A 56,417-nucleotide genomic window follows, 5' to 3' on the forward strand; every position below is an offset into this window, starting at 1 on the left:
GCTGCTCGAGGCCGTGATCGGCGATGTTGCGCTCGGCCACGTTGAGGGCATCGACACTGATGTCGATGGCGTCCACCTCGGCATCCGGGAACTCATGGGCCATGACGATGGCGATGCAACCGGAGCCGGTGCACAGATCCATGATCCGGCTCGGCTCATGCTTGAGGAAGGGGGCGAAGCGGTTGGCGATGAGCTCGGCAATGGGTGAACGGGGCACCAGTACCCGCTCGTCCACATAGAACTCCCACCCCGCATACCAGGCCTTGTTGGTCAGATAGGCGGCCGGCAGGCGCTCTTGCACCCGGCGGATGATGAGCTCGGCCACCCGGTGACGCTCACTGGTGGTGAGTCGGGAGTGACGCATCTCGGGGTCGACGTCCGGCGGCAGGTGCAGGGCGGGCAGCACCAGTTGCACGGCTTCATCCCAGGCATTGTCGGTACCGTGGCCATAAAAAATACCGGCGTCGTTGAAACGACTCATGGCCCAGCGCAACATGTCCTGGATGGTGTGCATCTCGGCAACCACCTCGTCGATAAAGATCTTGTCCAAAACCACCTCCAAGTCGAGTAATATCCGGCCCAGATTGTTAACCAGAGCCAAAAGACGAGCACACTAATGAAGAAGACGCCGCCGCTAACCGACGATGAACGCCAGTTGTTTCGCGATGCGGTCAAGGGTACCCGTCAAATCAGGCAAGATACCATAAGTGCCGACTTCAAGCCGGTCAAGCAGAAACGCCAGCTACGCCTCGAGCGCGAAAACCTGGGGCTTGAACACCATTTCAGCGACGAGTTTCACCCCCATCTGGAGAGCGACGGCCCCATGCGTTTCGTGCGCGCCGACGTCTCCCGCTTCGAACTCAAGAAGCTGCGCCGCGGCGACTATCCACCGGAGATCCTGCTGGACGTGCACGGCATGAGCCAGACCCAGGCCAAGGCGGAGCTCTCGGCGCTGCTGTCGGCTTGTGAGCGGGACAATTTGCACGTGGCCTGCGTCATGCACGGGATCGGCAAGCACATCCTCAAACAGCGCATCCCCGCCTGGCTGGCCCAGCACCCCAGGGTGCGCGCCTTCCATCAGGCACCGCGTGAATGGGGCGGCGACAGCGCCCTGTTGGTTCTGCTCGACGTGGAGGAGTAATCGGGCAGACGCGCCCTTGCCCTCGCTATACTGGGATTACTCAGGAAAGAGAGGGACCGCCATGTTTGCACTGGGTTCTCACGCAGAGATCAAGTCATCACTCGATGCCATCGGGACCGCCGTGGCCCTCTTCGAACTCGATGGCCAGGGCAAGTTTCTGCTGGTTTCGGCCAACGACACCTTTATTCAAGAATTTGATGTGGAGATGGCGCAAGCGCAGGGACAACCCCTGAGCCACCTCTTTCCCCGCTACATGCTGACCCAGATTGAGGCCCCGATGCAGGAGTGCGTCGAGCAACAACGCGGCCTCGAGAGTGAGATAGCCATCGATCATATGGCACGCACCCACTGGTGGCGCCTCATCATCTCCCCCATCATTCCCCTTCAGGGCCGTATCGAGCGGGTGCTGGTCACCGCCATCGATATCACCGGCAAAAAGCAGCTGGAAGAGGCTCTGCTGATGAGCCGCCAACGGTTTGAGGCGGTCGTCAATTCGGCCTATGACGGCATTCTCAGCGTCAATAGCGAAACCCGCATCGAGCTCATTAATACGGCGGCCTGCGAGATGTTCGGGGTGGGGCAGGATGTGATCGGCAAGCGTCTCGATACCCTGATGCCCCAGCGCTTTCGCAGCCACCATGACACCTACTTTCACGCCTTCAGCAACTCCCCCATCAACTCCCGCCCCATGCATGCCAGGGCCTCTGTGGTAGGGCTGCGCCGGGATGGTAGCGAATTCCCTCTCGAGGTGACCATCGCCAAGATCAACCTGGGGCACACCACAGAGATGACGGCCATCATGCGTGACATCTCTGAGCGGGCCAAGCTGGTCGAAGAGCTGAAAGTCGCGGCGACCACGGATCCACTGACCGGTGTCGTCAATCGCCGCCGCTTCAACGAACAGGTCAACATGGAGCTCAATCGGGCACAGCGCTTCAAGCATCCCCTCTCTCTGCTGTTGCTCGATATCGACCACTTCAAGCTGATCAACGACACCCATGGCCACCAGCTGGGCGATGTGGCACTCATCAGCCTGGTGACGCGGCTTCAGGAGCAGTTGCGAGAGGTCGATCTGCTGGGGCGCTGGGGGGGGTGAGGAGTTTATCATCCTGCTTCCCGAGACGACGCTGGAGCTCGCCATGGCCACCGCCGAGCGGCTGCGGATCGCCGTCGAGTCCAGGCCTCACTCCTTGACTGCCGAGCTGGCCATCCCCATGACCATCAGCATCGGCGTCAGCGCCTACCACGATCAAGGAGATTACGCCGACAAGATGCTGACCCGTGCCGATACCGCCCTCTATATGGCCAAGCGACAAGGGCGCAACCGCAGCCAGGAGGAGCAATAACCGTTACTTGCGACCGGCGGCCGGCTCGTCGATATCGGCCATGTTGACCAAATTCCAGGGCAGGCCGGAGTGGCGAAAGAGTCGCTGCTGCTTGTCGGGGTAGTCGCATACATCGCTCCCCAGACGGGCCCCCATCACCAGGCAGCGCAGCACCCCCTCCCCGCAGTTACGCAGGTTATGAGCCAGGCCCCCGGCGCGATAACCGATGAAGTCCCCGGCCCCCACATGCACCCGCTCGTCGCCGATGCGCGCCTCTCCTTCCCCCTCGAGGATGAAGACGGCCTCATCTTCCATATGGTGACGGTGATACTCCGAGGTGAGGGCTCCCGGAGCCAGCTCCACCAGATGGATCCCGAGCGTGGTCAACCCGGTCAGATCGCCCAGTGACTTGTTCACCCGCCTGGCCTCGGGGTTGAGGAAGTGGGTCTTGCGGATCCCCTCCAAGCGCGTGAGATCTTCGCTCGATATCAGATAACGCTCCATCTTCTCGCCCTCCTTGTGGTCCCTCCCTGAGTATATCCAGCCCGACAGGCGATGAGGGCCGCAATAAGAAGGCCGGTCAGTGACCGGCCCGGGTTTACGCTGTCGCGAGCCTCGTCACGCCCATGTTCCAGAGGATAAAACTCTGCACATCGGCGGCCTGATCCACCTGCATCGACACCGGCATACCGGCGCCGTGGCCGGCGTTGACGTCGATACGGATAAGCTGGGGCGATGCACCACCATCCTTGGCCTGCAGCTCGGCGGCAAACTTGAACGAGTGGGCGGGGACGACTCTGTCGTCATGATCGGCGGTGGTGATGAGTGTGGCCGGATGGTTCACCCCGGCGCGCACATTGTGCAGGGGAGAGTAACCCTTGAGGTAGGCAAACATCTCCGGGCTCTGCTCGGCAGTGCCATAGTCATAGGCCCAGCCGGCTCCGGCGGTGAAGGTGTGGTAGCGCAGCATGTCGAGCACCCCGACCGCCGGCACCGCGACCCGGAACAGGTCCGGACGCTGGGTCAGTGCCGCCCCGACCAACAGGCCCCCGTTGGAGCCACCGCGAATGGCCAGGGTATCGGGCGTGGCATAACCCTTGGTGATCAACGTCTCGGCCGCGGCGATAAAGTCATCGAACACATTCTGTTTGCGGGTCTGGATCCCGCCCTCGTGCCAGGCCTTGCCATACTCCCCGCCGCCACGCAGGTTGGCCACCGCATAGACGCCCCCCATCTCCATCCAGACCGCAATGGCGACACTGAAGGCGGGGGTGAGGCTGACGTTGAAGCCGCCATAGCCGTAGAGAATGGTCGGAGCCTTTCCATCGAGTTTGAGCCCCTTGCGATGGCTGATGATCATGGGCACCCGGGTGCCGTCTTTGGAGCGGTAGAACACCTGAGTCGAGAGATAGTCATCGGGGTTGAATCGGGTAGCCGGGCGGCGGTGGAGTGTCGACAAACCAGTGGCAAGGTCGACGCGATAGATGCTGGTCGGAGTCACCATGTTGGTGAAGCTGTAGTAGAGCGCCGTCTCTCCCCGCTTGCCCTCAAACCCCTCCACCGAGCCAGGTCCCGGCAGACTCACGTCACGGATCCAATGACCCTGATAGTCGAACTGCTCGACCCGGGAGATGGCATCGCACAGATAATGGGCAAACAGATACCCGCCGCCACAGGTGACGCTCAGCACCTGCTCCCGCTCTGCAATGAGATCGCGCCACGCCGCCGGCGACGGGTTGCTCGCCTCGGCCACCACCAGACGGTAGTTGGGGGCATTGAGGTTGGTCAGCAGAAACAGGCGATCGCCGTCGCTGCCCACCAGATGGGTATCGGCCTCCAGGCTCGCCTGTATCGTCACCAGCGGCGCATCGGGGCGATGGAGGGAGCGCAGATAGAGCCGGTTGCCCGAGGTGGCCTCGGCCGCCGAGATGAGCAGATAGCGATCGTCCTCGGTCACCTGGGCGCCCACATAGCGATGCCCCTCATCCGGGGCTGCGCCAAACACCACCCTGTCCTCCCGCTGGGGGGTACCGAGGCGGTGGAAGTAGAGCTTGTGCCGATCGGTCTTGGCCGAGAGGGCACTACCATCGGGCTTGTCATAACTCGAGTAGTAGAAACCCTCGCTGCCGAACCAGCTGATGGCACTGAACTTGACGTCGCTCAGGGGGTCGTCAACCGGTGCTCGGGTGCGGGTGTCGATGATCCGCACGGTGCGCCAGTCGCTGCCGCCTCTTGATACCGAGTAGGCGAGCAGCCGCCCGTCGCGGGAGAAGCCGAGCTCCCCCAGTGAGCTGGTGCCATCCTGACTGAAGCCATTGGGATCGAGGAAGATCTCTTCCCCCGACTCCCCTTGCCGATAGAGCACAGACTGGTTCTGCAAGCCGTCGTTTTTAAAGCAATAGCCCACCCCCCCTTCGCTGAAGGGGGCTCCCTCGCGGGGGTAGTTCCAGGCGCTGGCCAACCGCTCGCGCAGGGCCGAGCGATAGGGGATCCGGGCCAGATAGTCGAAGGTCACGGCGTTTTGCGCCGCCACCCAGGCAGCGGTCTCGGGGCTGCGGTCATCCTCGAGCCAGCGATAGGGATCCGGCACGCTCGTGCCAAAATGGGTGTCACGCTCCTCGCCTTGGCGAGTGTGGGGATACGAGATGGCGGTCATGGCTCTTCCTGAGTGGTTCTTGGGGCGCCCGGTCGTGGCCACAGGGACGGGATCCTTGTCCCACCGGGGCGTCAGTGCATCCTTTCAAGGGAGTTCGAGCCTAACAAAGGAGAGGACTCGCGCCAACTCCTCAACCGGGGTCGAAATATCAGGGGCGTACGGCGCGGATCAGTATGTTGCGGGGCGTCAGGGGACGCTCGCAAAACTCGCCGATCTCGACCCTATACCCCTCCTCTTCGAGTCGCAGGGCGCGATCGAGCACCAACCACAGCTCGATGGGACGACGAAACAGGTGACGCACCAGCTCCATGCGAAGGACCTGGGCGGAGCGCTCACGCCCCACGGCCAGCCAGTGCTCCTCGTCGATCCAATCCGGCAGGGTCACGCCGCGCAGCTCGGCGGCCCAGCGGCAGAAGTCGCTGAAGCGACCGTTAAACAGGCTCTTCTGGGTATTGGGAACCGGCAGGTAGGCATCACACCCCCGCACGCAACGCTGCAGGCTGTCGAAGGCCAGACGCCACACCACCTCCTGCTCGCGCAGGCGCCGTACCCGGGCACCGGCGGTGACCGTCTCCTGCAGGGGCAGACGCAGATCCGATTTCCCCAGGCGCAGGGCACTCCCCTGCCCCGCCCGACTGAGCGGCCGATAGTGATCGCCGCGGATCAGATGATAACAGCAAGGGGAGAGGGTCAGCCCGCGCGCCTGCCGGCTCGCCACCTGCTCGATAAGGGTGGTGTGCAACTCGCCACAGGCATGCAGGGCCATGGCGTGATGCTCCGCCTGGATCAGGTCGGCGGCCTGGGCCGTGAAGGCATCCCCCTGGACAAAGCGCTGACGGGCGCCATCGCGCTCGGCCAGGTGGCGCCCCTCCTCGCACAGGGCGGCCTGCCACTCCAGGCTGGTGACCGCTTGTTGCCGGGTAAGCGAGACCAGACGTCCCAGGTGTCCCTTGCCGGCACACCACTCCAGCCAGGGCCCCTCATGGGGTGGCAGGGCGCCACTGAAGGCGAGGATCTGCGACCACTTGCGCCCCGGCGTATGACGGGCCAGGAAGGGATCCACCTCCGGGGGCACCCCCACCAGGGGGGAGAGACGGGCCAGGGCATGCAGCTCGTGCCCCTGGGGGATCCAGGGGGCGAGAAAGTCGCACAGGGCATCTCCCTCGGCATCCAGGCGTTGCACCGCCTCATCGTCCATGGCGAGCAGGGCCGCCGCCAGCTCGGGAGCCTCATCGGCAAAGCAGAGACGGGTGTGGTGATAGGGTTGGGTCTGCCACCAGGAGGCGGTGGCGGTAAGCAGGGCGTCGAGACGCGCAAAACGTTGGGCGAGCAAGGGGGCGTATCCGGTCGGGAGTGATCGCGGCCATTCTAGCGATCGGCCATCAAAATGCACCCGAAAGGAGGAAAAAAAGGGAGCGCCGCAGCGCCCCCTCATGCTCTTACCAGAAAGGCCACCAGGATTTGTCGTTATCTTCGATGGTGATACGGGTGGCAGCTGGGCTGCCAGCCTTGGCACCCCGCACCTGGGCAAGCCTGGCGGTGAAGGTCTCGGCCCTCTCGACGAACCAGTCGTCGATCACCAGCACCCGCACCGTCTTGACGCCGCCCTCACCCGGGGCCCAGTGCACAGTGCTGCTGCCCCAGGGCAGGTAGTCGAGCAGCCAGCTGGCCGAGCCAGAGGCAAAGCTCACCTTGGCCTGCGCACTCTTGGAGAGATCGCCACTGCGTGCAACCGGGATCTCGACGAACCACTGTCCCTCACGGGTCGTCAGCTCGCTCGCCCCCATCTGCACGGTGGCCACCGCGGCCACATCGCTCAGGGTGGCACGGGTCACCCTGGTCTCGCCCAACACGGCGCCGCTGGCATCGGTGAGCTCGACCGTGAAGGTCTCGTCCCCTTCGCTCAGGGCATCCGGATAGGTGGGCACCACCAGGGTCTTGCTACCCGACTCCCCGTCGGCCCAGCTGAGGGTCCCGTTGGTCAGGGCCAGATCCTCGGCCCCGGCCGTACCCGGCACCACGCGCCAGTTGACACTGGCTTCACCGAAGCTGCCATCACGGCGGGTCACACTCAGACTCAGGCTGTCGCCCTCCTTCACCACGGCCTCGCCCTGCTCCAGGCTCAGGGTGCCACGAGGCGGCTCGGGATAGGTGATGGCGATAAGCAGCGGATCGTGATCCGAGGCGCTGAAGGGATTGTCGGACTTGGCCAGCTTGCCGCTGTACTTGACCCCGTACTCGAACAGGTTGCTCTCGGTGGAGTTGATGTGCCAATCCTCCACCCCGGTCACCTTGGTGGCCAGGCTGGCATTGGCCAGGGCGTGGTCCAGGTTGCCAAGCTCCCCCTCATAGCTGTAGGAGAAGGTGTCGCTACCGTGGAAACGGGTGTTGAGGTTGACCAGACCCGCGCCTTGCGAGATAGGCTCCCCTTGCACCTGATAGTCGTTGCCACCCAGAAGGGTGTGAGAGGCGGTGACGATGGGTCTCGGGGTGTTGGCCGGATCGTAGTCGGTCAGGGCACGGATGGGATCTTCCATGCCATAGGCGTTCATGTCGCCAATGAGCAGCAGATCGCCACTTTCACCCTTGAGTCGCTCACCCAGCACCCGGGCGGCCGAGACGCGCAGGGCGTTGCAGTGACCCTGTTGATCGAGAGGATCGGCGCTGGCGTAGTCCGGATAGTCCTCAAAACAGGCCGAGCCCTTGGACTTGAGGTGGTTGACCACCAGGGTGAGCGGCACATCACCCTTGGGCGAGGTGAAGCGCTGCAACAAGGACTCGCGCATCCCCTGCTTGATGCTGACCGTCTTGCCGCTGGCGTCCACCGCATCGGCCACCTGCTGGGGCATCTCGATAAGCTCGGCCCCCCCCGAGAGCGACACCCGGGCCGGACGATAGAGCAGGCCGACCGTGATGGCATCGCTGCCGATGGGTTGCCCGTCGGGGGAGCTCACGAAGCGGTAGTGCTGCTCGCCCGGCAGACCGGCGTTGAGGGCATCGACCAGGTTGGCGATGGCCGAGTTGGGGCCGTAGCCGTTGTTCTCTATCTCCATCAGCCCCACCACATCCGCGTTGAGGCGGGTGATGGCGTTGACGATCTTGGCGCGCTGCAACTCGAACTCAGGCAGCGTCAGGGCACCACGGTTGGAGCCGGTGGGGTTGGCGTCGCCGCCGACCACGGTCGTGAAGAAGTTGAGCACGTTGAAGCTCGCCACCCGCAGATCGCCAGCCTGAGCCAGCTCGGGGGTCTCGACCCGATCCCAACCGGTATGATCCACCTGGTCCGGGGTGATGGTGTTGTCTGCCACCAGACGAAACAGGTTGTAGGAGAAGCCGAGCGCCCCCTCGAGGCCGCTTAGCTTGTCGCCAACGCGCAGGTAACCGGTCTCGGGGTGGAAGGCGGGATACCAGGGGAGCACGCCATCCGGCGCCTTGGCATCAGTCTCCACCACCAGCTGGTTGGCAAGGTTGCGTGCCTGCCAGTCACTGGCTTCCTGGCTCATGGCCGGGAACTTCTGGGTCGACTTGATGAGCGGAGCCCCGTAGGCGAGGGCCAGGTTGTTGCGCTTGCCGTCGTAGTCAAATCCGAAGTTGCGGGTCACCACCAGGTTGCTCTCGGGCATCAGGCGAACCCGCATCCCCTCGTGACGCTCGAGCAGGGAGGCGAGCGTCTCGCCCGGCTCGGCAACAAGGGGGGTGGCGGCAATCGGGGTGGCCGGGGTGGGGCTCACCGCCCACTGGTCGGCGCTGAGCTGGGTCTGGTTGAAGTACTCCCTGACCTTGCCCGAGACGCACACCTCGGCGCCCACCCCAATGGCCGGGTCGCTCTTGGTGGTGTAGACGAAGATCCCGTCCGAGGTGGCCGGATCCCCGTCCCCTTGCGCATCTTGCAGGAAGAAGCCCTTGTAGAGGCCGCCCACCACCTGGGTCACCACGCCGCGGGTAGCGGTGACACCATCGGCTTCAAACTTGCCGGCCGGCACCAGGGGGCTGGTCGTGCCACTGCCCTGAATGGCTGGGATCGGGGTGAGGTTGTCCACCGGGCAGACGAAGGTGACCGGAGGCGGCACATCGGAGCAGGCCCCCTCCCTGCTGCAGCCGAGGCCGCTGGCATCATCCTTGGGGTAGGCGACAAATTCTGCGGCGGGATCGAAGGACGCGCTGGCATCCACCCGTCCCTGATTCACCGTCGCCTTGCGACGCAGGGTCTGATCGAGGGTGCTGACACTGCCCGACACCCAGGCCGTGCCCGGATCGACACCGACCTGCCCGACGCTGTCGACCACCTCGCTGCCACGCCAGAGCACCAGGGCATCGTCCCCGTTGAAGTTCAGCGAACTGCTCTTGATGGTGGCCTTGGCCTGGATCTCGGCGTTCGCACTGCTGTGTGCCAGCACCAACGAGGCGCCGGGAGCCAGCGTGCCTTGCAGCGAGAGCGTGGAGGTGGGGGTCTTGTCGATGGCCAGACCGTTGGCATAGAGGGCGAGTCGGTAGTCGGCCAGTTCAACCGGTGCCGATCCCAGGTTGCTTATCTCGACCGCCTTGTTATTGCTGCTCCCTTCCAGATACTCGGTGATGAGCAACCCGGCATGGGCCTGACCGGCCAATGCCAAGGCCACCGCCGAGGCGAGCAGTGTGTACCTTCCTGACATGCTTGTTTCCTTATTGTTTGTGATTTTATTCCGTACTCTCCCACCCGGGATCACCACGCTGGTGTGCAACAGGCGGTGAGGCGGGAGGCGCACCCTAACAGCCACCCGAGACTCGGGCGGCCAGATTGTCGCATCTTCCTGCCCCGTCCCGAAGTGAGCCAGCGCAACATTTGCAAAACAATGTTGCCACTTGATGACACAAGTGCCTCTGTCCACCCCTTGCCACAGGACAAAACCTGGCCTGCGGCTTCTTTGTTGGTCTGCTTCAGGGCATACTGTTCCCCCCTTGCAACTTTCCTCGGTTACACCGGGCATGACCATTGATTTTGTGACCCTGCTTCATCAAAGCGACTCCCTGCTGCTGTTTGTGGTGCTGGCCTTCGGCCTGCTACTGGGCAAGGTGAGGATCGGTACCTTCCAGATCGGCAACACCATAGGCGTGCTGTTCACTGCCCTGCTGTTCGGCCAGATGGGATTTCACTTCACCACCTCGACCGAAAACGTCGGCTTTATGCTCTTCATCTTCTGCGTCGGCATAGAGGCAGGCCCCCATTTTTTCAGCGTTTTCCTGCGCGATGGCATCCACTACATCAGTCTGACCCTGGTGATCCTGCTCTCGGCCCTGCTGCTGACGGTGGGGCTGGCCAAAGTCTTTAATCTGGGCCCAGGCCTGGCTGCCGGCATACTGGCAGGCTCTCTCACCTCGACCCCGGCTCTGGTGGGGGCACAGGATGCCCTGCGCAGCGGCTTGCTCAACCTGCCTCATCAGACCGACATGCAGGCCGTGCTCGACAACATGGGCATCGGCTACGCCCTCACCTACCTGGTGGGGCTGGTGGGCCTCATGGTGGTGGTGCGCTACCTGCCGGCCCTGGCCCGGCTCGATCTCTCCACCGAGGCACAGAAGATAGCCCGTGAGCGGGGCCTGTCGGACAACGAGAATCGCAAGACCTATCTCCCTATCATTCGCGCCTACCGGGTCGGCCCCGAGCTTGCCGCCTGGATGGGGGGGCGCACCCTGCGCGAGACCGGCATCTACCCCCATACCGGCTGTTACGTGGAGCGGATCCGCCGCAACGGCATCCTGGCCAGCCCCGACGGGGACGCGGTGATCCAGGAGGGAGACGAGATCGCCCTGGTGGGGTACCCCACCAGCCACGAGAAGCTGGATGTGAACTATCGCAACGGCAAAGAGGTCTTCGACAAGGATCTGCTGGACCTGCAGATCGTCACCGAAGAGATAGTGGTCAAGAACGATGCCATCGTCGGGCGCCATCTGGCCGAGCTCAACCTGACCGAGAAGGGGTGCTTTCTCAACCGCATCGTCCGCTCCCAGATAGAGATGCCCTTTGATCGCAACATCATGCTGCAAAAAGGCGACGTGCTGCAGATAAGTGGCGAGAAGCAGAGGGTGAAGCAGCTGGCGGGCAAGATAGGCTTTATCAGCATCCACAGCCAGACCACGGACCTGGTCGCCTTCACCACCTTCTTCGTGCTGGGGCTGCTGATCGGCTCCGTCTCTCTGGTCTTCGGTCAGATCGAGTTTGGGCTCGGTAACGCGGTAGGTCTGCTGCTGGCCGGCATTCTGATGGGTTATCTCAGAGCCAACCACCCCACCGTGGGTTATGTGCCACCGGGCGCCCTGCGCCTGGCCAAGGATCTGGGTCTTGCGGTCTTCATGGTGAGTACGGGACTCAAGGCCGGGGGGGGCATTCTCGATCACCTGAGCGAGGTGGGGGCCGTTGTGCTCTTCTCCGGCATGGTGGTCACCGCCCTGCCCGTGCTTATCGGTTATCTGTTTGGTGTCTGGGTATTGAAGATGAACCCGGCACTGCTGCTCGGTGCCATCACAGGGGCTCGAACCTGTGCACCGGCCATGGACGTGGTCAACGAGGCGGCCAACAGCTCGATCCCCGCCCTCGGCTATGCGGGAACCTATGCGGTGGCCAACGTCATGCTTACCCTCGCCGGTTCATTTATTATCAGTTTCTGGCTTTAATATTTGATATCTATCAGCCCCCGCTCAGGGGGCTATTTTTTTGTCTATTTTCACTCTCACATAAATAACCACTGGACCAGTGGGATTATATATCTTCCCTCCAATCTCAACGATATTGCATAGTTAGACCGGGCCAACGGAGATAAGTCGGTTTAATATCTCTGCTATTCAGATATCTATGCAGTTCATCAGGGTGTAACACGATGAAACACAAAGAGAGCTTTGTTGAGGCTAATTTACGCACGATTAAAAACAATTTACTCACAGTCGGTTAACCACGCAGTTACCACATGTCAATAGCAACATCCGTCAACTGTAATTATTAGCGTAGACGGATATGATTCCTCCCGCACCTAAGTATGCGTGTGATACGTGTTTTGGGGGCCCGCCAGGGCCCCCCTTTTTTATATTCCGCCCGGTGCAATATTGCCCCATCAAAAATAAAAAAGGGGGCCATTTGCCCCCCATTCATATTTCAGTACTCTGCAATCAAGATTCCCACACCACGCTCTTGTGAGAGGGCCATTGATTGCCCAGATCAGCATAACGCTGCTCGAGCAGGTGGCGGCGGATCTTCATGGTGGGTGTCAGTACCCCGTTTTCAATATTCCAGGGCGTCTTGACCACGAACAGCCCCTTGAGCTTGGCGTGGGCCTCCAGCTTCTGGTTGACCCGCTCCCGGGCCAGATCGAGCACCCGCTCTATGTCTCCATGCTCTTCCTGCATCGCCTTCTCGGTCAACTGAACCAGGGCAATAGGCTGGGGCATACCGTAGCCGATGACACAAAGCTGCTCGATAAGAGGCTCCTGGCCCAACATCCCCTCGATGGGAACTGGGGCCACATACTTGCCCTTGGCGGTCTTGAAGACATCTTTCATGCGCCCTGTGATGGTCAGGTAGCCCTCGCCATCCAGCTTGCCCATGTCGCCGGTATGCAGCCAGCCGTCAGCATCTATGGTACTGGCGCTGCTCTCGGGATCCTTGTAGTAGCCCACCATCATCCCCTCACAGCGGCAGAGGATCTCCCCCTCTTCGGAGATGCGCAGGCTCACCCCGACCCCCGCCTTGCCGACGGTCCCTATCTTGTCGGCCCGGAAGGGGTAGTTAAGGGTCGAGTAGGCGTGGTTTTCGGTCATGCCCCACGCCTCCGTGATATTGAGCCCTATGCTGCGATACCACTGCAGCAGGGAGGGTGCCACCGGTGCCGAGCCACAGCCGAGCACCCTGGCCTGATCCAGCCCCAACCCTTCGCGCAGTTTGCGCTTGATGAGGGTGGAGACGAGCGGGATCTTGAGCAGCAGAGCCAGCTTCTGGGGTGGAAGCTTTTCGTAGATCTTGATGCGGAACATGGCCCACAGACGGGGGACCGAAATAAACACGGTAGGACGGCAACGCTTGATATCCTCGACGAAGGTGTCGAGAGACTCGGGGAAGGCGATGACGGCACCGCTGTAGAGGCTGCCCCCGTAGACATAAACCCGCTCCGTGATGTGAGCGAGCGGCAGATAGGAGAAACCACGATCCTCATCGCACAACCCCACCGTCTCCACCAGCTTCTCGCAGGACCAGGCATAGCGCTCCACCGAGAGCATGGCGCCCTTGGGCTTGCCGGTACTGCCCGAGGTGTAGACCAGGCTCAAGAGGCTATCTGGCTCCTGCACCGGGCTCTCGGCGATGGGCTCATGGCGCTTGATGAGATCACCCCAGTGGTGCTGGGCCGGCATGGTCTCATACGGGAAGGCGATGCGCATCAGCTCGCCGGGGACGCCGGGCTCCTGGCTCTTCCAGTCGTCGAGCTTGCCGACGAAGATAGCCTTGGACTCGCTGTGGCGCAGCACATATTCGATGGTGTCGCTGTTGGCAGTGGGATAGATGGGGACGCTGACATAGCCTCCCATCTGCATCGCCAGATCGGCAATAAACCAGTGGGCGCAGTTTTTGGAGAGAAGAGCGACCTTGTCACCCGGGACCAGCCCCAAGGCACGCAAGGCCGCGGTGATGCGTCTCGCCTCGTCGGCCACCCTCGCCCAGCTGTAGTCCTCATACTGGCGGTTGATGGTCTGACGCAGATAGATCCTGTCGGGAGATTGCCGCTCCCAGTGATAGAGCATGTCGAGCGGCAACTTGTGAGCAATCTTTGAACGGGTGGCCATGGTTAATTCCCTGCAACATTAGGCACCCAATTATTAACACTATGTAAAGGCTCAGAAAAGAATTAATTCAAACTCCAGTTTGAAATGTGACTTAGGACTCAGCCTGCTCCTGCAGGCGCTGCCACATGGTCATCACGTGAGCCTGATCCTCATCGGAGAGCTCCCCCTGCAGGATCGCCTCGTTGAGGCTGCGCAGCACGTAGCTCTTCACATCACGCACCAGCGTCTTCCCCTCCAGCTCGGCGCGGGCCACCGCCAGGGAGATGTGTCCCCTGAGATACCCGCCGGCAAACAGCTCGTCATCGGTGGCGGTCGCCACCTGGCTGTCAATCAGCCCCAGCAGCTTGTGTTCATACTCTTGAATCGACAGGGAATTGAGAATCGACATGGAACAGCCTCTTTGGCCGGGATCTCCGGCACACAGGGTTATGATGTTAAGCGTCGGACCTAGGCCGGGTTGGCGACCGGATAGATCACCTGATCCCGCCAACCGGTGACGATGCGCCGATAGCCTTGCAGGGCCTGATCCAGCGTCCTGTCACCCGTATCCACCAGCAGGGGGCGTCCCTCCAGGGTAGCCAGCTTGCTCTTGGTGGCGATCACCAGGATGCGATCCAGACCCACAGCACGAAGCACCTCAGGGCTTAACTGCTGGTTGCCTCGTCCGAACAGATGTCCCTGCCCACCGATCGGGGTGATGATCAGGCTGCAGGGGCGCCCCGCTATCCGGGTAAGGATCTCGTCGGCGCGCAGATCCTGCCCGATCAGACGACCATTTTCCACCAGATCCACACCGAGCAGACTATTTTCCAGACCCAGCTCCTCCATGCAGGCCGCCACCGTTGTACCCGAGCCCATCAGGTAGAGGGTATCGGGCTCCATGCGGGAGACCACCTCGGCGGCGATATCGGCCAGCACCAGGGGCTCGGACTCTTTCCCCCCCGCCTTGACCGCCTGCACGAAACGCAGATCCTGGGGCACCAGCAACTCGCCGAAGTGACGCGCTCGCACCCGACCGGCACGAAACGCCTCCTCGTCGATATCCATCACCTCCCCCTGCGCCAGGGTCAGCAGCTCGCCCCCGATCATGCGGGCGGCCACCCTCCCTGCCGCCTGGGGCGTCACGGCGTAGACCCCGGAGTGGATCTTGCAGCCCGCGGGAATGCCGAGCACATGAGCCCGCTCGCCGACGGCGGCGCAAATGTCTCGCGCCGTGCCATCGCCGCCGGCGAAGAGCAGCAGATCGAGCCCCATCCCGGCCATGATGTGCGCCGCGCTGCGGGTATCCTCGGCACGGCTCTCGGCCCCCGGGTGATGACTTATCAGGGTATGAGGGATCCCCATCTCCCGGGCCAGGGTTTCGCCCATGGGGCCCGCCACCGTCACCAGCTCATAATCGAGCCCGGCAAGCTCACCGAGGGCCGCCCGGGCCCGCTCGGCCGAGCGGGGAACGGCCCCAAGCCGGCGCGCCTGCTCCACGACGCCATCAGAGCCCTTGAGGGCCACGCTGCCCCCCAACCCGGCGACGGGGTTGATGATCAAACCGAGACGAAACATGCCAACTCCTTTGGTCAATCCGGCCCCCATTCTAACGCCCTCTCCGAGCTGAGCAACACGGGCCCGACGGCCATAAAAAAAGCGGCGCCTGATGGCACCGCTTTTTCAACCGAAGGAAGGGGATCACTCCTCTTCCAGATAGGCATAACCCTGCAGGCCCAGCTCCAGCTCGTCGAGCAATGCCTTGCGCATGCCATCCCCCAGGGAGGGATGGCTGGCGATGCGCTGGTAGTTCTCGCGAATGACCGAGGGGTCTATGTTCACGTAGCGCAGCAGCTGATCGACGGTGTCACCGCGGACTATGTTGCGGATGTCCATCTGGCCTTCGTCATCGAGCCATACCTCGGCGCAGTGGGTGTCACCGAACAGGTTGTGCAGATCCCCCAGGATCTCCTGATAGGCACCGACCAGGAAGAAGCCGATGTGGCAATCTTCGTTCTCGCCGTAGTGAGGCATGGGCAGGGTGCTCTCGACACCCAGGCCGTCCACATAGTGCTCTACCTGACCGTCGGAGTCGCAGGTGATGTCCATCAGGATGCCACGGCGGGTCAGGGGGCGATCCAGACCGGTCAGCGGCAGCACAGGGAACACCTGGCCAATCCCCCAGGCGTCCGGCAGGGACTGGAACAGGGAGAAGTTGACGAAGCACTTGTCGGCCAGACGCTCGCTCAGCTGATCAGCCAGATCCCGGTGGTTACGGTTGATCGGGTTGAGACGCTCCTTGATGGCGAGGCAGACATTCTGGTGCAGGCTCTCGGCCCAGGCGCGCTGCTCCAGGTTGAGCAGGCCCATGGTGTACTGGGCATTGACGTCCGACAGGTCGGCCTGGGAGTCGTGGTAGATCTCCAGCAGAGAGGGATCTTCCCCTTCCAGGTCCATCCAGCTCTGCCACATGTTCTGCAGCAGGGTCGGCTCATCGTCACCGGGCGCCCGGATGTCGTTGACCTGTACCCCTTCGGCACCGATCACATTGGTGACCAGCACGGCGTGGTGAGCGGTCAGGGCACGGCCCGATTCGCTGATGATGGTCGGATGCGGCAAGTCGAACTCGCGGCAGACATCGCCGATGCCCCATACCACGTTGTTGGCATATTCGGAGAGGCTGTAGTTGGCCGAGCAGTGGCTCTGGGAACGGGTCCCTTCGTAGTCCACCCCCAGGCCGCCGCCCACGTCGACGATGGTGACGTTGGCACCCAGACGACGCAGCTCGGCATAGAAGCGACCGCACTCGCGCACACCGCCCTGAATATCGCGGATGTTGGCGATCTGGGAGCCCAGATGGAAGTGCAGCAGTTCGAGGCAGTCGAGCTTGCCCACCTGGCGGAGCTTGTCCACCAACTTGAGGATCTGGGTCGCGCTCAGACCGAACTTGGACATGGCGCCGCCGCTCGACTCCCACATGCCGGAGCCGGTGGAAGCCAGCTTGGCACGCACGCCGATATGGGGCTCGATGTTGAGACGGGCAGACTCTTCGAGTACCAGATCGAGCTCTGAGGGCTTCTCAACCACGATCACCACCCGGTGGCCCATCAGATTGCCGAGCAGTGCGTGACGCACATACTCGCGATCCTTGTAGCCGTTGCAGACGATGATGGAGCCTTGCTCGTGGTGGTGAGAGAGCACCGCCAGCAGCTCCGGCTTGGAGCCGGCTTCCAGACCCAGACGCGGTTTGTCGGTATAGGCGGAGCTGATGGTCTCGATGACGCGACGCTGCTGGTTCACCTTGATGGGGTAAACGCACAGGTAGTCCCCCTCGTACCCTGACTTCTCGATGGCCTGTCCAAATGCGTTGAACAGGGCATCGACCCGACTCTTGAGGATATCGGGGAAGCGCAGGAGTACCGGGGTGGTCAGGCCGGCTTGACGCAGCTGCTCGATGGCTTCAGAGATGACGATTTTGGCGTCAGGACGTGACTTGTCCGGAGCGACGGTGACGTGCCCCTCTTCATTGATGCCGAAGAAACCGGCCCCCCAGTAGGGGACGTTGTAGACCTTGAGAGAGTCCTTGCTGGACCAGTTAGTCATGGGCTATGCCTCGCTAATGAGCGGCTTGACGCCGCCTTCGTTACCCTCGATCACATCCAGACCATTTGCGGCAAGCCAAGGCTGCCTGGTGGATTTTGGGAAGTAACGAGTCTTGATGTGGGGCTGGTGGCTTTACATCAAGCTCAACGGTATGCGGGGGATACAACTGTATTCCGCGACGCTTTGATGGAGGCAGCTCGTTGCCACGCTGCCGTCTCATCCGGTGGCCGCAGAGCCGTCAGACGGGTTGGTCGAAAGGAGAGGGACGAGGCGCCGTTCCGCACAGGCGGAGAGGTTGACGACAACACACCACAGAACACGTCACGACCACTGACCGCCCATGACAAGGGGATAAGATTGAGCTGCGTCGCTCACTCGGTCAATCGGATGTATCGTGTCGCTGTTGTTCTCCCTGATACCGGATCCTGACCGGTATAAAAGAAACCAAACCCTTGCAGTGTCTGTCGTTTCTGCATGCCTCGCCCTATAGGCGCTCGATCCCGCTCCCGTTGGGGGGCAGGATCGGCGCGGAGTTTACACATAGAGCCGGCTCAGTGACAATAAAAAATAACGCTCAAAGATGGCGTTTCAATAAGTGGGTCAAATCCTGCAGCCGCCCTTGCCAGTAAAGGGGTTGCAGGCAGCTGACCGGACCGGTTTCCAGCTCTCCGAATACATCGCCAAAGTGGGCCTCCAGCTCGGGCTGCAGCGCCGAGGAGGAGATACGTTCGTGATAGAACCAGATGCGTCCATAACCATCCACCTGAAGCAGAGGTTTGTCGTGTCGCTCGGGCCAGTGAAAGTCCACCGTACAGAGGGATTGCGAGTCGTTGACCGCACTCTGGGGAGAGTGTCTGGACCACTCGCCAATCCAGTCTATCAGGGTCAGCGCCGCCACCTCATCGAGGTGATTGTCCTGGAGTTGCCGGTTGAATTCTGAATATTTCATGCACTCTCCTTGCATATTGATTTCCATCCAAACCGTACCATAACAAAAAAAGGCACACATTAAACAGGGAATAATGGCGAACGGCGCCCGGCAGGAGAGGATCAAATCCGGCCTTTGCCAACTTGTTACGAATACGCCAAAAACGTCACAAACCCTGTTCTGGAACAAGGTTTTCCCGATTATCCCTGCTCACAATGACCGACTCTCAACCCTTTTCCCGAGCCAGCTTATGACCCGCGTTGTCGATCGCTTTCTCCATTACGTTACCTTTCATACCCGCTCCGACGCTGCCAGCTCCGATTGTCCCAGCACACCGGGGCAATGGCTGCTCGCCCGCGCCCTGAAAGAGGAGCTGACGAGCCTGGGCCTCGAGGAGGTCGTGCTCGATGAGCACGGCTATCTGACTGCACGCCTGCCGGGCAACTGCCCCGAGGCGCCGGCCATCGGCCTTATCGCCCACATGGATACCGCCGATTACGAAGCCTGCGAGGTACGTCCCCAGCTGGTGGAGAACTATCAGGGGGGGGATATCTGCCTTGGCAAGGGGGATGAAGTACTCTCGTTGCGCCAGTTCCGTTGCCTGAAAAACTATTTGGGACAGGATCTTATCACCACAGACGGAACCACCTTGCTCGGTGCCGACGACAAGGCGGGGATCGCCGAGATCCTCACCTGTGTGGAAGAGCTCATCGCCCACCCCGAGATCCCCCGCGGCGATCTCTGGATCGGCTTCACCCCCGACGAGGAGATAGGTCGCGGTGCCGATCACTTCCCGCTGGATCGCTTCAAGGCGCGCTGGGCCTACACGGTCGATGGGGGGGAGCTCGGCGAGCTGGAGTACGAGAACTTCAATGCGGCCAGCGCCACCCTGATCATCACCGGCAACAACGTCCATCCGGGCAGCGCCAAGGGCGCCATGATCAACAGCCAGACCCTGGCCGCTCGCTTCCATCTCAGCCTGCCAGACGATGAGACCCCGGAGTGCACCGAAGGGTATCAGGGCTTCTATCACCTGGCCTTAAGCGAGGGGACGGTGGAGCAGAGCCGGCTCGAGTACATCATTCGTGACTTCGACGATGACGCCTTCCTGGCGCGCAAGCGCCTCATGGAGCAGCGAGCCCAGGAGTTGCAACAGGCCAATCCGGGAGCCCGTGTCACCCTGACGCTGCAGGACAGCTACCGCAATATGCGCAGCCAGATAGAGCCCCATCTGCATATTGTCGATCTGGCCAGGGCGGCAATGGCCGAGGCGGACGTCACCCCCAGAGTCAAGCCGATCCGCGGTGGCACCGATGGCGCACGCCTCTCCTTCATGGGACTCCCCTGCCCCAATCTCTTCACCGGTGGCCACAACTTCCATGGCAAGCACGAGTTTATCCCCGTACCCTCCATGGAGAAGGCGGTGGCGACCCTGATAGCCCTGGTGCGACTGACCGCCCAGTGGCGTGGCTAAGCAAACCAAAGAGAAACGGCAGGCGTGCCTGCCTGCCGTTTTACACACCTCGCCCCCTGGCCCTTAATCCGTGATGACGATAGCCACCCTGCGGTTTTGGCTGCGCCCCTCCCGGGTCTTGTTGCTGGCCACCGGATAGCGCTCACCCAGACCACGCACCTCCAGGTTGGCGACCGGCATTCCGGCGTCGATCAGGCTGTCAGCCACCGACTGGGCCCGCTGCCGGGAGAGTTGCTGGTTGTAGCTCTCATCACCGTTTGAATCGGTATGTCCATCCAGACGCGCCCAGTCGATCCCGACCGAGAGCAGAGAGTGGGCAATTTTCTGCACCACGGCACGGCTATCGGGGTTGAGGGTGCGCGACTCGTTGGCAAAGAGCACCCTGTCGCTCAGCCCCAGACTCCACCCCTCCTCGACCTGGGTAAATCCCCGGGCCTTGAGCAGGGCTATCTGGGTCTCATTAAGGCGGCCGGCAGGCGGGCTCTGGCAACCGGCCAGCAGCAGGGCAAACATGCCTATCAGGAAAACCGAAAATCGTCTCATCGTCTTACCTCGTCTTCATTGACATCATCGAAAGCACGGGCCTCCTGCTTGGCCCGGTACATCTCCTCATCGGCCTGCTGCATCAGGCGTTCGGCATCCAGATCCCAGGGCGGGCAGTGGCTGTGGCCAATGCTCAAGGTCGCCAGCAGGGTCTGGCCATCCGGCAGCGCAATAGGCTGCTCCATCCCCTTGTGCAGCATCCTGATCCGCTGCTTGAGCGCCACCTCGTCAAAATAGGGGAGCAAGAGGGCAAACTCGTCGCCCCCGAGACGCGACGCCAGTGCCGAAGGCGGCAGCTGGACCCGAAGGCGAGCCGCGATGGCCACCAGCACGGCATCGCCGGCGGCGTGACCATAGGTGTCGTTGATCGGCTTGAACAGGTTGCAGTCGATATAAAGCAGCCCCAGAGGCGCCTGCTGACGCTGACACAGAAGCAGGCTCTGGGTCAGGCGCTCTTCGAACAACGCCCGGTTGGCCAGCCCGGTCAGGGGATCGTGGGTAGCCTGATGGCGCAGATCCGCCTGCACCTCTTCGTGCCACTGCTGCCAGCGCTCCAGCTCGCCGAGCAGGGCGTTGACATCCTCGTTGAGGGCATTGAGCTCGGCGATCTCGCTGCCGGGCAGACGCGGGGTAAAGTCCTGCTCGACCCGCACCCGGTGCAGCACGCTGACCAGATGGCGCAGCGGCGTCATGATCCGGCTCAGGGTGTGGCGGGTCAGCCAATAGGCCCCCTGCAGACTCAGCAACAGGCAGGCGACGACCGCCAACACGACCCCCATCACAAACTGCAACAGGGTATGCCCATTGGCAGTCAGCTCGACGGTCGCTATGCTCCGTCCGTTGCTCTCCACCGGCACCCGGATCAGTTCGGGCATCAACCTGCGGGAGAACCAGCGCTCGATCCCGAGATCGCCCTGTGACTGGCCATGCTCCCAACGGGTGAAGAGGCGCCCGTCAGGAAGGCGGATACGGACCATGGCGATCTCCTCATGACGAGCGATCGAGTCCAGAGTCTCCCGAGCGGCCGCCTCATCATCGAAGACGACGGCAGCCTCGACCGTGTAGCTGATGGCCCGGGCCACCAGCTCGGCATTGTGAATGGCATAACCACGCAGGGCCCAGATGGCAAACAGAGTCAGTCCGGTACCGCATAGCAGGATCGCCAGCAACATGCCCCCCAGATGACCCCGATGGAGCATCTGGCGCAGGGTTTGTCTAACCTGCATCAGGGGGCCCTCCCCTTGCGTCCCAGCTTCAACACACCGGGATGCACCTTGACGCCACTGCGGGCCAGTGCGTCCAGATTGACCCTGAAACTCACCCTTTCGTCCCCGACCTGCAAACAAAACGCCCCTCCGGCCACACACTCCCGGTTATTCTCCTCCAGGGTGAGTACGGCCGAGCCCGCCAGGCGGGTGGCGAGACGCAGACGTGCCGCATCGTCGAGGACCCCGAGATAGAGGGCATCGCACTCGGCGGCAAGGGTGGGCTCATCGAGCCCCATGCGTTGGGTCACCATGGGCCTGCCGTCGCGCAGCTGACGCAGCCCCAACAGGGGATCGGCATATTCGGTGGGAGCGGCGACGCACAGCCGCAAGGAGTCATGAGAGCGGGGCCAGCGGGTATAGGCGAGGATATCGAGCACCACATCACAGACTGCCACGCCGCGGCGCTCGGCCTGGCTCAGTGGCACCTCGGCATGGACAGCTCCGGTCATGAGGAGCGCGAGAACCGCGCCCCTCACGAAGCGGTTATTTCTTGCCGAGACCATAGTCCCGCAGCTTGTTGGCGATGGCGGTATGAGAGACCCCAAGGCGCTTGGCCAGTTGCCGGGTGGAGGGGAAGGCGGGATAGAGCCGCTCGAGCAGGCGGCGCTCAAAACGCTTCACCGCTTCATCCAGATCCCCCTCGAACCACTCGTCGATGACGGGCATGGGCTCGCTCTCGGTGGGCAACTCGATCTGCTCGGGACCCAGCTCGTCTCCCTCCAGCAGGGTCATGGCCCGATAGAGACAGTTACGCAGCTGGCGCACATTCCCCGGCCAGCGATAGGCCTGCAGCACGTCACCCAGGTTACGGGTCAGCCGTGGCCGGCTGCGTTGCTGCTCGCTGGCAAAACGCGCCACGAAGTGCTGGGCCAGGGGCAGAATATCGGCCTTGCGCTCGCGCAACGGGGGCAGGTTCAGGGTGAGCACGTCGAGGCGATAGAAGAGATCCTCGCGAAACCGCCCCTCGGCCACCAGCTCACGCAGGTTCTTCTGGGTGGTGCAGATGAAGCGCACATTGACCTGCACCTCCTGCTCGTCACCCACCCGGCGAAACACCCCGTCCTGCAGCACCCGCAAGAACTTGGTCTGCAGGTGCGGTGACATGTCGCCGATCTCGTCGAGCATCAGGGTGCCGCCACTGGCCAGCTCCAGCACGCCGCGCTTGCCCTCGGTATTGTTGCCAAAGGCGCCGGGGGCATAACCAAAGAGCTCGCTCTCGGCCACGTTATCGGGCATGGCGGCGCAGTTGAGCGCCATGAAGGGGTGGCTCGAACGCAGGCTGGCGCCATGACAGGCGCGAGCCAGCAGCTCCTTGCCGGTGCCCGTTTCCCCCATGATAAGCAAGGGGGCATCCTGCATCGCCAGCTTGGCCGCCTCGACCAGCACCTGCTTCATACGGCTGCTCTGGCCCTGAATGTGCTCGAAGCCACCGATCTCGTCGGCATGCAGGGCACTGAAGTGCAGCCCGACGCGACGGGCAGACTTGAGCACCACCACGGCGCCGGCCAGGGCCTGGCGCCCCTTCTCCTCGTCCACAAACAGAGGGATGAGATCGGCCAGGTACTCCTCTCCACCCAGCCCCAGCTTGCAGGTCTGGGCCCTGGGTTCGCTCGACTCCAACCAACGGCTGAAGGCAAAACCCTTGATGTGGTGCCCGAGGGCACCGCCCCTGAGCTCCTCTATGGTGGTGCCGAGGGCGCTCAGGGCCGCCTGGTTGGCCTGGGTGATACGACCGCGCACATCCAGGGAGAAGATGAGATCGGGCAGGGCCTTGAGCAGGGCCTGGATCTCGTGATGCTCCCGCTCGGAGGGCATATAGGGAATGGTCTTGACGTCATAGACACCCGGGATGCGCCGGATCTCGGGCATCAGGTGCTGAAAATCGGAGAACTCCAGCTCGGGGAAGTTGAGATAGATGATGCCGGAGGTGTCGATCTCGATGCCACGCAGGTCGATATTACGCTCCACCAGGCGGTCAAGCAGCTCCCGGGTCAGCCCCAGGCGGTCTTCACAACTCACTTCGAGACGCATGTGAGGGTCAATTCCTTACTGACTTTTCAATAACGGCGGATGATACAGACTCACTCTTGTCGGGGCGAGCCCTGACCGGAAAAAATGCGGGCCCGACGGCGATTTGCCGTCAGGCCCTGACCGTTTACGCCTTAAAGCAGGCCGTCGGTGCGCGCCGCCATGATGAAGTCGTTGCGATGCAGCCCCCCTATCTTGTGAGTCCACCAGGTGACGGTCACCTTGCCCCACTCGGTGAGAATGGCCGGATGGTGGAACTCGGCCTCGGCCAGCTCTCCCAGTCGGTTGGTAAAGGCGAGCGCTTCCTTGAAGTTGCGAAAGGCAAACTCGCGCCTGAGCATCAGCACCCCCTGCTCCACCACGGGTTGCCAGTCGGGGATGCCGCCCATCAGTTCGGCGAGCTCGGCCTCACTCACCTTGGGGGCATCGGCACGGCACGCCTCACAGCGCTCGGCAGCCAGTTCACTCATAGGTTCAACTCCTTGTTACCGGTCGCTACCGGCTTGGGGGGATAGAGGGGAGGACGCAGCCCGAGACTCATCGCCTCGCGCACCCTCCCCATGATGTCGCTGTCGGCCAACTCGAACAGGATTTCGATCCGATCCAGCATGAAGTAGACAGGTTGCATGATATCGATGCGATACGGGGTGCGCAGCACCTCCAGCAGATCGAAAGGCTCTACTCTCGGCGTCGGGCTCAGGGCATAGCCGGTCTCACCGATGGAAGAGAGGATGCCGCCACCGTAGATCCGGGGACCATCTTGGGTCTGTAGCAGGCCAAATTCCACCGTAAACCAGTAAAGGCGAGCCAGAAAGACTCTTTCCTCCTTGCTTGCCGCCATGCCGAGGCGCCCATAGACATGGGTGAAGTGGGCGAAGGCCGGATTGGTCAGCAAGGGGCAGTGGCCGAAGATCTCGTGAAAGATGTCGGGCTCTTGCAGGTAGTCGAGCTCTTGTGGGGTGCGGATAAAGGTGGCGACCGGGAAGTGTCTATCCGCCAGCAGGGCGAAGAAGCGATCAAACGAGATGAGCGCCGGTACCGCCGCCACCGACCAACCAGTGCTCTCGCGCAACACCCGACTTATCTCGCCGAGCTGGGGAATGCGCCCGGTGGGTAGCGCCAGGCGCGTCAGGCCGGCGATATACTCGTCACACGCCCGTCCCGGCAACACCTCGCTCTGGCGGGTTATCAGGGTATGCCAGGTGGCATTTTCCTCTGCGCTCCAGGGGATGCGGCCATCCGGGCCACTCTCCCTGGCGTGGTACTGGGTTCCTTTCATCACATCATCCTGACCTTGTGGGGCTGACACCCCCTTAGTTGTCAGGTTAACGATTCGACCGAAAAAAAAGCAGCCACCCGTCGACGGTGGCTGCCCTTTCGTGATGTAACCAAATTGTTACAGGGCTATTCTGGCACTTCACCGCGCCGGGTCAGGTAACCCGTCACCTTCTCGACCAACGCCTTGCGATAACTGGCCAGACGAGGCCTCTCCTCTCCCTGCCAGGGGATGGGGCGGCAACTCTCCATCACCTTGATGCCAAGGCGGGCGGTGAGCAGGCCGGCCCCCACCCCCTGAGCCGCCCGCACCGAGAGCCGACCGGCCAGATCGGCCCCCAGCACATCCATGCCCACATCGGTCACCAACTCGGTGGCGCCCGCATAGACTAGATTACGCAGCACCTGACGGATGAGGCGAATGCGGCTCCAGTAGCCGAGTTCAATCCCGTAGACATCGGCAATATCGTCGATCATGCGCAGGTTACGCCACAGGATCAGGGCCATGTCCACCACCGCCAGCGGGCTCACGGCGACCATGACGGCCGCCTCGGCGGCCCACTTGACCACCCGCCCCCGAGCCTGGCGATCCCGCTCGGCGAGCACCAGCTGACTGTAGAGGGTGAGCGCCTCCCGATCGCTGTGAGTGGCCTCCAGCTGATCACAGAAGCGCCGATACCCCTCACTTCCCTGCTCACCCGACTCCCGGGCCAGTTGCTCGCAGAGGGTGGCGCCCTGTCCAACCCCCTGATGGGCCAGCAGATCCTCGGCGCGCGAGCGCACGTCCTGGCGCTTCTTCAGCCGCCGCAAGCGGCGCCACTCGCGCCCCAGCGCCAGCGAGGCGCCGCATAAGACCAGCCCGGATGCGATCAGCCAGGCGCCGCCCCAAAGGGGCTCGCTCAACCATTGCTGCCACAGGAAGTGACCATATTGGGCCAACGAGAGGAGTCCAATTCCGGCGGCGCCCCAGGCGAGCAAGCGGTGACGGCGACGGGGACGCACCGGGTGGCGAAGGGTCTGCCCGACCTCCTCCTCGAGAGGGGCGAAGCTCGCCTCCTCCAGCCGGGTGGCGGGCGCCGGACGGGCGGGCTCCGGCTCGGGAGGTAACGTATCGAGGACTATCTTGCCACGGGGCTTTTCCTGGATCATGGGACTCCTTAGGTGAGCTTGTCGCCGAGCAGATACTCCAGCGCGGCATCGAGACGAATATGGGGCATGGCCTTGTGAGGATCCATCTGCAGGGGCCGAAACGAGTGAAAATCGAAACTGCCCTTCTGCCACCAGGCGGCAGAGGGGGGAGTGGCGGGGACCTCACCGGGGAAGAGCAGCAGGGCATGCCCCTCCAGATCTTCCCCCTTGAGGGCAGGAAAGGTACGCCCCTGGCTCTGCCCCTGCCCCACCTCGGTGGCCCGCACCGAGGCGAGCGCCATGCACTCGGTCTCGATCCCCTCGAAGCGCGCCTGACCTCGGCCAGAACGAATGAGGGACTGTAGCAGGGAGAGCAGCGCCGGATGTTGCTCCGGGGTGACGTGATCGGCCTTGCTGGCCACCAGCAGCAGCTTGTCGATGCGCGGGGAGAAGAGGCGTCGCCACCAGTTACTCTTGCCGTAGGTAAAGCTCTCCATGATGCGCGAGAGCGCCTGCTGCATGTCGGCAAAGCTGCCGGGACCGGCATTGAGGGGCTGCAGGCAGTCGACCAGCACTATCTGACGATCGAAGCCGGCGAAGTGCTCCTCATAGAATCCCTTGACCAGATGCTGCTTGTAGTGCTCGAAGCGCTCGCGCAGGGTGTGATAGAGAGAGCCTGCCGGACACTCCCCCGCGGACGCAGGCCACACCCAGGGGACAAACTGCAGCATGGGGGCCCCGGCATATTCGCCCGGCAGCACGAAGCGGCCGGGTTGGATCAGGTGCAGCCCCAGCTCCTCCTTGCAGCGATGCAGCCACCGGGTATAGGCCTCGGCCACTTGGGCCAGTTGCGCCTCGTCGAGGGGCCCATCGGGCTGCCAGCGGGTATCCAGCCAGGGGGCGGCCAGCTGACGCAGGGCGCTCTCCTCGAGCTGGAGACGAACCTGCTCGCTCCACTGCTCGAAGCTTTGCTCCAGCAGGGGGAGATCGAGCAGCCATTCGCCGGGATAGTCGACAATCTCCAGATAGAGAGTACTGCTCTCGGCCAGCTGGCGGCGCAGCAGATGACGGCTCTGATAGCGCAGCTCGAGCCGGATCTCGGCCACCCCCCGGGTTGCCTGTGGCCAGGCGGGGGGCGAGCCATAGAGGGAGTGCATGCCCCGCTCGTAGGGAAAGGTGGGAATATGGTGGTTGACTTGAGGCACCCGGCGCGCCCCGAGCAAGCGCCCCTGGCGCGCCACCTCCCACTGGGGAAGGCGGGCATCGAGGGCGGCGTGCTCGAGTTGATTGACCAGGGCGGTGATGAAGGCCGTCTTGCCCGAGCGCGACAGCCCGGTGACGGCAAGGCGAACGTGTCGGTCGAGGCCACGGTTAACTACATCCGTGGCCCTCTCCTGCCAACGCCTCAGTGTGTGTTCGAGGCTCATCAGAGGTTGCGAAACTCCCGTTGCAGATGGAACTCGCGCGAGGTGACCAGCTTCTCGATGGCCTGCAACCTGGGCTCCAGACGATCGAGCTCGGCGCTCACCTTGCCCAGCGCCTGGCGCGGGGTGGCCCCGGCTTGCCAGCTGCGCTCCTTCATCAGGATCCCCTCCTCCATCTGGCGTACCGGTCGCTTGTCGAGGAGCAACCAGGCGGCGCAGTAGGCGATAAAGGTGATAAAACCGGCGAAGATCAGCCCGGAGATAGCCAGCAATCTGACGATCCAAGTCTCGACCCCGAAGTAGTCGGCCAACCCGGCGCAGACACCGGCTATCTTGCCGCTGCGAGGGTCACGATAGAGGCGACGGCCCGCGTCGTGAAGCCCGCTCATACGCGGCTCCTCCAGCCCGGTACCTCAGAGTCGAGGATCGACTCGAGGGCGGCGACACGCTCCTGCATCTTCTCGGCACGGCTGACGAGGCCATGGAGCTGCATCCGCTCCTCCTCGGCCAACCCCTCCCCCAGACGCCCCTTGGCACGGTAGTGAAGGATGAGCCAGATAGGCGCCACCACCACCATGAAGACCACCATGGGGATCATCAAAATTCCGAGCAGATCTTCCATCCTTTACTCCCCTTGCTTGTTGTCGCCCTGACCGAGTTTACTGCGCAGGGCCTCCAGTTCACGACTTATCTGATCGTCGACCTCCAGCTCGGCAAACTGGGCCTTGAGGGAGCGGTCGGCCCCCAGATCGGCACGGGCCTCCATCTCGTCGATACGACGCTCCATGCGGTCGAACTTCTCCATGGCGGCCTGGCCGCTACCCCGCTCCAGAGTGCTCTGGACGCTGATACGGCTGCTGGCCGCCTCGCTGCGCAGGGTCATCGCCTTCTGCCTGGCTCGGGCATCTTCCAGCTTGGCCTGTAGCTGGCTTATCTCCTCGCTCAGCTTGGCGATACCGGCGTCGGCGGCGGCCAGCTCACGACCGAGCGCCTCCACCACCTCGCCCTGCTTCTTCTTCTCGATGAGGGCGGCACGGGCCAGATCCTCACGCCCCTTGGTCAGCGCCAGCTCGGCCTTCTCCTGCCAGGCCTGCACCTCCTCCTCGTGGCGGGCGATCTGGCGGGCAAGCTCTTTCTGATTGGCGAGGAAGCGGGCCAGGTTGGAGCGCTCCTTCACCAGCTCATCCTCCATCTCCTGGATGATCAGACGCACCATTTTCTGGGGATCCTCCGCCTTGTCGAGCAGGGCAGAGAGGTTAGAGTTGATGATGTCGGCAAGCCGGGAAAAAATGCCCATTGTAGACTCCTGTTGTACGTTCACGGGTTGGCATAATCCAGTGCTCTAGCCAATAGCAAGGGCTGTGCCAACTCGGTATATCTTCTTAATGCCTTGATTTATCAAGCCTAACACCCCTGTAGCACTGGTGACAATTAGAGCAACGTGGTTAAATAGACCAACTGTTGGTTCAACTGACCAAGGAGCCCCAATGCAACCGGCCATGGAAAGCCTGCTCGGAGAGTCCAATGCCTTCCTCGAGGTGATCGAGCAGGTCTCCCGCCTCGCCCCCCTGCGCAAGCCCGTGCTCATCATCGGCGAGCGGGGCACCGGCAAGGAGCTCATCGCCCACCGCCTCCACTATCTCTCGAGCCGCTGGGATCAGGAGTTTATCGCCATCAACTGCGCCACCCTGAGCGAGACGCTGCTCGAGACCGAGCTGTTTGGCCACGAGGCCGGCTCCTTTACCGGCGCCAGCAAGCGCCATCAGGGGCGCTTCGAGCGTGCCGACGGGGGCAGCCTCTTTCTCGACGAGCTGGCCACCAGTTCGGCCCGGGTGCAGGAGAAGCTGCTGCGGGTCATCGAATACGGGGAGTTCGAGCGCGTCGGGGGCACCCGACCGGTCAAGGTGGACGTGCGCCTCATCTGCGCCACCAACGAGGATCTGCCCCGCCTGGCCGACGATGGAAAATTTCGTCACGACCTGCTGGATCGCCTCGCCTTCGATGTAATAACCTTGCCCCCCCTGCGTGAACGCCCCGAGGATATACCGCTCTTGGCCGACCATTTTGCCCTGCAGATGGCCCGGGAGCTCGAACTCGAGCTCTTCCCGGGCTTCTCCCCCCGGGTGCGTCAGACCCTGCGCGACTATCATTGGCCGGGCAACGTGCGCGAACTCAAGAACGTGGTCGAGCGCAGCCTCTATCGCCACGGCCACAGCCAGGAGCCTATCGCAGAGCTGGTACTGGACCCGTTTGATTCGCCGTGGCGTCCCCGCCGTCCGGGACAGGTGCAGGCACCCGAAGGGGAGAGTCTGGCCCTGCCGCTCCCGCTGAAGGAGGCGGTGGCCGCCTTCGAGGTGGGGCTTATCAAGCAGGCGATGAGCACGGCACAGTACAACCAGCGCAAGGCTGCCGACCTGCTCGAGCTGAGTTATCACCAGTTTCGTGGCATGATACGCAAATATCGGCTGCAAGATGGCGACGATGCCTGAGCCATTTCACACTACGGTTGAACCATGATCACCAACAAACCGCTGCTGCTCGCCTGCAGCCTGCTGATCGCCTGCGCCCAGGCGCAAGGGGCCGAAAACCGGCCTGAGGGATTGATCTACTGCTCGGAAGGCTCACCCCAGACCTTCAATCCCCAGCTGACCAATCTCGGCACCACCCTGGATGCCGTCTCCTATCCCCTCTACGACAGGCTACTGGAGCTCAACCCCATCACCCTCTCCCTGGAGCCCGCCCTCGCCACCGAGTGGTCGGTCAGCGAAGACGGTCTGCGCTATCGCTTCACCCTGCGCAAGGGGGTGATGTTCCACGCGACCCCGGACTTCGTGCCGACGCGTCCGCTCGATGCAGATGATGTGATCTTCAGCTTCTCCCGGGTACTGGATCCGCGCCACCCCTACTATCACGTCTCGGGGGGTCGCTACCCCTTCTTCAAGAATCTGGGGCTGGACAAGCTTATCAAGGGGGTGCACAAGCGCTCGGATCGGGTGGTCGAATTTGATCTGGAGCGCCCCAACGCCGCCTTCCTGGCCGATCTGGCCAGTGCCAGCTCGGTGATCCTCTCGAGCGAATATGCCGAGAAGATGCTGTTGGCCGGGACCCCGGATCGCGTCGACAAGGCCCCGGTAGGCACGGGCCCCTATCGCCTCGGGGAGTATCGGGATCATCAATTTATCCGCTATCTGCGCCACGAGGCCTACTGGAAGGGGCCGGCTCGCACCGCGCAGCTCATCTTCGATATTACCCCCCGCTCGGCCAAGCGCCTGACCAAGCTGCTCACAGGCGAATGCGATGTGATGAGCTATCCGGCCGCCAGCCAGATCGCGGTGATCCAGGCTCACAACGATCTGAGTCTCTCGGTACAATCGGGGATGAACGTGGCCTTCCTGGCCCTCAATACACGCCAGCCTCCCCTCAACAATGCCAAGGTGCGTCAGGCCCTGGCTCTTGCCATCAACCGCAGCAACCTGTTGCATGCGGTCTACTACAACACCGGTGAGCCGGCTCGCAGCCTGCTGCCCCCCCTCTCCTGGGGCTTCGACCCGGCGCTGCCACCGGTACAGAGCGATCTGGCAGCCGCCCGCAAACTGCTCAAAGAGGCCGGCGTCGCCAAGGGATTCGAGATGCGACTGCTCGCCCCGGTCGGCTCGCGCTCCTACAACCCCGATCCCCTCAAGACGGCCCAGTTGATCCGCAACGATCTGGCCGCCCTCGGGGTGAAGGTGAAGATCCAGAAGCTCGAACAGGCGGTGCTCGACAACGCGGTCGACAATGGGCGCTACGATGCGGTGCTCGGTGGCTGGCAAGCCGACAGCAGCGACCCGGACAACTTCTTTCGCCAACTGCTCGGTTGTCAGGCCATCGCCAGCGGCAGCAACATGAGCCGCTGGTGCAGCCCCTCCTTCGAGCAGTTGCTCGACGATGCCGTCAGCACCCAACAGCTCGGCTTTCGCATTCGAAACTACTATTACGCCCAGAAGGTGCTGGCCGAGGAGATGCCTCTCATCCCCCTGGCCCATGCCCTGCAAACCCAGGCCAGTCGCCACGACATTCAGGGTGTGCAGATGAACCCACTGGGTGGCACCCTCTTTAACGGAGCCTATCGGGACTAAAACATGCTGATCTACACCTTGCGTCGCATCAGCCTGCTGCTGATCACCATACTGGTGCTGACTCTGGTCGCCTATTTGCTCGGTCATCGCCTGCTCAGTCAGGAGCTTCCCCTGCTCAGCGGCTATCCGGAATACCTGGCGCGCATCCTGTCGGGAGACTTTGGTCTCTCCCAGGCCTCGGGGCTGCCGGTACTCGAGCTTATCGAGCGCTATTTCCCGGTGACCCTGCTGCTGTGCTTCAGCGCCTTCATCATTTCGCTGCTGCTGGGCGTCCCTCTGGGGGCGCTGGCAGGCCTCAACCAGGGCAAGGGGATCGATGTGGCCATCATGGGGGGAGCCTTCATCGGCTATTCGGTCCCCATCTTCTGGCTCGCCCTGCTGGCGGTGTCGTTTTTCTCCCTCGAGCTGGGTTGGCTCCCCTCGTCGGGCCAGTTGGACCTGCGCTACGATCTTCCCTCTCTCACCGGCGTTCCTCTGCTCGATATTCTCCTGAGTGACCAGCCCTGGCGTCATGAGGCCCTGATGGATGCCCTGCGCCACATGGTGCTGCCCTGCCTGGTGCTGGCCATCGTTCCCACCACAGAGGTGATCCGCCATGTCCGCAGCGCCCTCATCGTGGTGATGAAGCAAAACTATGTGAAGGCGGCGGCAAGCCGCGGCCTGTCCCGGGCCCAGATCGTCTGGCGCCATGGGCTCAAGAATGCCCTTCCCCCCGTCATCCCCCTGCTCGGCCTGCAATTTGGCAGCATGCTGACCGCCGCCATGATCACCGAGGTGATCTTCGACTGGCCCGGGATCGGCCGCTGGCTGGTGAGCAGCATCGCCCTGCAGGACTATGCCGCCATCCAGGGAGGCACGCTGGTGGTGGCCAGTTTTGTGATCCTCGCCAACGTGGTGACCGAGCTGCTGGCCACCCTGATCTATCCGGTGCGCCGCAAGGAGTTGTATGCAAGATAATCTCTACCCGGAGCTGCGGATCCTCTCGCCCATCGAGCAGACCTGGGCCTCGTTTCGCAAGAAACCCCTCTCCATGGCGGCCTTCTGGTGTCTGCTGGGGCTCCTTGCCGTCACCCTGATAGGTCCCTGGCTGGTGCCCTACGGCATCGATGAGCAACACAGCAATGCCCTCTTGATGCCCCCCTCCTGGTCGACCATGGGGAGCATCGACTATTTTCTCGGCACCGACGATCTGGGGCGAGACATCCTCTCTCGCCTGGTGGTCGGCGCCAGGCTTACTTTCGGTTGCGCCTTGCTGGCCGTGGTGGTCGCCCTGTTGCTGGGCACCGGGATCGGCATCCTCGGCGGCATGACCCGAGGGATCAAATCGAGCGTGCTCAATCACCTGCTCGACACCCTGCTCTCCATTCCGTCGCTCTTGCTGGCCATCATCATGGTGGCCATCCTGGGACCCGGCCTCGGCAACACCCTGATCGCCATCACCCTCGCACTCATCCCCCAATTTATCCGCGCCACCCACAACGCGGTGCACGCCGAGATGCAGAAGGAGTACATTATCGCGAGCCAGCTCGATGGCTCTCCTCCCCTTCGCATCCTTCGTCTGGCGGTTCTGCCCAATATCGTCGATACCCTGGTCACCCAGACCACCCGTGCCCTGTCGGCGGCCATTCTCGACATCTCGGCGGTGGGGTTTCTCGGCCTCGGAGCCCAGTCTCCCCATCCCGAATGGGGCGCCATGCTCGCCGAGTCCGGGGACCTGGTCTATCTCGCTCCCTGGACCGTCACCCTGCCCGGCATCGCCATCTTCTTTAGCGTGCTGGTCACCAACATGGTGGGTGAAGGGATCCGCGAAGCGCTCAAAGAGGGGGAGGACTGATGCCGCTGCTCGATATTCGCAACCTCACCATCGAGATCGATACCCCCCAGGGGAAGGTCAAGGTGGTGGACAAGGTGAGCCTGACGCTGGCCGAGGGTGAGATCCGCGGCCTGGTGGGCGAGTCGGGCTCTGGCAAGAGCCTGATTGCCAAGGTGATCATGGGGCTGGCCAAGGATAACTGGACGGTACGGGCCGATCGCATGCGCTTTAACGATCACGACTTGCTGACCATGGAGCCCAAGGCCCGGCGCAAGCTGATGGGACGCGAGATCGCCATGATCTTCCAGGACCCGGTCAGCAGCCTGGACCCCTCCGAAGAGATAGGCGTCCAACTCGAAGAGGCGATCCCGACCGAGGCCTTCGAGGGGCGCTTCTGGCAGCGCTTCCAGTGGCGCAAGAAACAGGCGGTCGCCCTGCTGCACCGGGTGGGGATAAAAGATCACAAGAAGGTGATGCGCGCCTATCCCCATGAGCTCTCTGACGGTGTCTGCCAGAAGGTGATGATCGCCATGGCCATCGCCAACCAGCCGCGCCTGTTGGTGGCCGATGAGCCGACCAACACCATGGAGGCGACGGCGGAATCACAGATCCTGCGCCTGCTCGACAAGATGAACAAGCTGGGCAATACCACCATCCTGCTCATCAGCAACGACATCGACGCCATCGCCAACCTGACCGACAACATCAACGTCATGTATTGCGGCCAGATGGTGGAGGTGGGCACCCGGGAGCAGATCCTGGAGGCCCCCCACCACCCCTATACCGACGCCCTGCTCAAGTCGAGCCCGGACTTTGACGAGCTGGTGCGCCACAAGGCGAGGCTGCATACCCTGCCCGGGGTTATCCCCCCCCTGCAGCATCTGCCCATCGGCTGCCGCCTGGGCCCCCGCTGCCCCTATGCCCAGAAGCTCTGTGTGCAGACCCCTGTCATGGTCAAGATCAAGGGCCACCAGTTCAGCTGCCACTTCCCCCTGAACCTCGAGGAGAGCAAGAAGTGAGTGAAGAGAGTGCCCTGCTACAGGTCCGGGGTCTGAGCAAGACCTTCCACAACCGAATTGGCCTCTTTCGACGCCAGACTGTGGAGGCCATCAAGCCTCTCTCCTTCGATCTCGATGTGGGCCAGACCCTGGCCATCGTTGGTGAAGCGGGCTCTGGCAAGAGCACCCTGGCCAAGATCCTGGCCGGGGTGGTGGAGCCCAGCAGCGGCGAGATCCGCATCAACGGCGAACCCATGGTGCATGGGGACTATCAGACCCGCTGCAAGCTGCTGCGGATGATCTTTCAGGACCCCAACTCCTCCCTCAATCCCAAGCTGCGCATTGGTCGCATCCTGGAGACGCCCCTGCGCCTCAATACCAGCCTCAGCGAGGAGGAGCGGGAGGCTCGCGTCATGCAGACCCTGCGTCAGGTTGGGCTGCTGCCTGACCACGCCCTCTTCTACCCCTCCATGCTGGCGGCGGGGCAGAAACAGCGGGTCGCCCTGGCCCGGGCCATCATCCTCAATCCCCTTATCGTGGTTGCCGACGAGACCCTGGCCACCCTCGACATCTCGGTGCGCTCCCAGATGATCAACCTGCTGCTCGAGATGCAGGAGAGCATGGGGCTGAGCTATATCATGGTGGCCAACGATCTGGGGGTGGTGAGCCACATCAGTGACGAGGTACTGGTGATGCACGAGGGACGCATCGTCGAACGCGGCAAGACCCTGCGGGTCTTCGCCGATCCCCAGCACGATGTCACCAAGCGCCTTATCCAGAACTACGACAACGAATACCGACGCTGATTGGCAACAAACGGGCCACCTGATGTGGCCCGAGTGCTTTTTACGGCGAAAAAAAGCCCGGCAAAGCCGGGCTTGAGTGAAAAAACACAAATTGAGTCGCTCGTAGTAGGAACATTGACAAGAGTAGTGGTCGGACCGCGCGTCAACAACTGTCAGATCTGACAGGAAGACCGCTATGGAACCGAAATTCCTCGTCAGGGGTATTGATCAGGCTCGCCTCCAGGGCGCCAAAGAAGGCCACCCGCTCGCTGATATCCTCATTGGCAAACTGTTCGGCCAGGGTCAGGTAGTCCTGATAATGGCGCGCCTCCGAGCGCAGCAAAGAGACGTAGAAGCGCCCCAGCTCCTCGTCCAGGTAGGGCGCCAACCGGGCAAATCGCTCGCAGGAACGCGCCTCGATATAGGCCCCTATGATGAGTTTGTCGACCAGGGTCGCCGGCTCATGGGTACGCACTGCCTGCATCAATCCACGGGCATAACGAGAGGCGGAGACGGGTTCATAGGGGATGTTGCGGGCCGTCATGATCTCCAGCACCTGCTCGAAGTGGTGCAGCTCCTCCTGAATGAGCCGCACCATGGGAAACAGCAGGGGATTGCGCTCAAGCTCGGCAAACAGGGTGCGATCCCCCTCCCCCATGGTCCGCTTGCCGAGCACCTCGGCCTTCTCGGGAATGGCTTCCAACTCCCGATAGAAATCGAGTTTGGGCAACAGATGGCGTTTTCCCTTGGGCAGGCAGTAGCGACGAACCAAGCTGTGGGCCGTCATGGCCGCCTTGGTCTCGCAGTTGGCGTGATCGATCAGCAGCACCGGCAGGCTCTTCGGCCGGCGGGCCACCTCAATCCAGCCATCCGGGGTCTCACATTGCAGGAAGGCCCGCACCGGCGCCAGCAACTCATCCATCATCACATCTGTCTCATCGGCAACTTCATGGGGGCGCTATCCTAGCGGATCTGCCATCATCCACCAAGTAAAACGGGAGTCCGAAGACTCCCGCTGTCAGCCCCGGATGACTCAACTTCCTTCGTTGAAGATCTCCAGGTTGCTGCTCCCCTCCTGCCACTCGCGTACCGCCTTGCTGTCGTCGCTGCGCATGGCATTGAGGTGATCGAGGTAACCCTGATCCACATCGGCGGTCACATAGTGGCCGTTGAACACCGAGGTCTCGAAGTGGCGCAGGTCCGGATTGAGCTCGCGCACCGCCTCCTGCAGATCCTCGAGATCCTGGAAGATGAGGCCATCGGCACCGATCAGCGCACAGATCTCCTCCACCTCACGGCCGTGGGCAATCAGCTCGTTGGCACTCGGCATGTCGATGCCGTAGACGTTGGGGAAGCGGATCTCGGGGGCGGCAGAGGCAAAATAGACCTTGGCGGCGCCGGCATCCCGGGCCATCTGGATGATCTGCTCCGAGGTGGTGCCGCGCACGATAGAGTCATCGACCAGCAGCACCCGCTTTCCCTTGAACTCGGAGCTGATGGCGTTGAGCTTGCGGCGCACCGACTTCTTGCGCTGGGTCTGGCCCGGCATGATGAAGGTACGGCCAATGTAGCGGTTCTTCACGAACCCCTGGCGATAGGGCAGCTCGAGGCGCTGGGCGATCTCGAGGGCGATGTCACAGGAGGTCTCGGGGATGGGGATCACCACGTCGATGTCGAGGTCCTCCCACTCCCGGGCTATCTTTTCACCCAGCTTGCGACCCATGTTGAGGCGCGCCCCATAGACAGAGACCTTGTCGATAAAGGAGTCGGGACGGGCAAAGTAGACGTACTCGAAGATGCAAGGGCTGTGCTGGGGCGCCTCGCTGCACTGCATGGAGAAGAGCTGCCCCTGTTCGGTGATGTAGATGGCCTCGCCCGGTGCGACGTCGCGTACCGTGTCAAAACCGATGGCGTCGAGGGCCACACTCTCGGAGGCGACCATGTACTCCAGCTGGCCCTTGTCGTCGCTGCGACGGCCCAGGATCAGGGGACGGATGCCGTTGGGATCGCGAAACGCCAGCAGGCCGTGGCCGATGATGAGGGTCACCACGGCGTAGGCACCGCGCACCTGTGCGTGGGTACGGCGCACCGCGGTGAAGACATCGTCCGGCGAGAGGGAGATCTTGTCGAGCAGATCCAGCTCGTGGGCCAGGACGTTGAGCAACACCTCGGAGTCGGAGGTGGTGTTGATGTGGCGACGCGCCCGTTTGAACTGCTCCTCTTTGAGGAAGTGGGCATTGGTCAGGTTACCGTTGTGGGCCAGTGCCAACCCGTAGGGGGAGTTGACGTAGAAGGGCTGGGCCTCGGCGGCGCTGGAGCTGCCGGCGGTGGGATAGCGAACATGACCGATGCCCATTTGGCCCTTTAGGCGCTGCATGTGGCGCACCTCGAAGACATCCTTCACCAAGCCATTGGCCTTGCGCTGCCGAAAGTGTCCCTCGTCGACGGTCACGATCCCGGCCGCATCCTGCCCCCTGTGTTGCAACACCGTCAGGGCGTCGTAGAGCGCCTGGTTAACGGGAGTAGTGCCAACAATACCGACAATGCCACACATGTCCTTGCTACCTCGAAGTCAGGTTACCTGTTTAAGAAAACTCGATGAGTTCTGCATGAAATCAAAGAACCACTGGATCACCAGCCCGAACTCGGGCACCAGCCTCGACGCCTGCCACCAGGGTGTCTGGGAGAGGCTGGTAAAGGTATCCATAAAAAAGAGCAGGGCGCTGACGATCAGCACCCCGCGGATCGCGCCGAAACAGACGCCGAGCACCCGGTCGGTGCCGGAGAGTCCGGTCTTTTCGACCAGCAAGCCCACCACATAGTTCACCACGCCACCCAGGATCAGGGTCGCCACGAACAGGGCTGCAATAGCCAGACCATTGCGGATGATGGCATCGGAGAAGGCGGTGAAGTAGACGGCGAGATCGGGATAGAAACGGCTGGCGATGAAGAAGGCGACAAACCAGGTGACGAGCGACATGGCCTCCTTGACGAAGCCGCGCACCAGGCTGATGAGGGCGGAGAAACCGATGATGCCGAGGATGGCGTAATCAATCCAGACCATAGAAACGGATGTCCTTCCAAATTGCGGCGCAGTCTAACAAAAACGATTGCGCATTGCTTGATAAAAATGTGTTAAATGACCAAAAAAGCGCCTGTTAGCGCTCTTTTTTTCCATACGAAAACGATTGACAGCGGCTAAAACGAACAAGGCCATGGCAGAGCCATGGCCTTGTGATCAGCGCCAGCGGGATCAGCCGATGTGGGTCAGGCCGCCCATGTAGGGACGCAGCACGGTCGGGATTTCGATGCGACCGTCTTCCTGCTGGTTGTTCTCCAGCACGGCCACCAGGGTACGCCCCACCGCCAGGCCAGAGCCGTTGAGGGTGTGGATCAGCTGGGGCTTGCCGTCGATGCGGACCCGGGCTTGCATGCGGCGCGCCTGGAAATCGGTGCAGTTGGAGCAAGAGGAGATCTCGCGATAGGTGTTCTGGGCCGGCAGCCACACCTCGAGGTCATAGGTCTTGGCGGCGCAGAAACCCATGTCGCCGGTGCACAGGGCCATGACGCGATAGGGCAACTCCAGCAGTTGCAGCACCTTCTCGGCGTGACCCACCATCTCTTCCAGGGCGTCCCAGGATTTTGCCGGGTGCACCAGCTGCACCATCTCGACCTTGTCGAACTGGTGCATACGGATGAGACCGCGGGTGTCGCGCCCGTAGGAGCCGGCTTCGGAGCGGAAGCAGGGGCTGTGGGCGGTCATCTTGATGGGCAGCTCCTGCTCGTCGAAGATCTCGTCGCGGGCGGTGTTGGTGAGCGGCACTTCGGAAGTCGGGATCAGGGAGAACTTGCGGGTCGTCCCCTCCAGCTCCCCTTCCCCTTCGATCCCGGTGTTGAAGAGATCCTCGGAGAACTTGGGCAGCTGACCGGTGCCGTACAGGCTGTCCGGGTTAACCAGATAGGGCACATAGCACTCGGTGTAGCCGTGCTGCTGGGTGTGCAGATCCAGCATGAACTGGGCCAGGGCACGGTGCAGACGGGCAATCTGACCGCGCATCACCACGAAACGGGAGCCCGAGAGTTTGACCCCATTGGCGAAATCGACACCCTTGAGCCCTTCGCCGAGATCGATGTGATCGCGCACCGGGAAGCCGAACTCACGGGGAGTCCCCCAGCGACGCACCTCGACGTTCTCGTTCTCGTCGCGGCCGACCGGAGTGGTCTCGCTCGGCAGGTTGGGAATGGCGTCGGCAATGGCCTTGATATCGGCGAGCAGCACGTCGAGCTTGGCCTTGCAGGCATCCAGCTCGTCATTGATCTTGGTCACCTCGGCCTTGAGGGGAGCCACATCTTCCCCGCGACGGGCGGCCTCACCGATGGACTTGGAGCGGGCATTGCGCTCTGCCTGCAGCTCCTGGGTACGGGACTGCAGATCCTTGCGTTGTTCTTCCAGTGCGGTCACTGCAGCGACGTCCAGGGTATAGCCACGGGTGGCCAGACGTGCAGCTGCTTCCTCGATATCGCCACGCAAATATTTGGGATCCAGCATTATATATCCTACTTGTAATGAAACGGGATCCGGGCCCAAGCACCGGGCAGAAAACACAGATCCCTGATTTGACCTTCGGTTGGCTCGCCCCGGGTGTGCCCGCGGCGCAGTCGAAACAGTGTATCAGCAGCAACCTTACCCGAACAGCGGCTATTTGCCGCGTTTGCGCGAACTTTGTGCATCCAGATCCCGCAAGTAATCGAGTTTTTGCGAAATCTTGATCTCCATCCCGCGATCGCTCGGCTGGTAGTAACGCCGACCGGCCAGCTCGGGTGGGAAATACTCCTCCCCGGCGGCGTAAGCACCCGGCTCGTCGTGGGCGTAGCGATACTCGGCCCCATAGCCCAGCTCGCTCATCAACCTGGTCGGGGCGTTGCGAAGGTGCGGCGGCACCTCGAAGTCGGGCTGGGACTTCGCATCGCCGAGTGCCGCCTTCCAGGCGGTGTAGACGGCGTTGCTCTTGGGGGCGCAGGCCAGATAGACAATCGCCTGGGCGATGGCGCGCTCCCCTTCCGCCGGCCCCACCCGATGGAAGCAGTCCCAGGCCGACAGGGCCACCTGCATGGCGCGCGGATCGGCGTTGCCCACGTCCTCCGAGGCAATCGCCAGCAGGCGCCGGGCGATGTAGAGGGGATCGCAGCCGGCGCTCACCATGCGGGCATACCAGTAGAGGGCCGCATCGGGGGCCGAGCCGCGGATGGACTTGTGCACCGCCGAGATGAGGTCATAGAAGTGATCGCCCCGGTTATCGAAGCGGGCGATGTGCTCCCCCACCACGGCAGAGAGCAGGGTGGCGTCGATCACCTTGTTGCCCCCTTCACCCGGCTCGGCCATGTCGGCCAGCAGCTCCAGGTAGTTGAGGGCCTTGCGGCCATCCCCGTCCACCACCCGGGCCAGCGCCTCCTTGGCCCCGGGGGCGAAGGTGAGGGCGGAGTCGTTCAGGCCGCGCGGATCGCTCAGGGCCTGCTCGATCATGGCCAGAATATCCTCCTCCTCCAGCCGCTTGAGCAGATAGACCCGGGCGCGGGAGAGCAGGGCGTTGTTGAGCTCGAACGAGGGATTCTCGGTGGTGGCTCCGATGAAGGTGATGGTGCCGTCTTCGATGTGGGGCAGGAAGACATCCTGCTGACTCTTGTTGAAGCGGTGCACCTCATCCACGAAGAGGATGGTGCGCACCCCGCGCCAGCCGTTCTCCTTGGCCTTGTCAATGGCGGCCCGCACCTCCTTGATACCGGAGGTGACCGCCGAGACCCGCTCCACCTCGGCGCTGCAATAACGCGCAACCAGCTCAGCCAGGGTGGTCTTGCCGGTGCCGGGGGGGCCCCAGAGGATCATGGAGTGACAGTGGCCGGCACGGATAGCCTTGTGCAGGGGCTTGTCGGGGCCGAGGATATGGCGCTGGCCAATGTACTGCTCGAGGGTCTCAGGCCGCATCCGTGCGGCCAGGGGACGAAAATCGGAGGAAAAATCGAGGGAGAGGTTACTCATGGGCGCCTCAGCGACGCTGATCATCGAGCTCGGCGCCCTTGGGCAGGGTAAAGATAAACTCGTTGCCCTTGAGCACAGGCTGACGGTTGAAGTGGCTTAAGCGAAACTCGCTCCACTGGCCCTGGGCCTCCTTCACATCGAAGCGGCTGATGTTGTCCTGCCGATCAAAGGTCACCCGAAACGAGGCGATGAGCTCGCTCTGATTGCGACTGGTGACGGTGAAGACATCCCCCTCACGGGTCACGTCGTAGTTCTTCCAGAAACGGTCGTCGGTGCCCGAGATGAGGATGAAGGGGGTATTGAGCACCGCATCCTTGAGGCTCATGGCGGTGGCCTGCTCGACGAAGGGATCCCACAGCCAGACATCCTTGCCGTCGGAGACGATCAGGCTCTCGTCCGGCGAGGTGGTATGCCAATTAAAACGGTTGGGACGGGAAACGGTCAGGGTACCGCCCGCCTTCTGTAGCTCTCGCCCCTTGACGTCATACACGGTCTGCTCGAACTGGGCGGAGAAGAGCTTGACCCCGGCCAGCTTCTGCTTGAGCTGGTCGGCCGCCCCGGCGGCCCAGGCCTGGCTGCAGGCGAGCAGCAGGACTCCTAAGACTACGGCTTTTTTCATCGCATTCTCTCTGTTAGTGGGCCAGCCACCGGGCTGGCCGTCTCATTAATCACGCATGGGTGCCGGTGCCAACACATCGCGCTGGCCGTTGCTGCCGGGGGCACTGACGATGCCCTGATCCTGCATCTGATCGATGATGCGGGCGGCCCGGTTATAACCGATCTTGAACTTGCGCTGGATGCTGGAGGTCGAGCCACGACGGGACTCCACCACGAAAGCCACCGCCTCGTCAAACAGGGGGTCGAGCTCGTCATCCCCTTCGCCACCATATTCGCCACTGCCGCCCTCACTGCTCTCGCCGGCGAGGATCTCGTCGATATAGTTGGGCTCGCCGCGCAGTTTCCAGTCGGCCACCACCTTGTGAACCTCGTGGTCGTCGACGAAGGCACCGTGCACCCGCACCGGGTCCGAGGTGCCGGCCGGCATGTAGAGCATGTCACCCATGCCGAGCAGGGATTCGGCTCCGCCCTGATCCAGGATGGTGCGCGAGTCTATCTTGCTCGACACCTGGAACGAGATCCGGGTCGGGATATTGGCCTTGATGAGGCCGGTGATCACATCCACCGACGGACGCTGGGTGGCGAGGATAAGGTGAATACCCGCGGCCCGCGCCTTCTGGGCGATACGGGCGATGAGCTCTTCGACCTTCTTGCCGACGATCATCATCATGTCGGCAAACTCGTCGACCACGACCACGATATGGGGCAGCTTCTCGAGCTCGGGAGGCATCTCATCCATGGAGTCGCCCGGGCGCCACAGGGGATCGAGCAAGGGATCGCCCTCGTCGATGGCGGCCTGCACCTTGGCATTGTAACCCTTGAGGTTACGCACCCCGACCGCCGACATCAGCTTGTAGCGACGCTCCATCTCCCCCACGCACCAGCGCAAGGCGTTGGCGGCATCCTTCATGTCGGTCACCACCTCGGTGAGCAGGTGTGGGATGCCTTCGTAGACCGACAACTCCAGCATCTTGGGGTCGATCATGATAAAGCGCAGCTCATCCGGCGAAGCCTTGTAGAGCATGGAGAGGATCATGGTGTTGACCCCCACCGACTTACCCGAGCCTGTGGTACCGGCGACCAAGAGATGAGGCATCTTGCCGAGGTTGACCACCACAGGGGAGCCGGCGATGTCCTGCCCGAGCACCATGGTGAGCGGGTTGTCGGTCTCGCTAAAGCCCGGGCAGTCAAGCACTTCGCGCAGGTAGACGGTCTGGCGCACCCGGTTGGGCAGCTCGAGGCCCACGAAGGTCTTGCCGGGGATCACTTCGACCACCCGCACACTGCTGGCCGACAGAGAGCGGGCGAGATCCCGCGACAGGTTGGTGATCTTGCTCGCCTTCATGCCGGGGGCGAGATCGAGCTCAAACCGGGTGATGACCGGGCCCGGATAAACCCCGACCACCTTGGCCTGCACGTTGTAATCGGCGAGCTTGGCCTCGACCAGGCGAGCCATGCGCTCGAGCTCGTCGTTGCTCATGGATTGAGTGCGCGCCGGCGGTCGGTCGAGCAGCTCCAGCGAAGGCAGCGGCGCCATATTGGCCGGACGTTTGGGCTTGGGCTTGAGCACAGAGGCCCGCTGGGGCGCTGCGGCGGCCGGCACTTCGGCTTCACCGGCCCAGGGCAGATCCAGCTCCTCGTCGAAGGCGTCATCATCCATCTCGAGCGCCTTGGGCGCTACCTTGCGAGCCGGGATCCCCTCTTCGTCATCATCGAAGTCGGGGTCAAACTGGAAGGTATCCTCGTCGAGCTCGGGCAACACCTCGGCCTTGCGACGCTTGGATGCGCTGGCCCGCGGCAGACTCATGACGGGAGCCAGTTCTTGCTCGTCCTCCGGGGTCAGGGTAACGCCACCGGCATCGAGCAGGGGATCGGGCCCCTCCTCTCGGGGGTCACGGCGCCAGCCACCGGTCAGCCACTGCCCCAGCTTCATGGGGAAGGTGTAGATACCGGTGACGCTGCCAATGGCGGCGGCCCCGATCCGCTCGACGATAGTGAGCCAGGACATGCCGGTGAAGAGGGTGATGCCGGTGGCCACGAAGCAGATCAGCATCAGGTTGGCCCCGACCCGTCCAAAGAGGGGGATCACGGCACCGACAATCACATCTCCCACGGTCCCGCCGGCAGAGAAGTTGTGCAGATCGTTGAAGTTCATGCTGGCGATGGCCGACATCCCGAGCACGGTCAGGATGAAGCCGATGATGCGAACACCCAGGGTGAGGTAATCCACATCAAGCAGGCGCTTGGGCTTCCAAAGCAGGCTCCAGCCCAGCAGCACCACCAGGAAGGGGACCAGATAGGCGAAGGCACCGAAGGTAAACATGGTGATATCGGCCGCCCAGGCACCGGTGGTACCGGCAAGATTGTGCACCTCTCCCTCCCAGGCAGTCTGGGACCAGCCGGGGTCGGCCGGGTTGTAGCTGATGAGTGCCAGCATGAGAAACGCCGCCCCGATAGTCACGGCGATGAGAAGGGCTTCACCAATGCGCGCCATGCCTGAAAGGGGAGTGAAAATATGAGGTTTGACGGCCAAACTCCGGCTCCTTGTACTCGTCATTATGCCCGGGGGCCCTAGTATCACTGAAACTCCCCCCCCCTGTCAGCCACCCGGCGGACGACAGAAGAAGAAACGAGCGGACTGGCCGCTCGTTTCTCATCGTGGCATTCGCCCCTGCTCAGCGGGTGCTGATCACCAGCCGGCTACTCTGCTTGACCTCTTCCATCACCACGTAGGTGCGGGTGTCGTTGACGCCGGGCAGGCGCAGCAGGGTCTCTCCCAGCAGACGACGGTAAGCAGACATATCGCTTACCCGGGTCTTGAGCAGGTAGTCGAAGTCACCGGAGACCAGGTGGCACTCCTGGATCTCTTCGAGCACCTGTACCGCCTTGTTGAACTGTTCGAACACGTCAGGGGCACCCCGGTTAAGGGTGATCTCGACGAAGACCAGCAAAGAGGCATCCAGGAAATGGGGATTGAGAATGGCCGCGTACCCTTCGATGTACCCCTGGCGCTCCAGACGACGGACACGCTCAAGACAGGGGGTCGGGCTCAGGCCAACACGCTTGGACAATTCAACATTCGAGATCCTGCCGTCCTTTTGCAGTTCATTGAGAATGTTGCGGTCGATCCGGTCCAAATCTTTCAGTCGACTCTTAACTTCCATCATTTATTCCATCCTTTGGCTATTTTTTGGTAAGAATCACCAATGATTTTATAATAATAGTGACAAATCCTGTCAACTCCCCAGTATACTTGGCGCAAAATGTTGCTTAACAATCTGGCAACACAAACCACCAGCGACGTATGTGAGGGACAACATGATAATCGGCGTACCGAAAGAAATAAAAAACCATGAATATCGCGTAGGCATGGTTCCGGCCAGTGTACGTGAACTGACGGCCAGAGGCCATAGGGTTTTTGTCGAAACCCGCGCCGGCCTTGGTGTCGGCTTTAGCGATGATGACTATCGGGCCGCCGGTGCCGAGGTGTTGGAAACCGCTGCCGAGGTATTCAGCCAGAGCGAGATGATCGTGAAGGTGAAAGAGCCTCAGACAGTGGAACGCGCCATGTTACGGAAAGGTCAAATCCTCTTCACTTATCTGCATCTGGCCCCGGATCTGCCCCAGACCAAGGAGCTGATCGAGAGCGGCGCAATCTGTATCGCCTATGAAACCGTGACCGATGACAGGGGGGGTCTGCCCCTGCTGGCCCCCATGTCCGAGGTGGCCGGTCGCATGTCGATCCAGGCCGGTGCCCAGGCCCTCGAGAAGTCTCGCGGTGGCAGCGGCATGCTGCTCGGTGGTGTACCCGGTGTTGAGCCGGCCAAGGTGGTGGTGATCGGGGGGGGCGTAGTGGGTTCCAACGCGGCCCGCATGGCCATCGGCATGCGTGCCGATGTCACCATCCTCGACCGCAGCATCGATGCCCTGCGCCGTCTCGACGCCGAATTCCAGGGGGCGGCCAAGGTGGTCTACTCCACCGCAGAAGCCATCGAGCGCCACGTGCTGGCGGCTGATCTGGTGATTGGTGGTGTGCTGATCCCGGGTGCGGCTGCGCCGAAACTTGTCACCCGAGAGCACATCGCACGCATGAAGCCGGGCTCGGCCATCGTCGACGTGGCGATCGATCAAGGCGGCTGCGTGGAGACCTCCCACGCCACCACCCACGAAGATCCCACCTATATCGTCGACGGGGTCGTTCACTACTGCGTGGCCAATATGCCCGGCGCGGTGGCTCGCACCTCGACCTTTGCCCTCAACAACGCCACCCTGCCCTACATCATCAAGCTGGCCGATAAGGGGTGGCGCGACGCGCTGCGCGCGGATCGGCACCTGCTCGCCGGCCTCAACGTGCTGGAGGGGCGCCTCACCTGTAAGGAGGTGGCCGAGGCGCACGGACTGGCGTTTACCGACCCCCATCTGCTGCTGGCTTAAGCCGAAAAAACAGTTCGGGCCCGCGAAGGGCCCGAGTTGTTTATGCGCTCTGGCGCCCTTTTCCCCGAATAAACTGGCGCACCAGTCGCTCCAGATCCCCCAGTTGCCCCACCAGTTGATCGATCCCGTGCGCCGCGTCTGTGCTGCGTTCGCGCGAGTTATCGGCCAGATCCTTGATGGTGTGGATACGATCGTTCATGTCGGTCGTGACCTGAGACTGCTCATCCACAGCCTGGGCTATCTGGGTGCTGCTGGCCGCGACCTGCAGCAGCATGGCATTGATCTGCTCGAGCAGCTCACCACTGGCCCTGGCCTTGGACTGACAACCGGAAGAGAGGGCCGACCCCGCCTGCATGGCATGCTCGGCCTCACTGGCACTGCTTTGCAACCGGTGGATGATGCTCTGGATCTCACCGGTCGAGCTCTGGGTTCGCGTCGCCAGCTGACGGACCTCATCGGCCACCACCGCAAAGCCACGCCCCTGATCCCCGGCCCGCGCTGCCTCGATGGCCGCATTGAGGGCGAGCAGGTTGGTCTGGTTGGCGATCTCGCTGATAGCCAGCACTATGGTGTCGATGGCGCGGCACTGCTCCGCCAGTGAGTGGATCACCCCCTGGGAGCGCTGCAATTCGCTGTCCAGGGTCGCGACTTCGTTCACCGTCTCGCTCAGGTTGCGATGGCCGTCGGCAAAGAGGCTCTGGGTATCTTCGATCATCTTGCTGGAGGCACTGGCACTCTTGGCCACCTCGTGGATCGAGGCATTCATCTCCTCCATGGCCGTGGCGACCATGTTGGTCTCCTCCTGCTGGCGCACCTGGTTGCTGGCGATCACCTCTATATTGCGCTGATCCTGCTCGGCCGAGCGCAGTATGTTGATACAGGTCTGCTGGCTGCGAGCCACCACGGCGCGCAGCTCGGCCTTGCCCATGATGAGCGCCAGCTCGACGGCACTCAGATCGTCACGCTGACCCGTGTAGAGATGCTCCATCAGGGGATTGTCGAAATACTCTCTGGCAAGGGCATTGACCTTGGCCAACCGCTGGCGAGACCGGAGCAGCAATCCGGCCACCGCCCCCTGGAGGACGAGCAGCGGGATCCCCCATGCCCAGGGTAGGCCACCGACCACGATGGCCCCCAGCAGCACCAAGAGCCCGACCCCGGCCACCCCCAAACCAATGGCGCTGCAGGAGAGACACATCAGGTTCGGCATCTTGCCTGCACGAAGCCCCTCATAGACCTTTTCGGCACGGCTCTTCCACTCACTGCGCGGCGCGCTGCGCACCGACTGGTATTCGATCACCTTGCCGTTACTGTCGCGGATGGGCGTCACGAAGGCGCTTACCCAGTAGTGATCACCGTTTTGGCAACGGTTCTTGACCAGCCCCATCCAGCTCTTGCCGGCCTTGATATGCTCCCAGAGATCCGCAAACGCCAGCTTGGGCATGTCGGGGTGGCGCACCATGTTATGGTGCTGCCCCTGTAGCTCTTTCTCGGTGAAGCCGGCGACCTTGCAGAACGCCTCGTTGGCATAGGTGATTCGGCTCTCCAGATCGGTGGTGGAGATGAGGCTCTCTTCATCCCCGTAGAGCACCTCTTTCTGGGTGACCGGCTGATTGTTTCTCATGACTCTCTCCCTGTCGTGATTTTCACGAAGCGAACAGGCATAGGACGTGCCACCCCATTACCGGGTCACAATTCCCTTGCCGGAATGCACCGGGAGAGCCAAATTGCAATGGCCATTGCAAATTGCAGTGGCAAAAAAAGACGGTCGCACCTGGCGACCGTCATACTCCGGCGTGGCTCTCCCGATTATCGAAGACCGCTCATATAGAGCCGGGCCTCATCATCGGCGATGCCCTGGGCCGACTCCCAGATCTCGGCAATCAGCAGCCCCTCTTCGCCCGAGGCCAACTCCTCGAGCTCTTCGAGAGCCTTGGCATCGGCCAGGGTGAAGGGATCGTGAGTGAGCAGCTCTTCGGCCCGACTCAGCAAGGTGGAATGGCGCGCCATCGTTATCTCCTCCTGATGTGGCCCCGATGCGGGGCGGCACGGGATCATCACCAACAGGATAGAAAAGATCCCGCCATCGGGGCGGGTCAGTTCTCTTCCCGATGAATATAACGGGTCAGCCCCTCGTCTCCCCGCTCCAGCAAGCCGACCCAGAGGGTGGCGATCAGCAGCCGCTCCTCCCCTTCTGCCCGCGCCTCCAGCCGTTCCAGAGCGCGGGCATTGTCGAGGGTAAAGGGGTCCCGGGCCACCAGCCTGCATGCAGCTCGATAGAGTCTCATTCTCTCCATGATGCCTCCACGCTCAAGAGAAGGATTCAAGCGTAGACCCTTTTTATGACAATCAGGTATTACCCAGGCTCAGCCCCTGACTTGCGATCACCTCCCGGTACCAGTGAAAACTCGCCTTGGGAATACGCCTGAGGCTCCCTCCTTGCTCGTCACGCTCCACATAGACGAAGCCATAGCGCTTCTGATAGCCGTTGAGCCAGCTGAGCAGGTCGGTGAAGGACCAGGCGCAGTACCCGATCAGCCTGACGCCGTCGGTCATTGCCTCTTGGCAGGCGATGAGGTGGGCCTTGAGGTAGGCAATCCGGTACTCATCCTGAACGCCCTCCCCGGTCAGGGTATCAAACTCCCCCAGCCCGTTTTCGGTGATCATCAGTGGCAAGTCGTAACGGGAGGTCAGACGGCGCAGAGCCAGACGCAATCCGGTGGGATCGATGGCCCAGTCCCAGTTGCTGGTCTCAAGATGGGGGTTGGTCGCCGTCTTGTAGAGGCCTGGCACCCCGCTCGCCGGGGTTGTCCCCTTCTGACCCGAGTGATTGATGCGCCGCAGGGTCTCTCCTCCCATGGGGTTATCGGTATAGGTCAGGGTGTAGTAGTAGTTGACCCCCACAAAATCGGGCCTGGCCTCGGCCAACAGGGCCATGTCACCGGGCAAGATCTCGGGGGCCTCACCCCGCTGCTCGAGCCAGCGCAGGGCCACCCTGGGATAGCGCCCATGGCAGTAGATATCGAGCCACCAGTGGTTGCAAAACACCTCGGCATTGTCGAAGGCAAGCAGATCCGCCGGAGCGCAGGTGAGCGGGTAGGCCGGCGAATAGGCAAAGCTGGGCCCTATCTGCCCCCTGGGGACATGCTGCCGAAAGGCCCGGATCGCCCTGGCATTGGCCAGTGAGGCGATATGGTTGGCGTTGAAGAAGCGGCGCCTGTCCTGCACCGCCGGAGGGTGAGATCCCAACAGATAGGCGTTGGTCAGATTGAAATTCTGCTCGTTGAGCGAGACCCAGTAGGTGACCCGATCGGCAAAATGGCGGTAGAGGGTCACGCAGTAGTGTTCGAAGTCATCGAGGATCCGTCTGTCCTCCCAGCCACCGTACTCCTCTTGCAAGGCCTGGGGCAGATCCCAGTGATAGAGGGTCAGCACGGGCTCGATGCCGCGTGCCAGCAGCCCATCCACCAGACGGTCATAGAAGGCGAGCCCGGCCGGGTTGAGGGGCGCCCGCCCCGAGGGGAAGAGCCGGGGCCAACTGACCGAGAAGCGGTAGGCGGTAAGCCCCATCTGCTGCATCAAATCAAGATCTTCCTCCAGCCGATGGTAGTGATCCACGGCCACCTCCCCGTTGCTGCCCATGAAGGTGGTGCCCGGGACCCGGCTGAAGGTGTCCCACACCGAGGGGCCCTTGCCATCCTGATCCCAGGCGCCCTCCACCTGGTAGGCAGCCGAGGCGGCTCCCCAGAGAAAGCCGTCAGGGAAGGGGGAAAGGCGTGCATGGTGCATGTTGAGCTCCTCAGATGGGGTATCGGATGCTTAGGATTGCGCTCCTTGCCAATTCCGTCCAATGATATATTGGACCTTTCAATATTCCCCGGAGGAATGATGGAGTTAAGGGATCTGCGTGCCTTCGTGACCTTGAGCGAGCAACTGCACTTTGGTCAGGCGGCCCAGCGCCTGAGCCTGACCCAGTCGGCCCTGAGCAAACAGCTCAAGCGCCTGGAGGCACAACTGGGCGCGCCTCTCTTCGAACGCAGCCCGGGAGCGACCCGGCTCACGGCGCTGGGGATCGCCCTGCTGGACGAGGCCCGTGTGCTTGTCGAGCGCAGCGAGCGCCTCCCCAGGCTGGCCCAGGAGGTACTGGCCGGTACCCGGGGGACGCTTCGCATCGGCTTCGGGGCTCCGGTACGCCTGTTGCTGCCACAGGCCATCGCCTCGTTTCGCCAGCACCACCCCGAGGTGCAGATCACCTTGCACGATCTCTCCACCCACCACCAGCTGCGTGCCCTGCTGGAGGGCGAGCTGGATCTGGGATGCTGTCGCCTGCCGGCCCCACGCGGCTGGTTCTTCCGCCCCTTGCTGCACTCTCATCTGGTGGCGGTGCTCCCCGCCGACTATCCAGCGATAACCGACATCACCGGGCTGGCAGCCTATCCCCTTGCCATATTGCGCCGGGACAAGGCCCCGGCCTTCCACGATCACCTGCTCCACTACCTGGCGCAACTGGGAACGCCGTTTGCCCACCTCGACCCCTTGAGTGACTTTACCGCCGGCATCACCATGGCAGCGGCCGGGATCGCCTGGACCCTGCTCCCCTCCTCCATTCCTGTCGATCACCCGGGCGTGAAAATCCTGCCACTGACCGGGCCCGACGCCAGCTGGCCCATTGGCTTGATGTGCCCGGCCGAGCCCCGGAGCCCGGCCCTCATCGCCTTCTGTGACACCCTGCAGCGACTGGCGCTCTAACCCCGTTGAGGGGGAAGAGCTTGTCCGGTGAAACGGAAACCATCATGATGGCTCTCCATTGACCGACGAGGAGTCCAGGATGACCCACACCATCGACGAAGCCATCACCCTTCGCAAGGAGGGGCGCTACGAGGAGAGCAGGGCCCTGCTCACCCCACTGCTCGACAAGCCGGAACTGGCGGCCCGGGCCCATCTGCACATCGCCTGGTCCTTTGACAATCAGGGTGCCGAGCAGGAGGCCGTTCCCCATTACCAGGGGGCACTGGCCGGAACCCTCGCCCCCGACGAGCGTCTCGATGCGCTGCTGGGACTGGCCAGCACCTTGCGCACTCTGGGCCACTATACCGAGGCCCTGGGCTACTTTGAGCAGACCCGCCGGGAATTTCCCGAGGCGCAGGAGATAGCGCCCTTCTACGCCATGTGCCTCTACAACCTCGGCCAGCACAAGGAGGCAGTTGCCCTGCTGCTGCGCCTGCTGGTCTCCACCACCAACGATGAGACGATCCGCGCCTATCGACGCGCCATCGAGCTCTATGCCGACGACCTTGACCGCACCTGGTGAGTAATACAGGGGGGGCCCTCAGCTCTCACGCATTTCAAAATGACACCTGGATTGGCACGCCGACGAGAACAGGCTGTCTTGGTGATAGTCGGGCCTCCTGAACCGTGATCGACCGCACACTCTCGTTAGACAATTCCATTAGGGTCTGCTCAAGGTTAATCTGTTGGTAACAGCCATCATCGCAAAGGAGTGCGGATGCGCATTAACCACGTATTGATCGATCTCGAGAATCTGCTGCCTGCCCAGCTGGATCAACTCTGCCCTGATACCTTCCGGCCCCATGTGTTTGTTGGCGCCACCCAGAGTAAGCTACCCGTCGAGTTGGTGATGGCGCTGCAGCCTTTTGGCGATCGGGCACGTTATATCCGCATGAGTGGCAGTGGCCACAATGCACTGGATTTTCATATCGCCTTTTATATCGGTGAACTCTGCGCCCAAGACCCTCATGCCGCCTTCCATGTCATCTCTAGGGATAAGGGGTTCGATCCCCTGATAGGCCACCTCAAGTCACGCAAAATCTCGGTTGCACGCCACGAGGCCATCACCGACATGCCGTTACTAAGATCGCAGAAGACCCGTTCATCTCAGGAACGGGCGCTTCAGTTTCATAGCAAGCTGTTGCAACCCAAGGTGACTAGGCCACGCACCCTAACCACCCTAAAGAGCGCCATCTCGGCCTTCTTCCAGCGTCAACTCACAACCTGCGAACTGGACGCAATCGTTGCCGAGATGAAGGAGAAAGGATGGATTTCGGTCAACGCAGAGAAAGTGATTTATCACGCTGCATAAGTGCTTGCCACGCCTCGCTCCCGAGTAACCCGCGCAACCTAGTGGTTGCAAGGCTCAGGAGGGGCAACCTGCATCAAGGTCCGGATGGCACTAAATCCCTCCAGTGCTGCCCTCATAGCCATGGGATTGACCAGCCAGGCCGGTAGCGAGCCCCCCGGATGGGTGTAACTCTCGAGGCGAACGAGCGTGGTGCCATCGCCCATAGGAAGGGCCTCCCAGCGTCCGCTACTGTGCCGGATCCGCACTCGCTGCGGGTGCGAGGGCAGCGCATCGGGCTCCGCCTGCACCGTCAACACGAGGCGACAATCTTCCCCCCAACTGAGATGGGAGCGGGTGATGAGCTCGCGATCCGCCGCCGGCCAGGGGGCCGCCAGCAGGGTATAAACCAGATCGGTTCCCGGGGACGGACGCGCCAACAGACGAACTTCCCGACTCTGGGGCAGCCAGAGCCGATGGCGAGAGGTGTCGCGCAGCACCCTGAGCAGGGCTGCGGGAGCGGCCCGTACCCGCATCTCAAGACGCAAGGCCAGATAAGACTCCGGGGGCCGGGGCTGGCTCCAGAGCGTCACCCCATCCACCGAACGCTCCAGCCGCCACTGGGCCCCCCACAGCGGGGCCGATGCCAACCAGAGCATCATCAGCAACGATCTCATGCTTCCCCCTCTCCTGTCGCCGCATCACACACTGCCACTGAGTGTCGCCCAAAAAGAACGGGCCGGGGAGAACCCCGGCCCGTCTGAAGGGTAAGCTTCAGAGGCTGGACTTGACGGTCACAAACTCCGGATAGGCATCGATACCGCACTCGTGTACGTCGCCCCCCATCAGCTCCTCCTCTTCGGAGACCCGCAGGCCCAGGGTGGCCTTGAGCAGGCTCCATACCAGCAAGGAGGAGAGGAAGACCCAACCGAAGATGACGGCCGCCCCGAGCAACTGACCACTGAAGCTGGCCGCCTCGTTGGAGAGAGGCACCACCAGCAGGCCAAACAGGCCGCACACCCCGTGCACCGAGAGGGCCCCGACCGGATCGTCGATTTTGAGCTTGTCGAAGCAGACGATGGCATAGACCACCAGGGCTCCCGCCAGCACACCGATCAGGGAGGCAAACAGCGGTGTCGGCGAGGCAGGATCGGCGGTGATGGCCACCAGCCCGGCCAGGGCACCGTTAAGCACCATGGTCAAGTCGGCCTTACCCCAGGTGAGCTTGGTCACCAACAGCGCCCCCAGGGCTCCGGTGGCGGCGGCGGCATTGGTGTTGACGAACACCTTGCCAATGGCGGTCGCATCGGCGGCGCTGGAGAGCACCAGCTGGGAGCCGCCGTTAAAGCCAAACCAACCCATCCAGAGGATCAGGGTCCCCAGGGTCGCCAGGGGGAGGTTGGAGCCGGGGATGGGATAGATGGCCCCATCCTTGCCATACTTGCCGCGCCGAGCGCCCAGCAACATCACGCCGGAGAGAGCGGCTGCCGCGCCGGCCAGGTGGACGATCCCCGAGCCCGCAAAGTCGCTAAAGCCCGCCTCTTTCAAGAAACCGCCGCCCCAGGTCCAGTAGCCTTCCATGGGGTAGATAAACCCGGTCATCACCACGCAAAAGAGCAGGAAGGACCAGAGCTTCATCCGCTCGGCCACGGCGCCCGAGACGATGGAAGTGGCGGTAGCCACAAACACCACCTGGAAGAAGAAATCCGACTCCAGAGAATGGCCCGCCCCCTCGGCCTGACTCCCCAACAGGGCACCCAGGCTCGGCAACCAGCCACCGGCCGTGTTGTCCACATACATCAGGTTGTAGCCAACGAGCAGATACATGACGCAGGCGATGGCATAGAGCAGCACGTTCTTGGTCAGGATCTCGGTGGTGTTCTTGGCCCGAACCAGGCCGGCCTCCAGCATGGCAAATCCGGCCGCCATCCACATCACCAGGGCCCCGGACATCAACAGATAAAAGGTATCGAGCGCAAAGCGCAGCTCGGTTACGGATTTGGTCAACTCGTCCATGTCACTTCTCCTTGAATATTACAGGGCTTCGGCATCGCTCTCGCCGGTACGGATCCGTACGGCGTGCTGCAGGTCATAGACGAAGATCTTGCCGTCACCGATCTTGCCGGTGTAGGCCGCCGAACAGATCGCCTCGATGATCTGCTCCACGTTCTCAGCCACTGTGGCTATCTCCAGCTTGACCTTGGGCAGAAAGTCGACCTGATATTCGGCGCCGCGATAGAGCTCGGTGTGCCCCTTCTGACGACCGAATCCCTTCACTTCGGAGACGGTCAGCCCCTCGACGCCCAGATCCGCGATGGCCTCGCGCACATCGTCGAGTTTGAAGGGTTTGATAATGGCAGTGATTAACTTCATCTGGTTTCTCCCAATCCTTAGGTGTTCCCGGATGCAATCAATCAAATCCCGTGCCAAAAAATTTAATCGTTAAATATCAATAAAATATAATCATTCAGGGCCTCATCCCCTCCCCTCAATCCCAATCAAGGCGCAGCAGCACCATCAGGATGCACACTATTGGTGCAACCCCATGGTTGCACCAAAAAAAGGCATGTCACAGGGAGTCACAGAGAAGAGAAGGGCCCGAGAACGCATGTCGCTCGCTGTGCCCCACAACCACACCACGGAGGCAGAGGCAGAGGCAGAAGCAGAAGCAGAAGCAGAAGCAGAAGCAGAAGCAGAAGAGTCTGACCGGCCCTGCCTTCAGGCTCCTCGAGAATTCTGTCGCCACTTTGGCGACACTTTGCAGATGAGGTGCGCAAACGAAAAAGGCCACTCCTTGGAGTGGCATTTCATAAGTATATGTTTTTACAATCATTTTAACTGGTGCCCGGAGCGGGACTCGAACCCGCACAACCAAAGGTCGAGGGATTTTAAATCCCTTGTGTCTACCGATTTCACCATCCGGGCGGTATCTGATTGTAATAGGGCCCGCACTGCGGGCCCTGGAATATGGAGGCGCGTTCCGGAGTCGAACCGGACTAGGCGGATTTGCAATCCGCTACATAACCGCTTTGTTAACGCGCCATGCTCTCTAAGAGAGTTTGGAGCGGGAAACGAGACTCGAACTCGCGACCCCGACCTTGGCAAGGTCGTGCTCTACCAACTGAGCTATTCCCGCCTGTCTTGGCTTTCGCCCTGACTGTGAGGCCGCATTCTATCGGCTTGCGCCAACGAGTCAACCCAAAAAAGTTAATTGCCTGATCGTTCGGGCGTTTTTTGCGCCGTTTGGTGAAAAGAGCGGCGCGAAACCCGTCTGGCCCCATGACGGGGCCCCAACCCATGAAGGGGGCTTAAAAACGGGAGTGGTAGCTGAGATCGGCCCAGGCCGCCTTGAGGTACTGGAACATGGACCAGAAGGTGAGCACGGTGGCCACATAGAGCAGCACATAGGCAAGCCACACCATCCAGATGTTGTACTGCCAGATGAGGCCGGTGAGCGAAATCATCTGGATGGTGGTCTTCCACTTGCCAATCCAGCCCACGGCAACGGCGGAGCGCTTGCCAATCTCGGCCATCCATTCGCGCAGGGCCGAGATGAGGATCTCGCGGCCAATCATGGTCAGCGCAGGGATGGTGACCCAGACGGTGTTGTAGTGCTCGACGATAACCACCAGGGCGGCCGCCACCATGATCTTGTCGGCCACCGGATCGAGGAAGGCGCCAAACGCGGTGGACTGGTTGAGCTTGCGCGCCAGATAGCCATCGAACCAGTCGGTGACCGCCGCCAGGATGAAGACGATGGCCGCCGCCAGATAGGACCACTCATAGGGGAGATAGAAGAGAACGATGAAGAAGGGGATCAGCAAGATCCGGAAGTAGGTCAGGAGATTGGGGATATTGGTCATTATTGTCAGCCACTTCATCTGTGCGAGCGAGAGGCGGCAGTGCCGCCTGAGAGTACCTGCCTGGCAGGCCCCGCCATTATGTCACCCCACCGTCTGTG

At 62.1% G+C, this 56,417-nt stretch carries 50 protein-coding genes, 3 tRNA genes and 1 pseudogene (1 of these 54 only partly in view); 14 read left to right on the forward strand and 40 right to left on the reverse strand.

All coding sequences use genetic code 11. The features are described from left to right. Window positions 1-550: the 5' portion of a 50S ribosomal protein L3 N(5)-glutamine methyltransferase gene (gene prmB / locus AB5Y48_RS07120; RefSeq protein WP_050665600.1), read on the reverse strand. It extends 386 nt beyond the left edge of the window; 550 of the gene's 936 nt are visible here — the first part of the coding sequence; the start codon lies at window positions 548-550; its stop codon lies beyond the left edge, outside the window. A gap of 66 nt (window positions 551-616) precedes the next feature. Between prmB and smrB the strand changes: the two genes are divergently transcribed. Together smrB and AB5Y48_RS07130 are read left to right on the forward strand one after the other, a co-directional pair. Beyond that, a complete protein-coding gene (gene smrB / locus AB5Y48_RS07125) occupies window positions 617-1,141 on the forward strand; it encodes an endonuclease SmrB (RefSeq protein ID WP_050665599.1) in 525 nt (174 codons plus the stop codon). A gap of 61 nt (window positions 1,142-1,202) precedes the next feature. After that, a pseudogene (locus tag AB5Y48_RS07130) lies at window positions 1,203-2,487 on the forward strand (diguanylate cyclase). 3 nt (window positions 2,488-2,490) lie between these two features. Here the strand turns inward: AB5Y48_RS07130 and AB5Y48_RS07135 are convergent. From AB5Y48_RS07135 to AB5Y48_RS07150, 4 genes are all read right to left on the reverse strand, one after another. Next, a complete protein-coding gene (locus AB5Y48_RS07135; protein ID WP_050665597.1) occupies window positions 2,491-2,970 on the reverse strand; it encodes a cupin domain-containing protein in 480 nt (159 codons plus the stop codon). A gap of 94 nt (window positions 2,971-3,064) precedes the next feature. Next, window positions 3,065-5,122 (reverse strand): prolyl oligopeptidase family protein, encoded by a 2,058-nt coding sequence (locus AB5Y48_RS07140; RefSeq protein WP_368164078.1) that lies wholly within the window; start codon window positions 5,120-5,122, stop codon window positions 3,065-3,067. A gap of 148 nt (window positions 5,123-5,270) precedes the next feature. Then, window positions 5,271-6,455: a methyltransferase gene (locus tag AB5Y48_RS07145; RefSeq protein WP_368164079.1), complete on the reverse strand. Its 1,185-nt coding sequence runs from the start codon at window positions 6,453-6,455 to the stop codon at window positions 5,271-5,273. A 106-nt stretch (window positions 6,456-6,561) separates the two neighbouring features. Next, entirely contained in the window at window positions 6,562-9,774 is a 3,213-nt protein-coding gene (locus AB5Y48_RS07150) for an ExeM/NucH family extracellular endonuclease (protein ID WP_368164080.1), read from the reverse strand. 313 nt (window positions 9,775-10,087) lie between these two features. On the opposite strand from AB5Y48_RS07150, the gene AB5Y48_RS07155 reads away from it, so the two are divergent. Beyond that, window positions 10,088-11,773 (forward strand): aspartate:alanine antiporter, encoded by a 1,686-nt coding sequence (locus tag AB5Y48_RS07155; RefSeq protein ID WP_050665594.1) that lies wholly within the window; start codon window positions 10,088-10,090, stop codon window positions 11,771-11,773. Window positions 11,774-12,262: 489 nt separating this feature from the next. On the opposite strand, the gene AB5Y48_RS07160 is transcribed toward AB5Y48_RS07155, so the two are convergent. The 5 genes from AB5Y48_RS07160 to AB5Y48_RS07180 form a co-directional block, all read right to left on the reverse strand. After that, window positions 12,263-13,927: an AMP-binding protein gene (locus AB5Y48_RS07160; RefSeq protein ID WP_224160882.1), complete on the reverse strand. Its 1,665-nt coding sequence runs from the start codon at window positions 13,925-13,927 to the stop codon at window positions 12,263-12,265. A 91-nt stretch (window positions 13,928-14,018) separates the two neighbouring features. Continuing rightward, the gene (locus AB5Y48_RS07165; protein ID WP_050665624.1) at window positions 14,019-14,297 is read right to left on the reverse strand and encodes a YfcL family protein; all 279 of its coding nucleotides are present in this window, start codon (window positions 14,295-14,297) and stop codon (window positions 14,019-14,021) included. Window positions 14,298-14,374: 77 nt separating this feature from the next. Beyond that, window positions 14,375-15,484, reverse strand: coding sequence for an ATP-NAD kinase family protein (locus AB5Y48_RS07170; RefSeq protein WP_050665592.1), 1,110 nt, complete (start codon window positions 15,482-15,484; stop codon window positions 14,375-14,377). A gap of 123 nt (window positions 15,485-15,607) precedes the next feature. Beyond that, the gene (gene speA / locus AB5Y48_RS07175) at window positions 15,608-17,509 is read right to left on the reverse strand and encodes a biosynthetic arginine decarboxylase (RefSeq protein WP_368164081.1); all 1,902 of its coding nucleotides are present in this window, start codon (window positions 17,507-17,509) and stop codon (window positions 15,608-15,610) included. Between the two features lie 574 nt (window positions 17,510-18,083). Further along, window positions 18,084-18,458: a hypothetical protein gene (locus AB5Y48_RS07180; protein ID WP_050665590.1), complete on the reverse strand. Its 375-nt coding sequence runs from the start codon at window positions 18,456-18,458 to the stop codon at window positions 18,084-18,086. Window positions 18,459-18,687: 229 nt separating this feature from the next. Between AB5Y48_RS07180 and pepT the strand changes: the two genes are divergently transcribed. Then, window positions 18,688-19,911: a peptidase T gene (pepT, locus tag AB5Y48_RS07185; protein WP_060586442.1), complete on the forward strand. Its 1,224-nt coding sequence runs from the start codon at window positions 18,688-18,690 to the stop codon at window positions 19,909-19,911. A gap of 63 nt (window positions 19,912-19,974) precedes the next feature. On the opposite strand, the gene AB5Y48_RS07190 is transcribed toward pepT, so the two are convergent. The 11 genes from AB5Y48_RS07190 to pspA form a co-directional block, all read right to left on the reverse strand. After that, on the reverse strand, window positions 19,975-20,454 hold the full coding sequence (locus AB5Y48_RS07190; RefSeq protein ID WP_368164082.1) for an OmpA family protein: 480 nt from the start codon (window positions 20,452-20,454) through the stop codon (window positions 19,975-19,977). Next, on the reverse strand, window positions 20,451-21,680 hold the full coding sequence (locus AB5Y48_RS07195; protein WP_050665587.1) for a diguanylate cyclase: 1,230 nt from the start codon (window positions 21,678-21,680) through the stop codon (window positions 20,451-20,453). Before AB5Y48_RS07195 ends, AB5Y48_RS07190 begins: the two co-directional genes overlap by 4 nt. Then, window positions 21,680-22,171 (reverse strand): YfiR family protein, encoded by a 492-nt coding sequence (locus tag AB5Y48_RS07200; protein WP_224160887.1) that lies wholly within the window; start codon window positions 22,169-22,171, stop codon window positions 21,680-21,682. The genes AB5Y48_RS07195 and AB5Y48_RS07200 overlap by 1 nt, the downstream gene beginning before the upstream one ends. A gap of 34 nt (window positions 22,172-22,205) precedes the next feature. After that, entirely contained in the window at window positions 22,206-23,753 is a 1,548-nt protein-coding gene (tyrR, locus tag AB5Y48_RS07205; protein WP_368164083.1) for a transcriptional regulator TyrR, read from the reverse strand. Window positions 23,754-23,884: 131 nt separating this feature from the next. Continuing rightward, window positions 23,885-24,220, reverse strand: coding sequence for a 4a-hydroxytetrahydrobiopterin dehydratase (locus AB5Y48_RS07210; RefSeq protein ID WP_005361800.1), 336 nt, complete (start codon window positions 24,218-24,220; stop codon window positions 23,885-23,887). Continuing rightward, on the reverse strand, window positions 24,217-25,029 hold the full coding sequence (gene phhA / locus AB5Y48_RS07215) for a phenylalanine 4-monooxygenase (protein WP_368164084.1): 813 nt from the start codon (window positions 25,027-25,029) through the stop codon (window positions 24,217-24,219). Before phhA ends, AB5Y48_RS07210 begins: the two co-directional genes overlap by 4 nt. A gap of 125 nt (window positions 25,030-25,154) precedes the next feature. Beyond that, entirely contained in the window at window positions 25,155-26,174 is a 1,020-nt protein-coding gene (locus AB5Y48_RS07220; protein ID WP_368164085.1) for a YcjF family protein, read from the reverse strand. 8 nt (window positions 26,175-26,182) lie between these two features. Continuing rightward, window positions 26,183-27,580, reverse strand: a complete 1,398-nt coding sequence (locus tag AB5Y48_RS07225) for a YcjX family protein (RefSeq protein ID WP_368164086.1) — start codon at window positions 27,578-27,580, stop codon at window positions 26,183-26,185. Next, entirely contained in the window at window positions 27,580-27,966 is a 387-nt protein-coding gene (pspC, locus tag AB5Y48_RS07230) for an envelope stress response membrane protein PspC (RefSeq protein ID WP_050665580.1), read from the reverse strand. The genes AB5Y48_RS07225 and pspC overlap by 1 nt, the downstream gene beginning before the upstream one ends. Continuing rightward, on the reverse strand, window positions 27,963-28,199 hold the full coding sequence (pspB, locus tag AB5Y48_RS07235; RefSeq protein ID WP_050665579.1) for an envelope stress response membrane protein PspB: 237 nt from the start codon (window positions 28,197-28,199) through the stop codon (window positions 27,963-27,965). The genes pspC and pspB overlap by 4 nt, the downstream gene beginning before the upstream one ends. 3 nt (window positions 28,200-28,202) lie before the next feature. Continuing rightward, a complete protein-coding gene (gene pspA, locus AB5Y48_RS07240) occupies window positions 28,203-28,874 on the reverse strand; it encodes a phage shock protein PspA (protein ID WP_136613665.1) in 672 nt (223 codons plus the stop codon). Window positions 28,875-29,064: 190 nt separating this feature from the next. Here pspA and pspF point away from each other — a divergent pair, with 190 nt between their 5' ends. Genes pspF through AB5Y48_RS07270 form a run of 6 tightly spaced genes read left to right on the forward strand, consistent with a single transcriptional unit; the run spans window position 29,065 to window position 35,312 of the window. Further along, window positions 29,065-30,066, forward strand: a complete 1,002-nt coding sequence (gene pspF, locus AB5Y48_RS07245; protein ID WP_050665577.1) for a phage shock protein operon transcriptional activator — start codon at window positions 29,065-29,067, stop codon at window positions 30,064-30,066. A gap of 24 nt (window positions 30,067-30,090) precedes the next feature. Then, a complete protein-coding gene (sapA, locus tag AB5Y48_RS07250; RefSeq protein ID WP_060586464.1) occupies window positions 30,091-31,695 on the forward strand; it encodes an ABC transporter substrate-binding protein SapA in 1,605 nt (534 codons plus the stop codon). 3 nt (window positions 31,696-31,698) lie between these two features. After that, window positions 31,699-32,652: an ABC transporter permease subunit gene (locus tag AB5Y48_RS07255; RefSeq protein WP_050665575.1), complete on the forward strand. Its 954-nt coding sequence runs from the start codon at window positions 31,699-31,701 to the stop codon at window positions 32,650-32,652. Next, window positions 32,642-33,529 carry an ABC transporter permease subunit gene (locus AB5Y48_RS07260; RefSeq protein WP_050665574.1) on the forward strand — a complete coding sequence of 296 codons (888 nt, stop codon included), beginning with the start codon at window positions 32,642-32,644 and terminating at the stop codon, window positions 33,527-33,529. Before AB5Y48_RS07255 ends, AB5Y48_RS07260 begins: the two co-directional genes overlap by 11 nt. Then, the gene (locus AB5Y48_RS07265; protein ID WP_050665573.1) at window positions 33,529-34,527 is read left to right on the forward strand and encodes an oligopeptide/dipeptide ABC transporter ATP-binding protein; all 999 of its coding nucleotides are present in this window, start codon (window positions 33,529-33,531) and stop codon (window positions 34,525-34,527) included. The genes AB5Y48_RS07260 and AB5Y48_RS07265 overlap by 1 nt, the downstream gene beginning before the upstream one ends. Next, on the forward strand, window positions 34,524-35,312 hold the full coding sequence (locus AB5Y48_RS07270; protein ID WP_224162079.1) for an ATP-binding cassette domain-containing protein: 789 nt from the start codon (window positions 34,524-34,526) through the stop codon (window positions 35,310-35,312). The genes AB5Y48_RS07265 and AB5Y48_RS07270 overlap by 4 nt, the downstream gene beginning before the upstream one ends. Window positions 35,313-35,454: 142 nt before the next feature. Here the strand turns inward: AB5Y48_RS07270 and AB5Y48_RS07275 are convergent, their stop codons facing one another. From AB5Y48_RS07275 to lrp, 8 genes are all read right to left on the reverse strand, one after another. Further along, window positions 35,455-36,213, reverse strand: coding sequence for a tRNA-(ms[2]io[6]A)-hydroxylase (locus AB5Y48_RS07275; RefSeq protein WP_368164087.1), 759 nt, complete (start codon window positions 36,211-36,213; stop codon window positions 35,455-35,457). Window positions 36,214-36,324: 111 nt separating this feature from the next. Continuing rightward, a complete protein-coding gene (gene purF / locus AB5Y48_RS07280; protein WP_050665570.1) occupies window positions 36,325-37,845 on the reverse strand; it encodes an amidophosphoribosyltransferase in 1,521 nt (506 codons plus the stop codon). Between the two features lie 18 nt (window positions 37,846-37,863). Next, window positions 37,864-38,355, reverse strand: a complete 492-nt coding sequence (locus AB5Y48_RS07285) for a CvpA family protein (RefSeq protein ID WP_050665569.1) — start codon at window positions 38,353-38,355, stop codon at window positions 37,864-37,866. Window positions 38,356-38,544: 189 nt separating this feature from the next. After that, complete coding sequence (gene serS / locus AB5Y48_RS07290) at window positions 38,545-39,840, reverse strand: serine--tRNA ligase (RefSeq protein ID WP_050665568.1); 1,296 nt, start codon at window positions 39,838-39,840, stop codon at window positions 38,545-38,547. A 150-nt stretch (window positions 39,841-39,990) separates the two neighbouring features. Beyond that, window positions 39,991-41,328 (reverse strand): replication-associated recombination protein A, encoded by a 1,338-nt coding sequence (locus tag AB5Y48_RS07295; RefSeq protein WP_050665567.1) that lies wholly within the window; start codon window positions 41,326-41,328, stop codon window positions 39,991-39,993. A gap of 7 nt (window positions 41,329-41,335) precedes the next feature. Next, on the reverse strand, window positions 41,336-41,947 hold the full coding sequence (gene lolA / locus AB5Y48_RS07300) for an outer membrane lipoprotein chaperone LolA (RefSeq protein ID WP_136613668.1): 612 nt from the start codon (window positions 41,945-41,947) through the stop codon (window positions 41,336-41,338). A gap of 45 nt (window positions 41,948-41,992) precedes the next feature. Beyond that, a complete protein-coding gene (locus AB5Y48_RS07305) occupies window positions 41,993-44,503 on the reverse strand; it encodes a DNA translocase FtsK 4TM domain-containing protein (protein ID WP_368164088.1) in 2,511 nt (836 codons plus the stop codon). 118 nt (window positions 44,504-44,621) lie between these two features. Next, entirely contained in the window at window positions 44,622-45,113 is a 492-nt protein-coding gene (lrp, locus tag AB5Y48_RS07310; protein ID WP_005363787.1) for a leucine-responsive transcriptional regulator Lrp, read from the reverse strand. Window positions 45,114-45,264: 151 nt separating this feature from the next. Here lrp and ald point away from each other — a divergent pair, with 151 nt between their 5' ends. Further along, window positions 45,265-46,380, forward strand: coding sequence for an alanine dehydrogenase (gene ald, locus AB5Y48_RS07315; RefSeq protein WP_050665564.1), 1,116 nt, complete (start codon window positions 45,265-45,267; stop codon window positions 46,378-46,380). A 40-nt stretch (window positions 46,381-46,420) separates the two neighbouring features. On the opposite strand, the gene AB5Y48_RS07320 is transcribed toward ald, so the two are convergent. The 4 genes from AB5Y48_RS07320 to AB5Y48_RS07335 form a co-directional block, all read right to left on the reverse strand. After that, window positions 46,421-48,004: a PAS domain-containing methyl-accepting chemotaxis protein gene (locus AB5Y48_RS07320; protein ID WP_368164089.1), complete on the reverse strand. Its 1,584-nt coding sequence runs from the start codon at window positions 48,002-48,004 to the stop codon at window positions 46,421-46,423. Window positions 48,005-48,189: 185 nt separating this feature from the next. After that, window positions 48,190-48,390, reverse strand: coding sequence for a hypothetical protein (locus AB5Y48_RS07325; RefSeq protein WP_050665562.1), 201 nt, complete (start codon window positions 48,388-48,390; stop codon window positions 48,190-48,192). Window positions 48,391-48,476: 86 nt separating this feature from the next. Continuing rightward, a complete protein-coding gene (locus AB5Y48_RS07330) occupies window positions 48,477-48,677 on the reverse strand; it encodes a hypothetical protein (protein ID WP_050665561.1) in 201 nt (66 codons plus the stop codon). A 52-nt stretch (window positions 48,678-48,729) separates the two neighbouring features. Further along, window positions 48,730-50,169 (reverse strand): glycoside hydrolase family 1 protein, encoded by a 1,440-nt coding sequence (locus tag AB5Y48_RS07335; RefSeq protein WP_224162074.1) that lies wholly within the window; start codon window positions 50,167-50,169, stop codon window positions 48,730-48,732. Between the two features lie 99 nt (window positions 50,170-50,268). On the opposite strand from AB5Y48_RS07335, the gene AB5Y48_RS07340 reads away from it, so the two are divergent. The 3 genes from AB5Y48_RS07340 (at window position 50,269) to AB5Y48_RS07350 (ending at window position 52,480) form a co-directional block, all read left to right on the forward strand. Then, the gene (locus AB5Y48_RS07340; RefSeq protein WP_368164090.1) at window positions 50,269-51,129 is read left to right on the forward strand and encodes a LysR family transcriptional regulator; all 861 of its coding nucleotides are present in this window, start codon (window positions 50,269-50,271) and stop codon (window positions 51,127-51,129) included. Between the two features lie 79 nt (window positions 51,130-51,208). Continuing rightward, window positions 51,209-51,691, forward strand: a complete 483-nt coding sequence (locus AB5Y48_RS07345; RefSeq protein WP_224160897.1) for a tetratricopeptide repeat protein — start codon at window positions 51,209-51,211, stop codon at window positions 51,689-51,691. A 195-nt stretch (window positions 51,692-51,886) separates the two neighbouring features. Further along, window positions 51,887-52,480 carry a PIN domain-containing protein gene (locus AB5Y48_RS07350; RefSeq protein ID WP_368164091.1) on the forward strand — a complete coding sequence of 198 codons (594 nt, stop codon included), beginning with the start codon at window positions 51,887-51,889 and terminating at the stop codon, window positions 52,478-52,480. Between the two features lie 38 nt (window positions 52,481-52,518). On the opposite strand, the gene AB5Y48_RS07355 is transcribed toward AB5Y48_RS07350, so the two are convergent. From AB5Y48_RS07355 to pgsA, 7 genes are all read right to left on the reverse strand, one after another. Beyond that, window positions 52,519-53,133 carry an START domain-containing protein gene (locus AB5Y48_RS07355; RefSeq protein WP_368164092.1) on the reverse strand — a complete coding sequence of 205 codons (615 nt, stop codon included), beginning with the start codon at window positions 53,131-53,133 and terminating at the stop codon, window positions 52,519-52,521. A gap of 97 nt (window positions 53,134-53,230) precedes the next feature. Next, complete coding sequence (locus AB5Y48_RS07360; RefSeq protein WP_368164093.1) at window positions 53,231-54,472, reverse strand: ammonium transporter; 1,242 nt, start codon at window positions 54,470-54,472, stop codon at window positions 53,231-53,233. Window positions 54,473-54,490: 18 nt separating this feature from the next. Then, complete coding sequence (gene glnK, locus AB5Y48_RS07365) at window positions 54,491-54,829, reverse strand: P-II family nitrogen regulator (RefSeq protein WP_050665554.1); 339 nt, start codon at window positions 54,827-54,829, stop codon at window positions 54,491-54,493. A 466-nt stretch (window positions 54,830-55,295) separates the two neighbouring features. Beyond that, window positions 55,296-55,381: transfer RNA gene (locus AB5Y48_RS07370), tRNA-Leu, on the reverse strand. Window positions 55,382-55,424: 43 nt separating this feature from the next. Next, a tRNA-Cys gene (locus AB5Y48_RS07375) sits at window positions 55,425-55,498 on the reverse strand. A gap of 18 nt (window positions 55,499-55,516) precedes the next feature. Then, window positions 55,517-55,592 (reverse strand) — tRNA-Gly (locus tag AB5Y48_RS07380). Between the two features lie 172 nt (window positions 55,593-55,764). Continuing rightward, window positions 55,765-56,319, reverse strand: a complete 555-nt coding sequence (gene pgsA, locus AB5Y48_RS07385; protein WP_005354108.1) for a CDP-diacylglycerol--glycerol-3-phosphate 3-phosphatidyltransferase — start codon at window positions 56,317-56,319, stop codon at window positions 55,765-55,767. Window positions 56,320-56,417 lie beyond the last annotated feature (98 nt).

Source organism: Aeromonas sp. R6-2, from assembly GCF_040908155.1.
Classification (GTDB): domain Bacteria; phylum Pseudomonadota; class Gammaproteobacteria; order Enterobacterales; family Aeromonadaceae; genus Aeromonas; species Aeromonas schubertii.

What these genes read in the sequence shown, in the direction of transcription:
- smrB (WP_050665599.1), top strand. Translation starts at nt 617, where the DNA reads ATGAAGAAGACGCCGCCGCTAACCGACGATGAACGCCAGTTGTTTCGC.
- AB5Y48_RS07135 (WP_050665597.1), bottom strand. Translation starts at nt 2,970, where the DNA reads ATGGAGCGTTATCTGATATCGAGCGAAGATCTCACGCGCTTGGAGGGG.
- AB5Y48_RS07140 (WP_368164078.1), bottom strand. Translation starts at nt 5,122, where the DNA reads ATGACCGCCATCTCGTATCCCCACACTCGCCAAGGCGAGGAGCGTGAC.
- AB5Y48_RS07150 (WP_368164080.1), bottom strand. Translation starts at nt 9,774, where the DNA reads ATGTCAGGAAGGTACACACTGCTCGCCTCGGCGGTGGCCTTGGCATTG.
- AB5Y48_RS07155 (WP_050665594.1), top strand. Translation starts at nt 10,088, where the DNA reads ATGACCATTGATTTTGTGACCCTGCTTCATCAAAGCGACTCCCTGCTG.
- AB5Y48_RS07160 (WP_224160882.1), bottom strand. Translation starts at nt 13,927, where the DNA reads ATGGCCACCCGTTCAAAGATTGCTCACAAGTTGCCGCTCGACATGCTC.
- AB5Y48_RS07170 (WP_050665592.1), bottom strand. Translation starts at nt 15,484, where the DNA reads ATGTTTCGTCTCGGTTTGATCATCAACCCCGTCGCCGGGTTGGGGGGC.
- speA (WP_368164081.1), bottom strand. Translation starts at nt 17,509, where the DNA reads ATGACTAACTGGTCCAGCAAGGACTCTCTCAAGGTCTACAACGTCCCC.
- AB5Y48_RS07180 (WP_050665590.1), bottom strand. Translation starts at nt 18,458, where the DNA reads ATGAAATATTCAGAATTCAACCGGCAACTCCAGGACAATCACCTCGAT.
- pepT (WP_060586442.1), top strand. Translation starts at nt 18,688, where the DNA reads ATGACCCGCGTTGTCGATCGCTTTCTCCATTACGTTACCTTTCATACC.
- AB5Y48_RS07190 (WP_368164082.1), bottom strand. Translation starts at nt 20,454, where the DNA reads ATGAGACGATTTTCGGTTTTCCTGATAGGCATGTTTGCCCTGCTGCTG.
- AB5Y48_RS07195 (WP_050665587.1), bottom strand. Translation starts at nt 21,680, where the DNA reads ATGCAGGTTAGACAAACCCTGCGCCAGATGCTCCATCGGGGTCATCTG.
- AB5Y48_RS07200 (WP_224160887.1), bottom strand. Translation starts at nt 22,171, where the DNA reads ATGACCGGAGCTGTCCATGCCGAGGTGCCACTGAGCCAGGCCGAGCGC.
- tyrR (WP_368164083.1), bottom strand. Translation starts at nt 23,753, where the DNA reads ATGCGTCTCGAAGTGAGTTGTGAAGACCGCCTGGGGCTGACCCGGGAG.
- AB5Y48_RS07210 (WP_005361800.1), bottom strand. Translation starts at nt 24,220, where the DNA reads ATGAGTGAACTGGCTGCCGAGCGCTGTGAGGCGTGCCGTGCCGATGCC.
- phhA (WP_368164084.1), bottom strand. Translation starts at nt 25,029, where the DNA reads ATGAAAGGAACCCAGTACCACGCCAGGGAGAGTGGCCCGGATGGCCGC.
- AB5Y48_RS07220 (WP_368164085.1), bottom strand. Translation starts at nt 26,174, where the DNA reads ATGATCCAGGAAAAGCCCCGTGGCAAGATAGTCCTCGATACGTTACCT.
- AB5Y48_RS07225 (WP_368164086.1), bottom strand. Translation starts at nt 27,580, where the DNA reads ATGAGCCTCGAACACACACTGAGGCGTTGGCAGGAGAGGGCCACGGAT.
- pspC (WP_050665580.1), bottom strand. Translation starts at nt 27,966, where the DNA reads ATGAGCGGGCTTCACGACGCGGGCCGTCGCCTCTATCGTGACCCTCGC.
- pspB (WP_050665579.1), bottom strand. Translation starts at nt 28,199, where the DNA reads ATGGAAGATCTGCTCGGAATTTTGATGATCCCCATGGTGGTCTTCATG.
- pspA (WP_136613665.1), bottom strand. Translation starts at nt 28,874, where the DNA reads ATGGGCATTTTTTCCCGGCTTGCCGACATCATCAACTCTAACCTCTCT.
- pspF (WP_050665577.1), top strand. Translation starts at nt 29,065, where the DNA reads ATGCAACCGGCCATGGAAAGCCTGCTCGGAGAGTCCAATGCCTTCCTC.
- sapA (WP_060586464.1), top strand. Translation starts at nt 30,091, where the DNA reads ATGATCACCAACAAACCGCTGCTGCTCGCCTGCAGCCTGCTGATCGCC.
- AB5Y48_RS07255 (WP_050665575.1), top strand. Translation starts at nt 31,699, where the DNA reads ATGCTGATCTACACCTTGCGTCGCATCAGCCTGCTGCTGATCACCATA.
- AB5Y48_RS07260 (WP_050665574.1), top strand. Translation starts at nt 32,642, where the DNA reads ATGCAAGATAATCTCTACCCGGAGCTGCGGATCCTCTCGCCCATCGAG.
- AB5Y48_RS07265 (WP_050665573.1), top strand. Translation starts at nt 33,529, where the DNA reads ATGCCGCTGCTCGATATTCGCAACCTCACCATCGAGATCGATACCCCC.
- AB5Y48_RS07275 (WP_368164087.1), bottom strand. Translation starts at nt 36,213, where the DNA reads ATGGATGAGTTGCTGGCGCCGGTGCGGGCCTTCCTGCAATGTGAGACC.
- purF (WP_050665570.1), bottom strand. Translation starts at nt 37,845, where the DNA reads ATGTGTGGCATTGTCGGTATTGTTGGCACTACTCCCGTTAACCAGGCG.
- AB5Y48_RS07285 (WP_050665569.1), bottom strand. Translation starts at nt 38,355, where the DNA reads ATGGTCTGGATTGATTACGCCATCCTCGGCATCATCGGTTTCTCCGCC.
- serS (WP_050665568.1), bottom strand. Translation starts at nt 39,840, where the DNA reads ATGCTGGATCCCAAATATTTGCGTGGCGATATCGAGGAAGCAGCTGCA.
- AB5Y48_RS07295 (WP_050665567.1), bottom strand. Translation starts at nt 41,328, where the DNA reads ATGAGTAACCTCTCCCTCGATTTTTCCTCCGATTTTCGTCCCCTGGCC.
- lolA (WP_136613668.1), bottom strand. Translation starts at nt 41,947, where the DNA reads ATGAAAAAAGCCGTAGTCTTAGGAGTCCTGCTGCTCGCCTGCAGCCAG.
- AB5Y48_RS07305 (WP_368164088.1), bottom strand. Translation starts at nt 44,503, where the DNA reads ATGACGAGTACAAGGAGCCGGAGTTTGGCCGTCAAACCTCATATTTTC.
- lrp (WP_005363787.1), bottom strand. Translation starts at nt 45,113, where the DNA reads ATGATGGAAGTTAAGAGTCGACTGAAAGATTTGGACCGGATCGACCGC.
- ald (WP_050665564.1), top strand. Translation starts at nt 45,265, where the DNA reads ATGATAATCGGCGTACCGAAAGAAATAAAAAACCATGAATATCGCGTA.
- AB5Y48_RS07320 (WP_368164089.1), bottom strand. Translation starts at nt 48,004, where the DNA reads ATGAGAAACAATCAGCCGGTCACCCAGAAAGAGGTGCTCTACGGGGAT.
- AB5Y48_RS07325 (WP_050665562.1), bottom strand. Translation starts at nt 48,390, where the DNA reads ATGGCGCGCCATTCCACCTTGCTGAGTCGGGCCGAAGAGCTGCTCACT.
- AB5Y48_RS07330 (WP_050665561.1), bottom strand. Translation starts at nt 48,677, where the DNA reads ATGGAGAGAATGAGACTCTATCGAGCTGCATGCAGGCTGGTGGCCCGG.
- AB5Y48_RS07335 (WP_224162074.1), bottom strand. Translation starts at nt 50,169, where the DNA reads ATGCACCATGCACGCCTTTCCCCCTTCCCTGACGGCTTTCTCTGGGGA.
- AB5Y48_RS07340 (WP_368164090.1), top strand. Translation starts at nt 50,269, where the DNA reads ATGGAGTTAAGGGATCTGCGTGCCTTCGTGACCTTGAGCGAGCAACTG.
- AB5Y48_RS07345 (WP_224160897.1), top strand. Translation starts at nt 51,209, where the DNA reads ATGACCCACACCATCGACGAAGCCATCACCCTTCGCAAGGAGGGGCGC.
- AB5Y48_RS07350 (WP_368164091.1), top strand. Translation starts at nt 51,887, where the DNA reads ATGCGCATTAACCACGTATTGATCGATCTCGAGAATCTGCTGCCTGCC.
- AB5Y48_RS07355 (WP_368164092.1), bottom strand. Translation starts at nt 53,133, where the DNA reads ATGAGATCGTTGCTGATGATGCTCTGGTTGGCATCGGCCCCGCTGTGG.
- AB5Y48_RS07360 (WP_368164093.1), bottom strand. Translation starts at nt 54,472, where the DNA reads ATGGACGAGTTGACCAAATCCGTAACCGAGCTGCGCTTTGCGCTCGAT.
- glnK (WP_050665554.1), bottom strand. Translation starts at nt 54,829, where the DNA reads ATGAAGTTAATCACTGCCATTATCAAACCCTTCAAACTCGACGATGTG.
- pgsA (WP_005354108.1), bottom strand. Translation starts at nt 56,319, where the DNA reads ATGACCAATATCCCCAATCTCCTGACCTACTTCCGGATCTTGCTGATC.